This is a genomic window from Streptacidiphilus alkalitolerans (assembly GCF_042511045.1).
Classification (GTDB): Bacteria; Actinomycetota; Actinomycetes; order Streptomycetales; family Streptomycetaceae; genus Streptacidiphilus; species Streptacidiphilus alkalitolerans.
Genome location: NZ_JBHEZX010000018.1, coordinates 57672 through 115342 on the forward strand (window position 1 = coordinate 57672; position 57671 = coordinate 115342).

General features: G+C 74.2%; 45 protein-coding genes and 2 riboswitches (2 of these 47 cut by a window edge). Of the genes, 26 read left to right on the forward strand and 19 right to left on the reverse strand.

Annotated elements, in window-relative coordinates:
• Positions 1-491, forward strand: the 3' portion of a protein-coding gene (gene pssA, locus ACEZDG_RS30895; RefSeq protein ID WP_380515948.1) for a CDP-diacylglycerol--serine O-phosphatidyltransferase. Its footprint begins 379 nt before the window's first position; only the last 491 of its 870 coding nucleotides appear in the window; its start codon lies beyond the left edge, outside the window; it ends in the stop codon at positions 489-491.
• A gap of 90 nt (positions 492-581) precedes the next feature.
• Here pssA and ACEZDG_RS30900 read toward each other — a convergent pair whose 3' ends face one another.
• Positions 582-2165, reverse strand: coding sequence for an MFS transporter (locus ACEZDG_RS30900; RefSeq protein WP_380515951.1), 1584 nt, complete (start codon positions 2163-2165; stop codon positions 582-584).
• Positions 2166-2282: 117 nt separating this feature from the next.
• Here ACEZDG_RS30900 and ACEZDG_RS30905 point away from each other — a divergent pair, with 117 nt between their 5' ends.
• Positions 2283-3323 carry an Lrp/AsnC family transcriptional regulator gene (locus ACEZDG_RS30905; protein ID WP_380515954.1) on the forward strand — a complete coding sequence of 347 codons (1041 nt, stop codon included), beginning with the start codon at positions 2283-2285 and terminating at the stop codon, positions 3321-3323.
• Here the strand turns inward: ACEZDG_RS30905 and ACEZDG_RS30910 are convergent.
• The 3 genes from ACEZDG_RS30910 to ACEZDG_RS30920 all read right to left on the reverse strand — a co-directional run bounded on the left by ACEZDG_RS30910 (position 3283) and on the right by ACEZDG_RS30920 (position 6583).
• Complete coding sequence (locus ACEZDG_RS30910) at positions 3283-3777, reverse strand: MarR family winged helix-turn-helix transcriptional regulator (RefSeq protein WP_380515957.1); 495 nt, start codon at positions 3775-3777, stop codon at positions 3283-3285. The genes ACEZDG_RS30905 and ACEZDG_RS30910 overlap by 41 nt on opposite strands.
• Positions 3778-3826: 49 nt before the next feature.
• The gene (locus ACEZDG_RS30915; protein ID WP_380515959.1) at positions 3827-5362 is read right to left on the reverse strand and encodes a hypothetical protein; all 1536 of its coding nucleotides are present in this window, start codon (positions 5360-5362) and stop codon (positions 3827-3829) included.
• Between the two features lie 87 nt (positions 5363-5449).
• Positions 5450-6583 (reverse strand): alpha/beta hydrolase family protein, encoded by a 1134-nt coding sequence (locus ACEZDG_RS30920; protein WP_380515962.1) that lies wholly within the window; start codon positions 6581-6583, stop codon positions 5450-5452.
• Between the two features lie 211 nt (positions 6584-6794).
• On the opposite strand from ACEZDG_RS30920, the gene ACEZDG_RS30925 reads away from it, so the two are divergent.
• From ACEZDG_RS30925 to ACEZDG_RS30960, 8 genes are all read left to right on the forward strand, one after another.
• Positions 6795-8222, forward strand: a complete 1428-nt coding sequence (locus tag ACEZDG_RS30925; RefSeq protein WP_380515964.1) for an NAD(P)/FAD-dependent oxidoreductase — start codon at positions 6795-6797, stop codon at positions 8220-8222.
• A 166-nt stretch (positions 8223-8388) separates the two neighbouring features.
• Positions 8389-8613, forward strand: coding sequence for a hypothetical protein (locus ACEZDG_RS30930; protein ID WP_380515967.1), 225 nt, complete (start codon positions 8389-8391; stop codon positions 8611-8613).
• A 78-nt stretch (positions 8614-8691) separates the two neighbouring features.
• Positions 8692-8816, forward strand: a riboswitch (cobalamin riboswitch).
• A gap of 125 nt (positions 8817-8941) precedes the next feature.
• Entirely contained in the window at positions 8942-9901 is a 960-nt protein-coding gene (locus ACEZDG_RS30935; RefSeq protein ID WP_380515970.1) for a cobalamin biosynthesis protein, read from the forward strand.
• Positions 9898-11406, forward strand: a complete 1509-nt coding sequence (locus ACEZDG_RS30940; protein ID WP_380515973.1) for a cobyric acid synthase — start codon at positions 9898-9900, stop codon at positions 11404-11406. The genes ACEZDG_RS30935 and ACEZDG_RS30940 overlap by 4 nt, the downstream gene beginning before the upstream one ends.
• A 29-nt stretch (positions 11407-11435) precedes the next feature.
• The gene (gene cobN, locus ACEZDG_RS30945; protein WP_380515975.1) at positions 11436-15110 is read left to right on the forward strand and encodes a cobaltochelatase subunit CobN; all 3675 of its coding nucleotides are present in this window, start codon (positions 11436-11438) and stop codon (positions 15108-15110) included.
• Entirely contained in the window at positions 15107-17110 is a 2004-nt protein-coding gene (locus ACEZDG_RS30950) for a putative cobaltochelatase (RefSeq protein ID WP_380515977.1), read from the forward strand. Before cobN ends, ACEZDG_RS30950 begins: the two co-directional genes overlap by 4 nt.
• 2 nt (positions 17111-17112) lie before the next feature.
• Positions 17113-17709 carry a cob(I)yrinic acid a,c-diamide adenosyltransferase gene (cobO, locus tag ACEZDG_RS30955; protein ID WP_380515980.1) on the forward strand — a complete coding sequence of 199 codons (597 nt, stop codon included), beginning with the start codon at positions 17113-17115 and terminating at the stop codon, positions 17707-17709.
• 10 nt (positions 17710-17719) lie between these two features.
• Positions 17720-19087 carry a cobyrinate a,c-diamide synthase gene (locus ACEZDG_RS30960; protein ID WP_380515982.1) on the forward strand — a complete coding sequence of 456 codons (1368 nt, stop codon included), beginning with the start codon at positions 17720-17722 and terminating at the stop codon, positions 19085-19087.
• Here ACEZDG_RS30960 and ACEZDG_RS30965 read toward each other — a convergent pair.
• Both ACEZDG_RS30965 and ACEZDG_RS30970 read right to left on the reverse strand, forming a co-directional pair.
• On the reverse strand, positions 19077-20123 hold the full coding sequence (locus tag ACEZDG_RS30965; RefSeq protein ID WP_380515985.1) for a hypothetical protein: 1047 nt from the start codon (positions 20121-20123) through the stop codon (positions 19077-19079). The genes ACEZDG_RS30960 and ACEZDG_RS30965 overlap by 11 nt on opposite strands.
• Positions 20124-20380: 257 nt before the next feature.
• Complete coding sequence (locus ACEZDG_RS30970) at positions 20381-22846, reverse strand: ATP-binding protein (protein ID WP_380515987.1); 2466 nt, start codon at positions 22844-22846, stop codon at positions 20381-20383.
• A 57-nt stretch (positions 22847-22903) separates the two neighbouring features.
• Positions 22904-23049, forward strand: a riboswitch (cobalamin riboswitch).
• A gap of 74 nt (positions 23050-23123) precedes the next feature.
• Here ACEZDG_RS30970 and cobI point away from each other — a divergent pair.
• The 8 genes from cobI (at position 23124) to ACEZDG_RS31010 (ending at position 32787) form a co-directional block, all read left to right on the forward strand.
• Positions 23124-23870 (forward strand): precorrin-2 C(20)-methyltransferase, encoded by a 747-nt coding sequence (cobI, locus tag ACEZDG_RS30975; RefSeq protein WP_380515990.1) that lies wholly within the window; start codon positions 23124-23126, stop codon positions 23868-23870.
• Complete coding sequence (gene cobM, locus ACEZDG_RS30980) at positions 23867-24676, forward strand: precorrin-4 C(11)-methyltransferase (RefSeq protein WP_380515993.1); 810 nt, start codon at positions 23867-23869, stop codon at positions 24674-24676. The genes cobI and cobM overlap by 4 nt, the downstream gene beginning before the upstream one ends.
• Positions 24673-25950: a precorrin-6y C5,15-methyltransferase (decarboxylating) subunit CbiE gene (gene cbiE, locus ACEZDG_RS30985; protein ID WP_380515995.1), complete on the forward strand. Its 1278-nt coding sequence runs from the start codon at positions 24673-24675 to the stop codon at positions 25948-25950. Before cobM ends, cbiE begins: the two co-directional genes overlap by 4 nt.
• Entirely contained in the window at positions 25947-27683 is a 1737-nt protein-coding gene (gene cobJ, locus ACEZDG_RS30990) for a precorrin-3B C(17)-methyltransferase (RefSeq protein WP_380515998.1), read from the forward strand. The genes cbiE and cobJ overlap by 4 nt, the downstream gene beginning before the upstream one ends.
• A complete protein-coding gene (locus ACEZDG_RS30995; RefSeq protein WP_380516001.1) occupies positions 27680-28279 on the forward strand; it encodes a precorrin-8X methylmutase in 600 nt (199 codons plus the stop codon). The genes cobJ and ACEZDG_RS30995 overlap by 4 nt, the downstream gene beginning before the upstream one ends.
• Positions 28276-29163 carry a sirohydrochlorin chelatase gene (locus tag ACEZDG_RS31000; RefSeq protein ID WP_380516004.1) on the forward strand — a complete coding sequence of 296 codons (888 nt, stop codon included), beginning with the start codon at positions 28276-28278 and terminating at the stop codon, positions 29161-29163. Before ACEZDG_RS30995 ends, ACEZDG_RS31000 begins: the two co-directional genes overlap by 4 nt.
• Entirely contained in the window at positions 29153-30190 is a 1038-nt protein-coding gene (gene cobC, locus ACEZDG_RS31005; protein ID WP_380516007.1) for an Rv2231c family pyridoxal phosphate-dependent protein CobC, read from the forward strand. Before ACEZDG_RS31000 ends, cobC begins: the two co-directional genes overlap by 11 nt.
• A gap of 107 nt (positions 30191-30297) precedes the next feature.
• Positions 30298-32787 carry a polysaccharide lyase 8 family protein gene (locus ACEZDG_RS31010; RefSeq protein ID WP_380516010.1) on the forward strand — a complete coding sequence of 830 codons (2490 nt, stop codon included), beginning with the start codon at positions 30298-30300 and terminating at the stop codon, positions 32785-32787.
• A gap of 4 nt (positions 32788-32791) precedes the next feature.
• Here the strand turns inward: ACEZDG_RS31010 and ACEZDG_RS31015 are convergent, their stop codons facing one another.
• Positions 32792-33781 carry an SCO1860 family LAETG-anchored protein gene (locus ACEZDG_RS31015; RefSeq protein WP_380516013.1) on the reverse strand — a complete coding sequence of 330 codons (990 nt, stop codon included), beginning with the start codon at positions 33779-33781 and terminating at the stop codon, positions 32792-32794.
• Between the two features lie 190 nt (positions 33782-33971).
• Complete coding sequence (locus ACEZDG_RS31020; protein WP_380516016.1) at positions 33972-34649, reverse strand: uracil-DNA glycosylase; 678 nt, start codon at positions 34647-34649, stop codon at positions 33972-33974.
• An 88-nt stretch (positions 34650-34737) separates the two neighbouring features.
• Between ACEZDG_RS31020 and ACEZDG_RS31025 the strand changes: the two genes are divergently transcribed.
• Complete coding sequence (locus tag ACEZDG_RS31025; RefSeq protein ID WP_380516019.1) at positions 34738-35436, forward strand: rhomboid-like protein; 699 nt, start codon at positions 34738-34740, stop codon at positions 35434-35436.
• Here ACEZDG_RS31025 and ACEZDG_RS31030 read toward each other — a convergent pair.
• The 4 genes from ACEZDG_RS31030 to ACEZDG_RS31045 all read right to left on the reverse strand — a co-directional run bounded on the left by ACEZDG_RS31030 (position 35419) and on the right by ACEZDG_RS31045 (position 41305).
• A complete protein-coding gene (locus ACEZDG_RS31030) occupies positions 35419-36033 on the reverse strand; it encodes a hypothetical protein (protein WP_380516022.1) in 615 nt (204 codons plus the stop codon). The genes ACEZDG_RS31025 and ACEZDG_RS31030 overlap by 18 nt on opposite strands.
• Before the next feature lie 62 nt (positions 36034-36095).
• A complete protein-coding gene (locus ACEZDG_RS31035; protein ID WP_380516025.1) occupies positions 36096-37193 on the reverse strand; it encodes an amidohydrolase family protein in 1098 nt (365 codons plus the stop codon).
• Entirely contained in the window at positions 37190-39688 is a 2499-nt protein-coding gene (pepN, locus tag ACEZDG_RS31040) for an aminopeptidase N (RefSeq protein WP_380516027.1), read from the reverse strand. Before pepN ends, ACEZDG_RS31035 begins: the two co-directional genes overlap by 4 nt.
• A 60-nt stretch (positions 39689-39748) precedes the next feature.
• Complete coding sequence (locus ACEZDG_RS31045) at positions 39749-41305, reverse strand: aldehyde dehydrogenase (NADP(+)) (protein WP_380516030.1); 1557 nt, start codon at positions 41303-41305, stop codon at positions 39749-39751.
• 118 nt (positions 41306-41423) lie between these two features.
• Between ACEZDG_RS31045 and ACEZDG_RS31050 the strand changes: the two genes are divergently transcribed.
• Positions 41424-42218, forward strand: a complete 795-nt coding sequence (locus ACEZDG_RS31050; protein ID WP_380516032.1) for an IclR family transcriptional regulator — start codon at positions 41424-41426, stop codon at positions 42216-42218.
• Positions 42219-42271: 53 nt separating this feature from the next.
• Here ACEZDG_RS31050 and ACEZDG_RS31055 read toward each other — a convergent pair whose 3' ends face one another.
• A complete protein-coding gene (locus tag ACEZDG_RS31055; protein WP_380516035.1) occupies positions 42272-43459 on the reverse strand; it encodes a hypothetical protein in 1188 nt (395 codons plus the stop codon).
• Positions 43460-43473: 14 nt separating this feature from the next.
• Positions 43474-44415 (reverse strand): 5-dehydro-4-deoxyglucarate dehydratase, encoded by a 942-nt coding sequence (locus ACEZDG_RS31060; RefSeq protein WP_380516037.1) that lies wholly within the window; start codon positions 44413-44415, stop codon positions 43474-43476.
• A 136-nt stretch (positions 44416-44551) separates the two neighbouring features.
• Between ACEZDG_RS31060 and ACEZDG_RS31065 the strand changes: the two genes are divergently transcribed.
• From ACEZDG_RS31065 to ACEZDG_RS31075, 3 genes are all read left to right on the forward strand, one after another.
• Positions 44552-45367: an NAD-dependent epimerase/dehydratase family protein gene (locus ACEZDG_RS31065; RefSeq protein WP_380516040.1), complete on the forward strand. Its 816-nt coding sequence runs from the start codon at positions 44552-44554 to the stop codon at positions 45365-45367.
• A gap of 124 nt (positions 45368-45491) precedes the next feature.
• A complete protein-coding gene (locus tag ACEZDG_RS31070; protein ID WP_380516042.1) occupies positions 45492-46784 on the forward strand; it encodes a TerD family protein in 1293 nt (430 codons plus the stop codon).
• Positions 46785-46798: 14 nt separating this feature from the next.
• A complete protein-coding gene (locus tag ACEZDG_RS31075) occupies positions 46799-47467 on the forward strand; it encodes a class I SAM-dependent methyltransferase (protein ID WP_380516044.1) in 669 nt (222 codons plus the stop codon).
• Positions 47468-47487: 20 nt separating this feature from the next.
• Here ACEZDG_RS31075 and ACEZDG_RS31080 read toward each other — a convergent pair whose 3' ends face one another.
• On the reverse strand, positions 47488-48417 hold the full coding sequence (locus ACEZDG_RS31080) for a proline dehydrogenase family protein (RefSeq protein ID WP_380516047.1): 930 nt from the start codon (positions 48415-48417) through the stop codon (positions 47488-47490).
• A 56-nt stretch (positions 48418-48473) separates the two neighbouring features.
• A complete protein-coding gene (gene pruA / locus ACEZDG_RS31085; protein ID WP_380516203.1) occupies positions 48474-50102 on the reverse strand; it encodes an L-glutamate gamma-semialdehyde dehydrogenase in 1629 nt (542 codons plus the stop codon).
• A 129-nt stretch (positions 50103-50231) separates the two neighbouring features.
• Here pruA and ACEZDG_RS31090 point away from each other — a divergent pair, with 129 nt between their 5' ends.
• Positions 50232-51830, forward strand: coding sequence for a PucR family transcriptional regulator (locus ACEZDG_RS31090; protein WP_380516049.1), 1599 nt, complete (start codon positions 50232-50234; stop codon positions 51828-51830).
• Between the two features lie 7 nt (positions 51831-51837).
• Here ACEZDG_RS31090 and ACEZDG_RS31095 read toward each other — a convergent pair whose 3' ends face one another.
• Positions 51838-52968, reverse strand: coding sequence for a hypothetical protein (locus tag ACEZDG_RS31095; RefSeq protein WP_380516051.1), 1131 nt, complete (start codon positions 52966-52968; stop codon positions 51838-51840).
• A gap of 157 nt (positions 52969-53125) precedes the next feature.
• Here ACEZDG_RS31095 and ACEZDG_RS31100 point away from each other — a divergent pair, with 157 nt between their 5' ends.
• Entirely contained in the window at positions 53126-54019 is an 894-nt protein-coding gene (locus ACEZDG_RS31100; protein ID WP_380516053.1) for a hypothetical protein, read from the forward strand.
• Here the strand turns inward: ACEZDG_RS31100 and ACEZDG_RS31105 are convergent.
• Positions 53997-54665, reverse strand: a complete 669-nt coding sequence (locus ACEZDG_RS31105; protein WP_380516055.1) for a TetR/AcrR family transcriptional regulator — start codon at positions 54663-54665, stop codon at positions 53997-53999. The two genes, ACEZDG_RS31100 and ACEZDG_RS31105, sit on opposite strands and share 23 nt — an antisense overlap.
• 142 nt (positions 54666-54807) lie before the next feature.
• Here ACEZDG_RS31105 and ACEZDG_RS31110 point away from each other — a divergent pair, with 142 nt between their 5' ends.
• Positions 54808-56298, forward strand: coding sequence for an APC family permease (locus tag ACEZDG_RS31110; protein WP_380516058.1), 1491 nt, complete (start codon positions 54808-54810; stop codon positions 56296-56298).
• A 25-nt stretch (positions 56299-56323) separates the two neighbouring features.
• On the opposite strand, the gene ACEZDG_RS31115 is transcribed toward ACEZDG_RS31110, so the two are convergent.
• Positions 56324-57671, reverse strand: partial view of a hypothetical protein gene (locus ACEZDG_RS31115; RefSeq protein WP_380516061.1) — the 3' portion only. It continues 290 nt past the right edge of the window; the window shows 1348 of its 1638 coding nt (coding positions 291-1638); the start codon falls outside the window, past its right edge; the stop codon is at positions 56324-56326.

Here is a 57671-nt window from a genome sequence, read left to right on the forward strand (position 1 = left end):
CCCCGGCCTACTTCGTCGTGGTCTGGGGCATGGTCTCGGACGGTGCGCACCAGCAGGTGGCGGCCGGAATCGCGATCATGGTGCTGCTGGCGGTGGTGCTCCGGCTCGCCCGCTTCTCCTGCACCACCATGCGCCCCGGGGTGTTCCAGGGCATGCCGTGCCCGATGGGCGCCCTGACGGTGATCTCCATCGTGCTGCTCAACCCGCCGTTCGTGCCCGCGGTGATCGGCATCGTCGCCGTCGCGGCACTGATGGTGAGCCGGGTCGAGTACCCCAAGCCGCACGGTGCGCTCGCCACGGCCACGCTCTGCTGGATCGTGGTCAGCATGGGCTGCCTCGCCGCCTGGGCGACCGGCGTGCCGGGTGGGGACATGCTGCTCAAGATCGGCGCGACGCTGCAGGTCACCCTGGCGCTGATGGCGCCGCTGATGGTGATCCGCCGCAAGGTCGGCGACGTCCGGGCCCGCCGCGCGGAGTCCCGCGCGGGCTGAACCGGCCCGAGCCGCTGAACGAACATCGAAGCCCCCGCGACCTGAGGTCGCGGGGGCTTCGGCGTGCTCCGGGCCGGAGGGCCTGGCGGCTCAGTGCGCCGTCGAAGCCTCCGGCTCGGCGGCGGCGGCGGGCGCCGCGGCCGGCTTCTGCTCCCAGGGCGCCGGGGCGCCGCGGCGGACCAGGCCGAAGACGATCAGCCCGGCGACCACCCCGGTCACCCCGGCGATCAGGTAGACCCGGTCGAGGCCCGCCGCGAAGGCCCCGTGCACCAGCTGGTGCACGGCCGCCCGCTGGTCGGCGGGGACGGCGGCCAGCACGGCCTGGGCCCGGCCGCCGCTGAGGGCGGAGGCGGCGCCGTGCGGGTCGGCCAGGTGGCTGTTGGCGGAGACGTAGTCCTGCACCCGGTTGGCGAAGACGGTGCCGAGCACCGCGATGCCCAGCGCGTAGCCGAGCTGGCGGCCGGTGTTGACCGCGCCGCTGGCCATGCCGACCCGCTCCCGGGGGACGGTGGACAGGGCCGCGGACATCATCACCGGGGTGGCCATGCCGACGCCCAGGCCGCTGACGACCAGGCCGGGCAGCACGGCGGTCCAGGAGGAGCCGGCCGAGACCAGGGTCATCAGCAGCACACCGGCGCCGATCAGCACCAGGCCGATGCCGATCGGGACCTGCGGGGCGGACTTCCCGAACAGCCGACCGCTGTTTCCGGCCACCACGAAGGCGGCCAGCGCCAGCGGGCAGCAGACCAGTCCGGCCTGGATCGGGCTGAGCGCCAGCACGGACTGCAGCCAGATCGAGGTGTAGGTCAGATGGGCGAAGGCGGCGGCGTTCAGCAGCAGCGCGGCGGCGGTCAGGCCGACGAAGCTGCGGTTGCGCAGCAGGCCCAGGTCCAGCAGCGGGTTCGAGGAGCGGAGCTCCGCCACCACGAAGGCCAGCAGGGCGAGCACGGACAGGCCGAGCGAGACCAGCACGGTGGAGCTGCCCCAGCCCTTGTCGGCGCTCTCGATCAGGCCGTAGACCAGGGCACCGGAGAAGACGGTGAAGGTGACCGCACCGGCGTAGTCGAGGCGGCCGGTGGCCCGGCCCTGCTCCGCCCTGAGGTGACGGACCGTCATGTAGAGGGCGGCCGCCGCGATCGGCAGGTTGACGAAGAAGATCGCGCGCCAGTTGAACTGGTCGGTGAGCAGCCCGCCGAGGACCGGGCCCACCGCCGCCGCGCCGCCGCTGACGGCGCCCCAGATGCCGAAGGCGGTGCCGCGGTCGCGGCCCTGGTAGGCGGCGTTCAGCAGCGAGGTGGTGGAGGTCAGCATCGCCGCGCCGCCGATGCCCTGGGCCGCGCGGGCGGCGATCAGCGTCCCGGCGTTGGGGGCGAGGCCGCAGGCCAGCGAGGCGAGGGCGAAGACGACCAGGCCGAACAGGTACAGCCGGCGGTGCCCGAGCCGGTCGCCGAGCGCGCCGACCACCATCAGCAGGGCGGCCAGCACCAGCGCGTACATGTCCACCACCCACTGCAGGGAGGTGAAGGAGGAGTGCAGGTCGGCAGCCATCTGCGGGAGGGCCACATTCACAATGCTGACGTCCACCAGCAGCATGAAGGTGCCGAGGCAGATGGCTATCAGCGGGATCCACTTGCGCAGGGCGCCTTCGGGTGGAGCTGCGGCAGGAGTAGTCACGGGAGGGTCTTTCTGATGGACGGGTTCTCTCTGGGAGTGATCCTCCCTTCGTCGGGCTGATTCACCGCAGCCAGCGGCAATGATCCGGCGGATTCCGACATCCACTAGCCTGGACTGGTGAAATCCCGCGTGTACGACACCCTCGACCGGCAGCTGGTGCACGCCCTGCAGCTGGACGGGCGGGCCCCGTTCAGCCGGGTCGCGCAGGCCCTCGGCGTCTCCGACCAGACCGTCGCCCGCCGCTACAGCCGGCTCCGCGGCGAGGGCGCGCTGCAGGTGCTGGGGCTGACCAGTCCGGCGGCGCTGGGCGAGGTGCAGTGGCTCATCCGGGTGCAGTGCACCCCGGACGCGGCCTCCTCGGTGGCCGAGGCGCTGGCCCGGCGCGACGACACCTCCTGGGTGAGTCTCAGCTCCGGCGGCACCGAGATCAACTGCATGACCCGGGCGCCGGGCAGCCAGACCGGCAACTCACTGCTGCTGCAACGGCTGCCGCGGACCCCGAGCGTGGTGGGGGTGACCGCGCACTGCATCCTGCACACCTACTTCGGCGGGGCGATGAGCCTGGTCAACAAGTCGGACACGCTCACCCCCGAGCAGGTCCGCCAGCTGCGGCCGGGGCCCGAGCAACTGCCCGCCACCGGGCCGGGCGAGGGGTCCGCCGCGGTGCTGGACGAGGCGGACCACCGGATGCTGGCGCTGCTGCAGCGGGACGGCAGGACCGGCCTCGCGGAGCTGGCCACCGCCAGCGGACGCTCGCAGAGCTCGGTGCGGCGGCGGATGGCCGAGCTGCAGGCCTGCGGGGTGCTCTACTTCGACATCGAGTTCGAACGGCGGATCTTCGACCTGGACAGCGCGGTGATGCTCTGGCTCTCGGTCTCGCCGTCACAGCTGGCGGAGACCGGGCAGGCGCTGGCGGAGCACCCCGAAGTGGCCTTCGTCTGTGCCACCACCGGGCCGACCAATCTGCACGCGGTGGTGATCTGCTCGGACATCCCGTCCCTGTACACCTACCTCACCACCAGGATCGCCGCGCTGGACGCGGTACGGCAGTTGGAGACGGCGCCGCTGCTGCGCCGGGTGAAGGCCGCCGCCTCACTGCCGTCGGCCCCGGTCAGGACTACCCCAGCGGGGGCAGGGCCTCGAGGGCATGCAGGCTGAGCTCGTCCAGGCTCTCGAACATCGCGGTGGCACGTTCCGGCGGCAGCACGGCGTAGACATGGCGGTCCAGCTCCTCGGCGTGCCGGCGGGCGGCCTCGACCAGTTTGGCCGCGCCGGCCTCGGTCAGGGTGACCACCTGCACCCGCTTGTCCTCGGCCGAGCGGGCCCGGCGGACCAGCCCGGCCTCGATCATGCGGTCGATCAGCCGGGTCGCCCCACCGCTGGTCAGCACCAGCCGCCGGGAGAGGTCGCCCATCGGCGCGCCCTCCGGCTTGGCCGCGAGCCGCAGCAGCACCTCGAACATCGGGTGGCTGATCCCGCTCTCCCGCTCCATCACCGCGCCGAGCAGCCGCTCCAGCCGACTGGCGGCGGTCAGCACCACCCCGAAGGCCTGGATCCGCCCGTCGGCGATCGCGTCCGCCGCGGTGTCGATCCGCCTGTGCTCCGCCGCCATCTGGCGCCCCTTCTTCGGCCCGGTCCCCCTCGTCCGCCCCCGGCGCGGGTCAGCGACCGCCGTCGTGGACGCTGAAGGCACTGCGGCGGGCCGCGCGGGCGACGCCGGGGTCGGGGTGCGCCGAGGCGACCGCGGCGAGCACCTGGGCCGCCCTGGGGTGGCCGATCCGGCGGGCCAGCGCGAACAGCCGGTTGGGGTCGCCGTCCGCGGCCCCCTGGACGTGGCGGACCAGCATCGCGGTGTCCCCGTGTTCCAGCACGGCGGCACCGGTGTCCACCCAGAGCCAGGCGGCGTCGTCCCGGCCCAGCACGTCCGAGGGCAGCACGCCCTCGTCGTTCTGCTCGGCGAGCCACAGCAGCGCGTACGGGCGCAGCATCGGCTCCTCGGTGCAGTCGCGGACGGCGGGCTCGGCCGGGTGCCCGGCCACCCGCAGCGCCTCGAAGGCCAGGCCGCGCAGCAGGGCGTCCTCGCCGCGGGCCACCTCCAGCAGGTCGGCCACCGCGCTCTCGGCCTGACGGGCCGCCAGCCAGGCCCGGTACTCGGCCCGGGCCGGGCCCGGGGAGTACTGGGCGCAGGCGGTCAGCAGCTCAAGCGCGGACTGCTCGATGTGTCCTGCCGCGGTCTGCGCGACGGTGCAGATCTCCTCCAGCTTGGCGCGGACCGCCCAGTGGCCCAGCGGGGTGAGCTCGGCGCAGACTTCCTGCTCCAGGCCCACGTCCCGGCGGACCAGGGCGCCGACCGCGGCGAAGCCCTCCAGCATCCAGTCCAGCACCCCGGCGACCTCGACCGTGCCGGGGGTGAGGGTGAGCGACAGGGCGCTGTCGCCGCGGACCGCGGAGACCGCCCAGGCGGCGTGCGGGACCGGGGCGCCCAGCGCGGGGTGCACACCGCCGTGCCACTGCTCCTCCAGGCCGCGGCGGAGCAGTTCCAGCAGCTCGGTGAGCGGCACCGGGCCGTCCACCAGGTGCAGGAAGGACAGCAGTTGCGGGGCGTGGTCGACGGCGAGGCCGGCCAGTGAGGTCAGCGCCCGGTCCGGGACCGGGACCAGCAGGGTCCAGGCGTCGAACAGCGCCGCCCAGCCGCGCAGCACCGCCTCGTCCTCGTGCTCCCAGGCGTGCAGCCGCCAGCCGGGCCCAGCGCCGCTGCCCCGCAGTTCCACCAGGCCGGTCAGCCGGGCCCGTTCCCAGGAGGCGACGGTGGCGTCGCGGGTCATCGCCAGGGCGTGCCCGGCGTCCACCGCGTCGCCCTCGAGCAGGTCGCCCCTGCGGTCGACGTTGGGGAGCTCCCCGGCCCAGCGGGCGATCCGCACCGCGTCGGCGAGCAACCGCCGGGCGAGCGGGGCGAGCTGGGCGGGTCCGGGCAGCCCTGCGGGGGGATTCCGGCGGGCCGGGGCGCCGGGGCGCTGCTGGTTGCCCGGCGCGGCGGCACGCGGCTGCGGCGGGCGTGCGGCCGTGGGCAGCCGGGTGACCCTCGCGGGCGCACCCTGCAGTCGGCCATCGGGGCCAGGTTGGCCGGCGCCGACAGTGTCGGGTCGGCCAGAAATCTCGGATCGGCCAGTACGGTCACGCGAATTCCGGGACGTCACGCCGTGCAGTCTTCCCCGTCCGCGGGGCACTTGTCACATCCTCTGGCGCGGCGGCCTCGCCGAGGTCCCGGAATGGTGACGGGAGGGTCACAGGAGGGGGGTGAGGAACCTGCGCAGGCTCTCCTCGTAGCGGGCGGGATCGGCGTTCCAGAGCGCCTCGTGCTCGGCGTCGGGAAACTCCTCGTAGATCACGAGGTCATCACGGCGCCCCGCGAGCCGGCGGGCCGGGCCGACCGGGGCGACGGTGTCGTCCGAGCCGTGCAGCAGCAGCACCGGGGCGTCCAGGCCCTCTCCGAGCGCCGCCCGGTCCAGCCGCTCCGGGTCGACGCCGGAGCGGCCGAGCGCCGCCCGCACGCCCAGCTCGGCCAGGAAGGGCGGCACCCCGCGCCGGGTGGCCCGGCGGCGCACCGTCCCGCGCCAGTCCAGCACCGGCGAGTCCAGCACCAGGCCGCGGACCGCCGCCCGGTGCTCGGAGCGGACCGCGGCCTGCAGCGCCATGGTCGCGCCGGCCGACCAGCCGAGCAGCACGATCCGCCGCGCGCCGCCGTCCAGGGCGAACCGGATCGCGGCGTCGACGTCGTGCCACTCGCTGTCGCCGAGGTGGCTCAGGCCGTCCGGCGAGCGCGGGGCGCCCTCGTCATTGCGGTAGGTCACGGCCAGCACCGGGACCTTGAGCTGGTCCAACAGCGGCAGCAGCGGCAGCACCTGACGCCGGTCCAGGCCGCCGTGCACCGCGATCAGGCACAGCGCGCGGGCGCCGGGCAGGAACCAGGCCGGCAGCGGGCCCAGCTCGCCGGGCACCTCGATCTCCGAGAACTCCAGGCCGAGCGAGCCGAGCGGATCCCCGGTGAACAGCTGCGGGGTGATCCGGACGGTGCTGCCGACGGCCAGCGGGCTGCCGCCGAGGGTCTGCACCGACTCCAGCCGGCGGGTGACGGTCTGCGCGCCGGTCGCGACCACCGCGCCGACCACCGCGCGCCCGCCGGACCACTCCAGGCCGTAGCGGCCGGGGCGCTGGGTCTCCCAGGAGCGGGTCAGCTCTACCTGGCCCGCGGCCACCGAGTGCACCCGCAGGCCGCCCGCGGCGGCGGGGCTGCCGCCGCCGGGGCGTACCGAGTAGTCGGAGACCACCCGTCCGGCGACCAGGGCCGCCGCGCCGGCGCCGACGACGGCCGCGCCGGTCCCGACGGCGGCCACGGTCGCGGTTCTTCCCCAGCGCATGTCGCTCCCAACCGTCGGTCCCCTGCCCGTACCAGGGCCACTGCCCGTTCTGGTCCATCCCAATGCCGCGCGGGCCGGTGCGCCAGTGGTGCGCCGCCATCCGACGGAGTGTCCGACTCGACCGGCCGCACCTGACACTGTGTGCATTGCCGCTGGTCCGGGGCGTGAGTAGCGTGCCGGGCACCATTCCCGGCTCGGAAGCAGGTCCCCCGTGGGCACGACCGCCACTGCCAACGGCAGTGTCTCGTTCTGGTACTCGGCCATCGGACTCCCCACCCCGCGTCCCGCCCTGGACGGCTCGGCCGAGGCCGACGTCTGCATCGTCGGCGGCGGCTACACCGGTCTGTGGACCGCCTACTACCTGAAGAAGGCCGTCCCCGGGCTCCGGATCACCGTCCTTGAGCAGCGCTTCTGCGGCTACGGCGCCTCCGGTCGCAACGGCGGCTGGCTCTACAACGGCTTCGCCGGGCGCGGCGCCTTCGCCCGGCAGTACGGCAAGCCCGGCGCGATCGCGATGCAGCAGGCGATGGACGCCACGGTGGACGAGGTGATCGCGGTCTGCGCGGCCGAGGGCATCGAGGCGGACATCGTCAAGGGCGGGGTGCTGGAGGTCGCCAGGACCCCCGCCCAGCTGGAGCGGCTGAGGGCCTACGTCGAGAACGAGCACTCCTTCGGCGAGACCGACCAACTGCTGCTCGGCCCGGCCGAGACGGCGCAGCGGATCGCCGTGGCCGGGGCGCTCGGCGGCAGCTGGACCCCGCACGGCGCCCGGATCCAGCCGGCCAAGCTGGTCCAGGGGCTGGCCCGGGTGGTCGAGGCGCTGGGGGTGACCGTGCACGAGGACACCACGGTGACCGAGATCGTCCCGGGCGGGTCGGGCGCGCCGGCCCGGGCGGTGACCGCGCGGGGCACCGTGTCGGCCCGGTTCGTGCTGCGGGCCACCGAGGGCTTCACCGCGGCGCTGCGCGGCGAGAAGCGGTCCTGGCTGCCGATGAACTCCTCGATGGTGGTCACCGAGCCGCTGCCGGCCTCGTTCTGGGAGGCGGTGGGCTGGTCCGGGCGGGAGACCCTGGGCGACATGGCGCATGCCTACATGTACGCGCAGCGCACCGCCGACGACCGGATCGCACTGGGCGGACGCGGCGTCCCGTACCGCTTCGGCTCGCGCACCGACAACGACGGGACCACCCCGCAGCGGACCGTGGACCAGCTGCGGCAGATCGTCACGGACTTCTTCCCGGCCGCCGGCTCCGCCGCCGGCGAGGTGCGGATCGACCACGCCTGGTCCGGGGTGCTCGGTGTGCCCCGGGACTGGTGTTCGACCGTGGACCTGGACCGGGCCACCGGGCTCGGCCTGGCCGGAGGCTATGTCGGCAGCGGGGTCAGCACCACCAATCTGGCCGCGCGCACCCTGCGCGACCTGGTGCTGCGCGAGCTCGGCAGCGGCTCCGACACCGCCCTGACCGGGCTGCCCTGGGTCGGGCACCGGGTCAGGGCCTGGGAGCCCGAGCCGCTGCGCTGGATCGGCGTCCACGGCATGTACGCCGCCTACTACGCGGCGGACCGGCAGGAGCGCGGCGGGCGGGCGGGCACCTCGCCCATCGCCAAGGCGGCGGACGTGGTCTCCGGGCGGCACTGAGCCGGGCCCTGACCTGGGCGCTGACCTGGGCGGCAACCCCGGGAACTGACTCTGCGGAGTCGGCTCGGGACACTCCGAGATGCGGATCGGGCGAGTCTGGCAGACCCTGGAAACCGGGGGAAGCCGGTATTCGGAAGACCGCAGCACTCGACACCTTGGGGTGCCCATGCCTGTCCTTCTGTGCCTGATCACCGCTCCACTCGGCCTCGCCGTCCTGCTCGGCATGTCCTGGTTCGAGGACCATGTCCTGCGCCCGCCCACCAGCCCGGTCGACCTGGTGGTCCAGAACGAGTCGACCGTGGAGCTGCTGCGCGCCGTCCGCGCGCCGCTGCAGCTCCCGGCCTCGACCGCGCCCCCCGCGCTGCCGCAGAGCGGGGACACCGCGGCCTGACCCCGGCCGTCCGACCTGTGTTGACGGTCGGTCGGGCGGCGTGGTGGGATCGAGCGCCAAGCTGTTCGGAGGCATGGAGAGGAAGTCCGGTGAAGGGGGAGACCCCCAGTCCGGCGCGGTCCCGCCACTGTCACCGGGGAGCGTCCCCGAGGTTCTGATCACCGGAACCCCGGGGACGCGTCGATCCGGGAGCCAGGAGACTCTCGCCCCCGGTTCGTCGATCCAGGGCGCGGACCCTGAGTGAGGACATCCACGCCATGCGCGCTGCCCTGCCGCCACCACCCCCCGGTGCCGTCCCCTTCCCCGCTCAGCCTCCCCGCTGACCGCCGTGCGCGCGAGCGCGGCCACCACGACAGCACTCGGCCTCCTCCTCGGCCACGCCGCCGATACCGTTTTCGGCGATCCCCGGCGCGGGCACCCGGTGGCCGGATTCGGACGGGCCGCCGGAGCGGCCGAGCGCCGGCTCTGGCGGGACCGCAGGGACACCGGAGCGCTGTTCACCGCGCTCTGCACGGGCTCGGTGGCCGGGGCCGCGCTGCTGGCCGACCGCGCCGCCGCCCGCACCCGCACCGGCTCGGTGCTGCTCACCGCCGCCGCCACCTGGACCGTGCTCGGCGGCGCCTCCCTGGTACGGGAGGCCAGGACCATCGGCGCCGCGCTGGAGGCCGACGACCTCGCCGCCGCCCGGGCCCGGCTGCCGTACCTGTGCGGACGCGACCCGGAGGGGCTGACCGAGCAGCAGATCGCCCGCGCGGTGGTCGAGTCGGTGGCCGAGAACACCGCGGACGCGGTGGTGAACGCGCTGGTCTGGGGCGCGGTCGCGGGGGTGCCCGGGCTGCTGGTCTTCCGCGCCGTGAACACCCTGGACGCCATGGTCGGCCACCGCTCGCCGCGCCATCTGCGCTTCGGCTGGGCCTCGGCCCGGCTGGACGACCTGGCCGGCTGGCCCGGGGCCCGGCTGACCGCGCTGCTCACCGTCGCCGCAGCCGCCGCCGGGGGGCGGCGGGGCGGCGAGACCTGGCGGGTCTGGCGCCGGGACGCCTCGGCGCACCCCAGCCCCAACGCCGGGCAGGCCGAGGCGGCCTTCGCGGGCGCGCTGGGGGTGCGGCTGGGCGGCACGCTCAGCTACGGCGCCCGGGTGGAGCACCGGGCGGTGCTGGGCGCCGAGCTGCCAGCGGTGCGGGTCGAGGACATCGAGCGGGCCTGCGTACTGTCCCGGCGGGTCGGGCTGCTGGCGGTCCTCGCCACGGCCGGGCTGAGCCTGCTGCTGCGAAGGGGACCGCGATGAAGGGCCCACTGCGCGGATCGCTGCTGGTCGCGGGCACCACCTCGGACGCCGGGAAGAGCGTGGTCACCGCCGGGATCTGCCGCTGGCTGGCCCGGCAGGGGGTCGCGGTCGCGCCGTTCAAGGCGCAGAACATGTCGCTGAACTCCTTCGTCACCAACGACGGCGCCGAGATCGGCCGGGCCCAGGCCATGCAGGCCGCGGCGGCCGGGGTGGAGCCTGAGGCGGCGATGAACCCGGTGCTGCTCAAGCCCGGGGCGGACGGGCGCAGCCAGGTGGTGGTGCTGGGGCAGGCGGTCGCCGAGGTCGGCGCGCTGGACTACCGCGAGCGCAAGCCGGCGCTGCTGCGGATCGCCCTGGACTGCCTGGCCGACCTGCGCGCCCGCTACGACGTGGTGGTCTGCGAGGGGGCCGGCTCCCCCGCCGAGATCAACCTGCGGGACCGGGACATCGCCAACATGGGCCTGGCGGTGGCGGCCGGCCTGCCGGTGGTGGTGGTCGGCGACATCGACCGCGGCGGCGTCTTCGCCGCCATGTACGGGACGCTGGCGCTGCTGTCCGCCGAGGACCAGCGGCACCTGGCCGGGTGGTTCGTCAACAAGTTCCGCGGCGACGTGCGGCTGCTGAAGCCCGGTCTCGACATGCTGGAGCAGCTGACGCACCGTCCGTCGCTGGGGGTGCTGCCGATGCTGCCGGGGCTGTGGCTGGACGCCGAGGACTCGCTCGGCCTGGCCGGGCTGCTCGACCGCGCGCCCGGCGCGGCGGCGGTGGGCGGCGAGGTGCTGCGGGTGTCGGTGCTGCGGCTGCCGCGGCTGTCCAACTTCACCGACATCGACGCACTGGCCCAGGAGCCGGGGGTGCTGGTGCGCTGGGCCACCCGCCCGGAGGAACTGGCGGACGCCGACCTGGTGGTGCTGCCGGGGACCAGGGCCACCGTGGCCGACCTGGCCTGGCTCCGGGAGCGGGGCCTGGACGCGGCGCTGGCCCGGCGGGCCGCCGAGGGACGCCCGGTGCTGGGGGTCTGCGGCGGCTACCAGATGCTGTCCCGGACCATCACCGACCAGGTGGAGTCCCGGGCGGGGGTGGTCGCCGGACTGGGGCTGCTGCCGGTGCGGGTGGAGTTCGCGGCGGCCAAGACGCTGGCCCGGCCGGTGGGTTCGGCCTACGGGGAGACCGTGGCCGGGTATGAGATCCACCACGGCGTGGCGACGGTGGAGGGTGGGCAAAGCTTCTTGGACGGCTGCCGGGAGGGGGCGGTCTGGGGGACGACCTGGCACGGGGCGCTGGAGAACGACGGCTTCCGGCGGGCGTTCCTGCGCGAGGTGGCCGCCCTCGCCGGTCGGGACTTCACCCCCGCTCCCGACACCAGCTTCTCGGCCGCCCGTGAACGGCAGTTGGACCTGCTCGGGGACCTGATCGAAACGCATGCGGACACCGATGCGCTGCGACGGCTGATCGAGGGCGGCGTGCCGTCCGGGCTGCCGTTCGTACCGCCGGGCGCGCCGTGAAACCACTGACTACTGGAGGAGCCGTCCCCATGGACGACGCAACACAGTCCGAGGCGGCGACCGTGCTGCTGCTGTCCACCGCCGACACCGACCTGCTCGCGGCCCGCGCCTCGGGCGCGGACTACCGGATCGGCAATCCGACCCGGGTCGAGGTCGGCGAAGAGCTTCGTGGACTTGTCGACGGCGCGGACGTGGTCGTCGTGCGCCTGCTCGGCGGACGGCGCGCCTGGGAGGACGGCCTTGCGCAGATCGCCGCCTCCGGGGTGCCGACCGTGCTGCTCGGCGGTGAGTCGGTGCCGGACGCGGAGCTGATGGGGATGTCCTCGGTCCCGGCCGGGGTGGTCGCCGAGGCGCTGACCTACCTGGTCGAGGGCGGCTCGGCGAACCTGGCCGAACTGGCGGCCTTCCTCTCCGACACGGTGCTGATGAACGGCGCCGGCTTCGCCCCGGCGCAGCCCATGCCCCAGTACGGCATCAGCGGCGCACGGGAGTTCGAGGCCGGACGGCCGACCGTGGGGGTGCTCTTCTACCGGGCCCACGAGCTGTCCGGGAACACCGCCTTCGTGGACACCCTGTGCGCGGCGGTCGAGGCCCGCGGCGGCAATGCGCTGCCGGTCTTCTGCGGCTCGCTGCGCGGGGCCGACGCCGAGCTGTTCGCGCTGCTGGGCCGCTGCGACGCGGTGGTGGCCACGGTGCTGGCCTCCGGCGGCACGGTCGCCGCCGAGGCGTCAGCGGGAGGGGCCGAGGAGGCCTGGGACATCGGCGCGCTGGCCGAGTTGGACGTCCCGGTGCTGCAGGGGCTGTGCCTGACCTCGACCAGGGCCGCCTGGGAGGCGTCCGACGCGGCGCTGTCGCCGATGGACGCGGCGATGCAGGTGGCCATCCCGGAGTTCGACGGGCGGCTGATCACCGTGCCCTTCTCCTTCAAGGAACTGGGCGCGGACGGCATCCCGGTCTACGCCGCCGACCCGGAGCGGGCCGGACGGGTGGCCGGGATCGCGCTGCGGCACGCGGCGCTGAAGCACAAGCCCAACGCCGAGAAGAAGATCGCCGTCGTCTTCACCGCCTACCCGACCAAGCACTCCCGGGTCGGCAACGCGGTCGGCCTGGACACCCCCGCCTCGGCGGTCCGGCTGCTGGACTCGCTGCGCGAGGCCGGCTACGCCGTCTCCGACTATCCGTCAGGTGGGGACGAACTGATTCATCGACTCATCGCCGCCGGCGGCCATGACGTCGAGTGGCTCACCGAGGAGCAGCTGCGGGCCGCCCCCGCGCGGGTGCCGCTGGCCGACTACCAGCAGTGGTTCGCCACCCTGGAACCGGAGTTGAGGGACGGCATCCGGCAGCACTGGGGCGAGCCGCCCGGCAGTCTGTATGTCGACAACGGCGACATCGTGCTGGCGGCGCTGCAGTTCGGGCACGTCATGCTGATGATCCAGCCGCCGCGCGGCTTCGGCGAGAACCCGATCGCCATCTACCACGACCCCGACCTGCCGCCCTCGCACCACTACCTGGCCGCCTACCGCTGGCTGGAGCAGTCCTGGGGCGCCGACGCGATCGTCCACCTGGGCAAGCACGGGACGATGGAGTGGCTGCCGGGCAAGGGCCTCGGCCTGTCGGCGGGCTGCGCCCCGGACGCGGTGCTGGGCGAACTGCCGCTGGTCTACCCGTTCATCGTGAACGACCCGGGCGAGGGCACCCAGGCCAAGCGGCGCGGGCACGCGACCATCGTGGACCACCTGGTGCCGCCGATGGCCCGCGCCGACACCTACGGCGACCTGGCCAAGCTGGAACAGCTGCTGGACGAGTACGCGCTGGTCAAGGACCTGGACCCGGCCAAGGCCCCGGCTGTCCGCGCCCAGATCTGGACCCTGGTCAAGGCCGCCGAGCTGCACCACGACCTGCATGTGGACGACCAGCCGGACGAGACCGCCTTCGACGAGTTCGTGATGCACATCGACGGCTACCTCTGCGAGATCAAGGACGTGCAGATCCGGGACGGTCTGCACATCCTCGGCAGCGGACCGGTGGACCAGGCCCGGGTCAACCTGGTGCTTGCGGTACTGCGGGCGGCCCAGATCTGGGGCGGGAAGGCCGATGCGCTGCCCGGCCTGCGAGCGGCGCTGGCGGCCGAATTCGGGCTGAATGAGAAGGAGTTGCTGGCCGAGCCGGGTGCCCCGCTGAAGCTGCCGGTGGAGCTGACCGCGCTGGTGGACGGCCCGGCCCGGAGCGCCGCCGACGCGGTGGACCTGCTGGAGCAGCTGTGCCGCCGGCTCGCCGAGGGCATGGAGGCGGCGGGCTGGGCCGCGGCGGCGGCGAAGCCGCTGGTGGGCGAGGTGCTGGGGCGTCAGAACCCGGACGCGGTGGCCGTGTTGAGGTTCGCCGCCGAGGAGGTGGTGCCCCGGCTGGCCAGGACCACGGACGAGCTGACCCACATCCTGCGGGCGCTGCGCGGCGGCTACGTCCCGGCCGGGCCTTCCGGGTCGCCGACCCGCGGGCTGGTCAACGTGCTGCCGACCGGGCGGAACTTCTACTCGGTCGACCCCAAGGCCATTCCCTCCCGGCTGAGTTGGGAGGTCGGGCAGGCGCTGGCCGACTCGCTGGTGGCCCGCTACCTGGCCGACACCGGCGCCTACCCGCGCTCGGTCGGCCTGACCGTGTGGGGCACCTCCTGCATGCGCACCCAGGGCGACGACATCGCCGAGATCCTGGCGCTGCTGGGCTGCCGCCCGGTCTGGGACGACGCCTCGCGCCGGGTGACCGGCTTCGAGGTGGTCCCGGCGGCCGAACTCGGCCGCCCCCGGGTCGATGTGACGGTGCGGATCTCCGGCTTCTTCCGGGACGCCTTCCCGCATGTGGTGGCGCTGCTGGACGACGCGGTGCAGGCGGTGGCGGCGCTGGACGAGCCCGAGGACGTCAACTACGTCCGGGCCCATGTGGAGGCGGACGCCGCCGAGCACGGCGACCGGCGCCGGGCCACCGCTCGAATCTTCGGCTCCAAGCCGGGCGCCTACGGCGCGGGGCTGCTGCCGCTGATCGACGCCCGCAACTGGCGCAGCGACGCGGACCTCGCCGAGGTCTACGCGGTCTGGGGCGGCTACGCCTACGGCCGCGGCCTGGACGGGCGCGCGGCGCGGGGCGACATGGAGCAGGCGTTCCGGCGGATCTCAGTGGCGGCGAAGAACGTCGACACCCGCGAGCATGACATCGTCGACGCGGACGACTACTTCCAGTACCACGGCGGAATGGTGGCGATGGTCCGTCATCTGACCGGCGCCTCGCCCGAGGCGTACGTCGGCGACAGCGCCACGCCCGACCAGGTCAAGACCCGCACCCTGGGCGAGGAGACCCACCGGGTCTTCCGGGCCCGCGTGGTCAACCCCCGCTGGATGGCCGCGATGCGCCGGCACGGCTACAAGGGCGCCTTCGAGATGGCCGCGACCGTCGACTACCTCTTCGGCTACGACGCCACGGCCGGGGTCGTGGACGACTGGATGTACGAGAAGCTGGCCAGCGAGTACGTCTTCAACCCGGAGAACCGGGAGTTCATGAAGCAGTCCAACCCGTGGGCGCTGCGCGGGGTGACCGAACGGCTGCTGGAGGCGGCGGACCGACAGCTGTGGGCCGAGCCGAACCAGGACACCCTGGACCAGCTCCGCGCCACCTACCTGGAGCTCGAAGGCGACCTGGAGGGGAACTCATGAGCGCCCGCTATCCCTTTACCGCGATCGTCGGCATGGACGACCTGCGGCTGGCGCTGCTGCTGAACGCGGTGTCGCCGCAAGTCGGCGGGGTGCTGGTGCGGGGCGAGAAAGGCACCGCCAAGTCCACCATGGTGCGGGCGCTGGCCGGGCTGCTGCCGTCGATCGCCACCGTCGCGGGGTGCAGGTTCGCCTGCGACCCGGCGGGTCCCGACCCGCAGTGCCCGGACGGCCCGCACGACCTGTCGGTGGTGCGGGAGCGGCCGACCCGGCTGGTGGAGCTGCCGGTCGGGGTGTCCGAGGACCGGATCGTCGGCTCGCTGGACCTGGAGCGGGCCCTCGCCGAGGGCATCAAGGCCTACGAGCCGGGGCTGCTCGCCGCGGCGCACCGGGGCGTGCTCTACATCGACGAGGTCAACCTGCTCAACGACCACCTGGTCGACCTGCTGCTGGACGCCGCCGCGATGGGGCAGTCCTACGTGGAGCGCGAGGGCGTCTCGGTGCGGCACGCGGCGCGGTTCCTGCTGGTCGGGACGATGAACCCGGAGGAGGGCGAGCTGCGTCCGCAGCTGCTGGACCGGTTCGGGCTGACCGTGGAGGTCGCCGCGACCCGTGAGCCGGTCGAGCGGGCCGAGGTGGTCCGCCGCCGGCTCGCCTACGACGCCGACCCGGACGGCTTCGCCGAGCGCTGGACCCAGCCGGAGAAGGAGCTCGCGCTGCGGATCACCACCGCGCGCGAGCTGCTGCCCTCGGTGGTGCTGGGCGACGGCGCGCTGCGTCAGATCACCGCCGTCTGCGCGGCGTTCGAGGTGGACGGGCTGCGCGCGGACATCGTGATGGCCCGCACCGCGGTCGCCCTGGCCGCCTGGGCCGGACGCACCGAGGTCCTGGCCGAGGACGTCAGGACGGCGGCGCGGCTGGCGCTGCCGCACCGGCGTCGGCGCAATCCCTTCGACGCGCCGGGGCTGGACGACGAGAAGCTGGAAGAGACCCTGGAGCAGTCAGCCGGGGAGGATCCCGAGCCGGAGCCCGATCCCGACGGCCCTGACGACCCCGGCCCCGACCACGACGGCGGCGGTCCTGACGGTCCGTCCGGCGGCGGGCAGGACGCGCCCTCGGACGGCGACGGCGGGCCCTCGGCCGAACAGCCCCGCAGCGCGCCCGTCCCGCCGCAGCCGGCCGCCCCCGCCGCCTCCCCGTACCGGACCAGGCTGCTGACCGTGCCCGGCACCGGTGAGGGCGCCAGTGGGCGCCGCTCCCGGGCGCGTACCGACACCGGTGGCCACACCGTGCGTGCCGCCCGTCCCACCGGGGCGCTGCAGCGGCTGCACCTGGCGGCGACCATCCAGGCCGCCGCCCCGCACCAGCTCGCGCGCGGACGCGACAGCCGGGCGCTGCGGCTGCGCCGGGACGACTTCCGGGAGCAGGTGCGGGAGGGGCGCGAGTCCAACCTGGTGCTGTTCGTGGTGGACGCCTCGGGCTCGATGGCGGCGCGGCAGCGGATGTCGGCGGTCAAGGGCGCGGTGCTGTCGCTGCTGATGGACGCCTACCAGCGGCGGGACAAGGTCGGCATGATCACCTTCCGGGGTGCCGAGGCCGTGCTGGCGCTGCCGCCGACCTCCTCGGTGGAGGTCGGCGCGGCCCGGCTGGAACAGCTGCCGACGGGCGGCCGTACGCCGCTCGCGGCGGGGCTGCTGCGGGCGCACGAGACGCTGCGGCTGGAGCGGCTGCGCGACCCGCGCCGCCGTCCGCTGCTGGTGCTGGTCACCGACGGGCGGGCCACCGGCGGGCCCAACGCGCTGCCGGACGCCCGCCGGGCGGCCCAGCTGCTGGCCGCGCAGGGCACCGCGGCCGTGGTGGTGGACTGCGAGAGCGGCCCGGTCCGGCTGGGCCTTGCCGCCGAGCTGGCGCTCCACCTGGGCGGGGAGGCGGTCCGGCTGGACGAGTTGGCCGCCGACAGCATGACCGGAATGATCCGCACGATTCAGAGGGAGGCGGCGTAACCATGCCGCAGGGACAGCCGACCACCGTTCCCGACGACGGGCTGACTACCCGTCAGCGCCGCACCCAGCCGGTGCTGGCCGTGCATACAGGACCCGGCAAGGGCAAGTCCACGGCGGCCTTCGGTCTTGCGCTGCGGGCCTGGAACCAGGGCTGGCCGATCGGGGTGTTCCAGTTCGTCAAGTCGGCCAAGTGGAAGGTCGGCGAGGAGCACGCGCTGCGGGTCCTCGGCGGCACCGGCGAGGGCGGGACGGTGGCCTGGCACAAGATGGGCGAGGGCTGGTCCTGGGTGCAGCGGGACATCACCGACAGCGAGGAGGCGGCCCGGGAGGGCTGGGAGCAGGTCAAGCGCGACCTGGCCGCCGAGACCTACCGCTTCTACGTGCTGGACGAGTTCACCTATCCGCTGCACTGGGGCTGGATCGACACCGACGAGGTGCTGGCGGTGCTGAAGGACCGGCCCGGCAACCAGCATGTGGTGATCACCGGACGCAACGCCCCGCAGCCGCTGCTGGACGCGGCCGACCTGGTCACCGAGATGACCAAGGTCAAGCACCCGATGGACGCGGGTCGCAAGGGCCAGCGCGGGATCGAGTGGTAGTGGTAGCGGTATGACGGCTCTCCCCCGGGTGGTGCTGGCCGCGCCCGCGTCCGGCAGTGGCAAGACCACGGTGGCCACCGGGCTGATGGCCGCCCTCAGCGCCCGCGGGCTCGCGGTGTCCCCGCACAAGGTCGGCCCCGACTACATCGACCCCGGCTACCACGCGCTGGCCACCGGGCGTCCGGGCCGCAATCTGGACCCGTTCCTGTGCGGGGCGGAGCGGCTGGCACCGCTGCTGCTGCACGGGGCGGCCGGGGCCGACATCGCCGTGGTCGAGGGGGTGATGGGCCTGTTCGACGGGGCCGCCGGGCGCGGGGAGTTCGCCTCCACCGCGCATGTCGCCAAACTGCTGCGGGCGCCGGTGGTGCTGGTGGTGGACGCGTCCTCGCAGAGCCGCTCGGTGGCCGCGCTGGTGCACGGCTTCGCCTCCTGGGATCCGGAGCTGCGGCTCGGCGGGGTGATCCTCAACCGGGTGGGCTCGGACCGGCACGAGGAGATGCTGCGGGAGGCGCTGGAGCAGGGCGGCGGCGTACCCGTGCTCGGCGCGATCCGGCGGCAGCCGGGGGTGGCGACGCCGAGCCGGCACCTGGGTCTGGTGCCCGCCGTCGAGCGGGACGCCGAAGCGGTGGGCGCGGTACGGGAGATGGGCGAGCTGGTCCGGGCCGGGGTGGATCTGGACGCGCTGCTGGCGCTGGCCCGGAGCGCTCCGCCGCTGGCCGACCTGCCCTGGGATCCGGCCGCCGAGGTCGCCGCGCAGGGCGGCCCGGTGCCGGGCCGGCCGGTGGTCGCGCTGGCCGCCGGGGCCGCGTTCTCGTTCTCCTACGCGGAGAACAGCGAGCTGCTGGCCGCGGCCGGGGCCGAGGTCGCGCCGTTCGACCCGCTGCGCGACGAGAAGCTGCCCGAGGGCAGCTCCGCGCTGGTCATCGGGGGCGGCTTCCCCGAGGTGTACGCGGCTCAGCTGTCCGCCAACACCGCGCTGCGGGAGTCGGTACGGGCGCTCGCCGCCGCCGGGGCGCCGCTGCTGGCCGAGTGCGCGGGGCTGCTGTATCTGGCGCGCTCCCTGGACGGGGCGCCGATGTGCGGGGTGCTGGACGCGGAGGCGCGGATGACCGAGCGGCTCACCCTGGGCTACCGCGAGGCGGTGGCGCTGTCCGACAGCCCGCTCGCGGTGGCCGGGACCCGGCTGAACGGGCACGAGTTCCACCGGACCGTGGTCGATCCCGGCGCGGGTCCCGCCGCCGCCTGGGGCTGGCGCGGACCGTCCGGGCCCAGGACCGAGGGCTTCACCACCCCCCGGCTGCATGCCTCGTACCTGCATCTGCACTGGGCCGGCGGCCCGCAGATCGCCACCCGGCTGCTGCGGCAGCTCAGCGGTTGATCCGGCGCAGCCGCTCCCGGCCGTAGGCGCGCAGCAGGAACGGCAGCCGGTAGCGCTGCGCCCCCGCGCCGTAGGAGACCAGCACCGAGCTGCGGATCAGGCCGAACCAGGCCTGCTCGAGCGCGTACCCGGTGAGGTCGCGGCCGGTGCAGGCCTGCTCCGCCTCGGCCAGGTCGAAGCCGACCGGGACCGCGGAGAGCCGGGCCCAGAGCAGCCGTTCGGCGCGGGTGCAGAGGTCGTGGCTGCCCTCGACCGCCGCGCGCAGGGTGCGGTCGGGCAGCCGGTCGCCGCAGTCGGCGGCCCGGTCCGGGGGCAGCGCCACCGGCGCCAGCCCCAGCAGTCCGGCCGGGCGGGACACCTCGGACATCAGCTGACGCGGGCTCAGCTGGGTCAGCCGTCCGGCCGCGAGCTCGATGGCCAGCGGGTTGCGGTCCAGCAGATGGCAGAGCGGCAGCGCGTCCAGGTGTTCGAGACCGCTGCGGGCGAAGGCCGGGGCGCCGAACTGGCGGGCCCGGGTGCAGAGCAGGGCGGTGGCCGGGCCCTCGGCCAGCGGTTCCAGCCGCTGGACCCGCTCGTAGCGGGATCCTGGGGTGGCCCGTCCGACCGCGAGCACCACCAGGTCGGGGCAGGCGTCGATGAGGTACTCGATCCCGGCCGCGGCCCGGCCGAGCAGCCGCTCGCAGCCGTCCAGCACCAGCAGGGTGGGCTCGGCGCCCAGTCCCTGGGCCAGCGCGCCGAGTTCGGAGCCGTCGTCGCGGGCCCGGATGCCGAGGGCGTAGCCGAGGGTGCCGGCGAAGAGCTCGGGGGCGTGCAGCGCGCCGAGGTCCACGGTACGCACCCGGCACGGACGCAGCCGCCGGGCCTCGGCGGCTGCCGCGGCGGCCAGCCGGGACTTGCCGACGCCGGCCGGCCCGGTCAGCGCGACCAGCCGATGGACGGCCAGCGCACGGGTCAGCGCGGCGAGTTCGCGCCCGCGGCCGAGCAGGGTGTCGTCGGTGGGGCAGGGATCGGAGGGGACGGCTGCTTCGGTGGTCATGGCGGCGTCCTGGCGCTCGGGGTCGGTGTGACCGGCCGCGGCACCCTCTTTCCAGCGGACCGGGGGAGCCCTTTCTGAAACGGCGGATGCCGCGGCGGACGCCGGCCGCCCCCCGTTACCGTGACCAGAGACCCTTGCGGACCCCCTGCTGTACGGCGTCGGTGCGACCTGACGTGATCTCAGGGTCGCCCGGCCGCGGCGGCCCGGCATCGGTAACCGGCCGATCCGGGTATACCTAGATCTGCGAAGGTACGTACCTACGCGGTGGGTTGGGAGCGGGCGACGACCGCGGCGATCTCGGTGCGCGAGGAGGCGCCGAGCTTGGCCAGGATGTGCTCGACATGGGCGTCCGCGGTGCGCTTGGAGATCACCAGCAGCTCCGCCACCTGACGGTTCGACAGCCCCCTGGCGACCAGCTCGGCCACCTCCCGCTCCCGGCGGGTGAGGGTGTCCGCGCCGGTCTGCGGCGGCTCCTCGCGGGGGGCGGGGAGCAGCAGGTCGGTGTCGGACAGCGCGGAGCCGACCACCAGGTCCAGGTCCGCCTCGGCGCCCAGCCGGTGCCGGCGCTCGAAGCGGTCCTCGCCCAGCGCGTCCCTGGCGGCCTGCTCGGCCGCCTCGTGCACCCCGCGCATCTCCCGGACGCCGCTGAGCGGCTGTCCCGACCGCTTCCAGCAGACCCCGGCCGCGCCCAGCAGCCAGGCGGCCCGGTCCGGCCGCTCGGCGCGGACCGCGAGCCAGGCGAGCACCTCGAGGGCGTAGGCGATGCCGGTGGGCTCCCCCAGCTCGGCCTTGGCGGACAGGGCCTCCCTGGCGGTGGCGGCGCAGTCGGCGGGGTCGCCCCCGCCGTCGGGGTGGTCGGGGCTGTCGAGGTTGTAGAGGCTGAGGGCCCGCCCCACCAGCAGGTAGCCGCGCAGCCAGCGCTCGCCGGGGACGTCGGCGAGGGCGGCCAACTGGTGGTCGAAGGCGGTGATGGCGGACGCGAACTTCCCGGCGAGCAGTCGGCTGAGGCCCAGGTGCAGCACCATCAGGGCCTCGGCGGTGGGGTCGCCGCCGAGTGCGATGTGGCTGAAGACCTGACGCATGTGCAGGTCGACCGCGTCGTGGTCGCCGCGCCAGCCGGCCGACTGGGCCAGGAAGTGGTGCGCGTGGGTGCGCAGCCGGTCGTCGTCCAGCGCCTCGGCGATGGCCAGCGCCTCGTTGAGGCCGTGCAGGGCGGTGTCGTGGTCGCCCCGGAAGAGGGAGAGGTTGGCGGCCCAGCTGAGCGCGAGCGAGCGCGCCGCGGTGGCTTCCGGCTGCCTGGCGAGGGCCCGGTCGAGCCAGTAGCGGCCCTCGGCGAGCAGGCCCGAGCAGACCCAGAACTCCCACAGCTCGGTGGTGAGGGCCAGCGCCTCGTCGGGATCCCGGCTGTGGTGCTCGACGCAGAAGTCGATGGCGGCGCGCAGGTTCTCGATCTCCAGCAGCAGCCCGCGGAACAGCGGGACCTGGTCGTTCGTCAGGAAGCGGGCGCGGAAGCGGCCGACCGCGGCCCGGTAGTGGTCCAGGTGCCTGGCCCGGACCCCGGGCTCCTCGCCGGTCTGCGCCAGCCATTCGCCGCCGTACTCGCGGATGGTGTCCAGCAGCCGGTAGCGGGTGCCCTCGGACGGTTCGTCGACTCGTAGCACCACCGACTTGTCGACAAGTCCGATCAGGTGCTCGACCACCTCGTCCGGGTCCAGTTCGCCGCCCGCGCAGACCTGTTCCACGGCCGCCAGGTCGAAGCTCCCGGCGAAGACCGAGAGCCGGGCCCAGAGCAGCCGCTCCTCGGGGGTGCACAGCTCATGGCTCCAGCCGATGGTGGTCCGCAGCGTCTGGTGCCGGGGCAGCGCGGTGCGCCGGCCGCCGGTCAGCAGCCGGAACCGGTCCTCCAGCCGGGCCGCCAGCTGCTCCAGCGGGATCGCCCGCAGCCGTACCGTGGCCAGTTCGATCGCCAGCGGGATCCCGTCCAGCCGGCGGCAGAGCGCCAGCACGTCGCCCCGGTTGGCCTCGGTGAGCCGGAAGCCCGGCAGCACGGCCGCCGCCCGCTGGGCGAACAGGGCCACCGCTCCCCCGCCGTCCGCCTGTTCCGGCTCGACCGGCAGCGGCGGGATCACCAAGGTGTGCTCGCCGGGGACGTCCAGCGGCTGGCGGCTGGTCGCCAGTATGCTCACCCCTGGCGCGTCCCGCAGCAGCAGGTCGGCGAGCATGGCGCAGGCGTCCACCAGGTGCTCGCAGGTGTCCAGCAGCAGCAGGATCGAGCGGTCGGCCAGGTAGTCGGTGAGGAAGTCCAGCGGCGGACGGACCGTCTGGTCGGTGATGCCGAGGGCCACGCAGACCGCCCGGGGCAGCAGTTCGGCGTCCTTGAGGCCGGAGAGTTCGACCAGGAACACGCCGTCCTGGTAGCGCCGCTGCGGCGGCTCGCGCAGCGCGGCGGCCGTGCGCAGGGCGATCCGGGTCTTGCCGACGCCGCCGGGTCCGGTCAGGGTGACCATCCGGGCCTGGTTCAGCAGCCTTTCCACGGACGCCAGTTCGACCCCGCGTCCGACAAAGCTGGTGACTTCGGCCGGAAGGTCCCCGGCCCGCTTGCCCTGGACGCCGAAGGTCATGCCCACCTCACATGCATCGCCGGTACCCGCCGGTCCGATCGTATCGGGACGGTCCGCTTCCGCGCCGGTGATCAGCGACAACTGCCGGTCGACGTGGGTCATCCCACAGGCTGCCGGGCCCGGTGCCGGTTGACTGGCCACCGGCGGGCGTGGTGGGATTTCGAGGCCTGATACGGCGGCAATGATGAGGAAGTCCGGTGCGAATCCGGCGCGGTCCCGCCACTGTCACCGGGCGGCGCGCCCCCTCCGCACCGGGGTGCGGTCGTCCGCGAGCCAGGAACTCTGGCCGCCGTCACCACGACACGGGGCGCGGACCCCGAGTGAGGACTACACCCATGCGCTGCCGCGCCCTCGTGCCCTTCTGCCTGCGCGCCGTCCGGTGACGCCGCGTCCGTCGGCGCCGCTGCTGACCGGTGTCGGGATGGGGCCGGGAGATCCCGAGCTGGTCACCGTCAAGGCCGTTCGCGTGCTGCGCGAGGCCGCCGTGATCGTGGTGCCGGTACTGGACAGCGGTGAGACCGGACGCGCCGAGGCCACCGTGCTGCAGCACACCGAGCCAGGGGCGAAGGTCGAGCGGATCGTCTTCGCGCTCAACGAGCGCGAGGACCGGGCCAGGCGCGAGGCCGCCTGGGACGCCGCCGGGGCCCGGGTCGCCGAACTGCTGCGCGAGCACGGAAGCGTCGCCTTCGCCACCATCGGCGACCCCAATGTCTACTCCACCTTCACCTATCTCGCGCAGACCCTGCGACCGCTGCTGCCGGAGCTGGTGGTGGAGACCGTGCCCGGCATCACCGCGATGCAGGACCTGGCCGCGCGCAGCGGCACCGTGCTCGCCGAGGGCACCGAGCCGCTCACCCTGGTCCCGGTCACCGCCGGGTCCCAGGTGCTGCGGGACGCCCTGGCCGGCCCGGGCACTGTGGTCGCCTACAAGTTCGGACGGCTGGCGGCGCAGGTCACCGCCGCGCTGCGGGAGACCGGCCGGGACGGGACCGCCGTCTGGGGCTCCTCGCTGGGCCTGCCGGACGAGCGGATCCGCCCGGCCGGGCACCCGCTGGACGGCCCGCTGCCCTACCTGTCGACCCTGATCGCACCCGCGACCCGTACCCGCCGTGGAGGCAAGCTGTGAGCGATCGACCTGTCGGCAGAGTGACTTTTGTCGGCGCCGGGCCGGGCGCCGCCGACCTGCTGACGTTCCGTGCGGCGCGGGCGATAGCCGAGGCCGACACGGTGATCTGGGCGGCCAGCCTGGTCCAGGCCGAGGTGCTTGAGCACGCCCGGGCGGATGCCGAGATCCTGGACTCCTCGCTGATCGCGATGGAGGACGTGCTCGCGGTCTACCGGCGGGCCGCGGCCGAGGGCCGGAAGGTGGCCAGGATCCACTCCGGCGACCCCTCGCTCTGGGGCGCGGTGCAGGAGCAGCTGGACCGCTGCCGCGAGCTGGGCCTGCGGACCGAGATCGTGCCCGGGGTGTCCTCGTTCGCGGCGGTCGCCGCCATCGCGCAGCGGGAGCTGACCATTCCCGAGGTCGCCCAGAGCGTCATCCTGACCCGGCTCGGCGGCGGCAAGACGCCGATGCCGCCCGGCGAGGAGGTGCGCGACTTCGCCCGGCACGGCACCACCATGGCGATCTTCCTCTCCGCGGCCCGGTCCAAGCAGCTGGTCGAGGAGCTGACCGCGGGCGGCTACCCGCCGGAGACCCCGGTGATCATCGCCTACCAGGCCACCTGGCCGGACGAACTGGTGCTGGAGGGGACGCTGGAGACGCTGGAGGCCACGGTCAAGGAGCACCGGCTGTGGAAGCACACCCTGTTCCTGGTCGGCCCGGCCCTCGCCGCGACCGGCACCCGCTCGCACCTCTACCACCCCGGCCACTTCCACGGCTTCCGCCGGGCCGACCCGGCCGCGCGGCGGGCCCTGCGCGGTACGCAGTGACCTCCGCCGCAGCGCCCTCCGCCCCGAGGATCACCGTGCTCGGCGCGGCGCTCGCGCCGGAGCACCGGGCGCTGGTCGACGGCGCCGCGCTGGTGCTGGGCGCCCGGCGGCACCTGGACGCGGCGGGAGTGCCGGCCACGGCCGCGCGCGCGGTGGTGCTGGGACCGCTGGCGCCCGCGCTGGACCGGGTGGCCGCGGCGGCGGGACCGGTACTGGTGCTGGCCTCGGGCGACCCCGGCTTCTTCGGCATCGTCCGCGCCCTGGCCGAGCGCTTCGGCCCGGAGGCGCTGGCCGTGCGGCCCGGGGCCGGCAGCGTCGCCGAGGCCTTCGCCAGGGTCGGACTGCCCTGGGACGACGCCGTGGTGGTCAGCGCCCACGGCCGGGACCCCCGTACCGCGTTCAATGTCTGCCGGGCCCAGCGCAAGGTCGCGGTGCTGACCGCGCCGGGCGCGGGCCCGGCCGAGATCGGCGCGGCGCTGCTGGCCGTGCCCGGGGTGGAACGGCGGCTGGTGGTCGCCACCGACCTGGGCGGTCCCGGGGAGTCGGTGCGGGAGCTGACGCCCGCTCAGGCGGTCGGCCAGGACTGGCCGGGGGTGCATGTGGTGCTCTGCCTCGGACCCGGCGCGGGAGTCGGCGCGATGCGGGCGCTGGCCGGGCCGGAACGGCCCGCCGAGGGCGGCTGGGGCCTGCCCGAGGACGCCTTCGAGCACCGCGACTCGCTGGTCACCAAGGCCGAGGTCCGCGCGCTGGCGCTGGCCCGGCTGGGGCCCCGCCCCGGCGAACTGGTCTGGGACGTCGGCGCCGGCAGCGGCTCGGTCGCGGTGGAGTGCGCCCGGCTCGGCGCCGCGGTGGTCGCCGTGGAGCGGGCCGAGGACGGCGTCGAACGGGTCCGCGCCAACGCCGCCGCGCACGGGGTGGACGTCGCGGTGGTCCACGGCAGCGCCCCGCAGGCGCTGGACTCCCTGCCGGAGCCGGACGCGGTGTTCGTCGGCGGCGGCGGGGCCGATCTGCCCGCCATCGTCACCGCCTGCGCCGCGCGGGCCCGGCGGACCGTGGTGGTGACCCTGGTCGCCCTGGACCGGGTGGCCGGGGTGCGGGCCGCGCTGCGGGCCGCCGGCTTCACCGCGGAGGGTGTGCAGCTCCAGGCGTCGCGGCTGGCGCCGCTGCCCGGCGAGGTGGTCCGCCTTGCCGCCGTCAATCCCGTTTTTGTGCTCTGGGGCACCAGAATCAGTCTGGCCACCGGAGTTGACCCAACGTCAGGAGCACACACGTGATCGGCCTGATCGCCGCCACCGCCGCAGGCCGCCGGGCCGCCGTCGACCTGGCCGAGTCCCTCGGGGACTGCGTCCTCTACGAGGAGGGCTCGGTCTCCGCCTCGCTGGAGCGGGCCTGGGAGGAGTGCGCGCAGCTGGTCTGCTTCCTGGCCGCCGGCGCCGTGGTGCGGCTGGTCGCGCCGCTGCTGGAGGACAAGCGCGACGACCCGGGCGTGGTCTGCGTGGACGAGGGACGGCGCTTCGCGGTCGCCCTGCTCGGCGGCCACGGCGGCGGCGCCAACGCGCTGGCCGCGACGGTCGGCGCGGCGCTTGGCGCTGTCCCAGTGGTGACCACGGCGACGGACGCGACGGGCGTGCCGGGCCTGGACACCCTGGGCTGGCACACCGAGGGCGAGGTCGCCGCGGTCAGCCGGGCGCTGCTGGACGGCGAGCCGGTGCGGCTGGCGGCGGACGCGGTGCATCCACTGCCCGCGCTGCCCGCCAACGTCCGGGCCGACGCGCCCGCCGGGGCGCCCGCGATCGTGATCAGCGACCGCCTCGACGCACCGGCCGCGGCGCCCGGCTCCGGCGCCGCGGTGGTCCTGCGTCCGCGCAGCCTGGTGGTCGGGGTCGGGGCGAGCCGCGGGGCCCCGGCCGAGGAGGTGCTCGGCCTGGTCGAGGCGGCCCTGGCCGGGGCCGGACTGAGCCGGCACTCCGTCAACTGCCTGGCCACCGTGGACGCCAAGGCCGAGGAGCCGGGCCTGCTGGAGGCCGCCAGGGCGCTGGGCGTCGAGCTGGTGGCCTACCCGGCCGAGCGCCTGGCGGCGGTCGCCGTGCCCAACCCCTCCGAGGCCCCGCTGGCCGCCGTCGGCACGCCCAGTGTGGCCGAGGCGGCGGCGCTGGCCGGCGGCGGTGAACTGCTGGTGCCCAAGCGCAAGTCGGCGCCCGAGGGCCGGGCCGCGATGGCCACGGTGGCGATCGTCCGCAGACCGCCGCGCGGGCGGCTGGCCCTGGTCGGCCTCGGCCCGGGGGCGCGCGACCTGCTCACCCCGCGGGCGCGGGAGGAACTGCGCCGGGCCTCGGTGGTCGTCGGCCTGGACCAGTACGTCGACCAGATCCGCGACCTGCTCCGCCCCGGCACCCGGATCGAGCAGACCGGCCTCGGCGCGGAGGAGGCCCGCGCCCTGAGCGCCGTGCACCTCGCCGAGCAGGGGCACGCCGTGGCGCTCATCGGCAGCGGCGACGCCGGCGTCTACGCCATGGCCTCGCCGGCGCTGGCCGGGGCGGGCCCGGAGATCGACGTGGTCGGCGTCCCCGGCGTCACCGCCGCGCTCGCGGCCTCCTCGCTGCTGGGCGCGCCGCTGGGCCACGACCACGTCTCGATCAGCCTGTCCGACCTGCACACCCCCTGGGAGGTGATCGAACGCCGGGTGCGGGCCGCCGCCGAGGCCGACCTCGTGGTCACCTTCTACAACCCGCGCAGCCGCGGCCGGGGCTGGCAGCTGCCCAAGGCGCTGGGCCTGCTGGCGGAGCACCGGGAGCCGTCCACCCCGGTCGGCGTGGCCCATGCGGTCTCCCGCCCGGACGAGTGGCACACCCTCACCACCCTGGCCGGGCTCGACGTCACCACGGTCGACATGACGACCGTGGTGGTGGTCGGCAACACCGCCACCCGGGAGATCGCCGGACGCATGGTCACCCCGCGCGGCTACCGCTGGCAGGCCGTGGGCGAGCGCAGCGAGGAGAAGGCATGAGCCGCCGTCAGGTGCACCCGATCGAGCGGGAGTCCTACCGGCGGCTGCGGGCCAGGCTGGACACCGGCCATCTCCCGCCGCTCACCCGGGCCGTGGCCGAGCGGGTGATCCACTCCAGCGCCGACCTCTCCTACCTCGACGACCTGGTGATCGCCGAGGAGGCGGTGCTGCGGGCCGCCGCCGAGGCGCTGGCGGCCGGGGCCCCGCTGGTCGCCGACGTGGAGATGGTCGCCGCCGGGATCACCGCGCGGCGGGCGCTGTGCCGGGTCCGCGAGGCCAAGGGCGACCCGGCGACCGGGCTGACCCGCTCCGCCGCCGCCGTCCGGATGGCGCTGGACGAGGTCGGCCCCGGCGCGGTCTGGGTGATCGGCTGCGCCCCCACCGCGCTGGAGGAACTGCTGCTGCTGGACGCCCGTCCGGTGCTGGTGATCGGCCTGCCGGTGGGGTTCGTCGGCGCGGCCGAGTCCAAGGCCGCGCTGCGTGCCTCGGGGCTGCCCGCGGTCAGCAACATCTCCGAGAAGGGCGGTTCGGCGGTCGCCGCCGCAGCCGCCAACGCCCTGCTCTACCCCGACCTCTACGAGGAGTCCTCGCTGTGAAGCCCCCTGCCCTGCTCATCGTCGGCCACGGCACCCGCGACGAGGCCGGCGCGGAGGCGTTCCGCTCCTTCGTCGCGGGCCTGCGCGACCGGCTGCCGGACACCCCGGTCGGCGGCGGCTTCATCGAGCTCTCGCCGCCGCCGCTCGCCGACGCCGTGGCCGAGCTGGTCGCGGCGGGGGCGCGCCGCTTCGCCGCCGTCCCGCTGGTGCTGGTCTCGGCCGGACACGCCAAGGGCGACATCCCGGCCGCGCTGGTCCGCGAGCGCGAGCGGCACCCCGGCACCTCGTTCTCCTACGGGCGTCCGCTCGGCCCGCACCCCGCGCTGCTGACCATCCTGGAACGCCGCCTGGACGAGGTACTGCCGCGCGAACTGCGGGCGGAGACCACGGTGCTGCTGGTCGGCCGGGGCTCCACCGACCCGGACGCCAACGCCGAGGTGGTCAAGGTCGCCCGGCTGCTCTGGGAGGGACGCGGGCTGGCCGGAGTGGAGACCGCGTTCGTCTCGCTGGCCGCGCCCGACGTCCCGGCCGGCCTGGAGCGCTGCCGGCTGCTGGGCGCGCGGCGGATCGTGGTGCTGCCCTACTTCCTGTTCACCGGGATCCTGCCGGAGCGGGTGGAGCGGCAGGCCGCCGACTGGTCCGCCGGACACCCGGATGTGGACCTGCGCCAGGCCGCCGTGATGGGCGCCACCGACGAGCTCGCGGAGCTGGTGCTGACCCGCTACCGGGAAGCTCTCGCGGGTGATCTGCGGATGAACTGTGACACCTGCGTCTATCGTGTCGCCATGCCTGGCTTCGAGGACCGCGTCGGCGCGGAACAGCGCCCCCATCACCACCCTGACGATCCAGCACACAGTCACGGCCCGCACTCGCATGTCCACTGACGGCCGGCACGACCTGCGCCACCACGGGGACACCGAGGTCGGCGGCGGGCTGACCGACCTGGCCGTCAACGTACGGGCGGGCACGCCCCCACCGTGGCTGCGCTCGCTGCTGGCGACCGCCCTCACCGGCCTGGCCGCCTACCCGGACGGACGCGCCGCCCACGCGGCCGTCGCCCGGCGGCACCGCCGCCCGGTCGAGGAGGTGCTGCTCACCGCGGGCGCGGCCGAGGCGTTCGTGCTGCTCGCACGGATCCTCAGGCCGCGCCGCGCGGTGGTGGTGCACCCGCAGTTCACCGAGCCGGAGGCGGCGCTGCGGGACGCCGGGCACACGGTGGAGCGGCTGATCCTGCGCCCCGAGGACGGCTTCCGGCTGGACCCGGCCGCCGTCCCGGCGGACGCGGACCTGGTGGTGATCGGCAACCCGACCAACCCGACCTCGGTGCTGCACCCGGCCGCCGACCTGGCCGCGCTGGCCCGTCCGGGCCGGGTGCTGGTGGTGGACGAGGCCTTCGCGGACACCGTCCCCGGCGAGGCGGAGAGCCTGGCCGGACGCGGCGACCTGCCGGGCCTGGTGGTGCTGCGCAGCCTGACCAAGACCTGGGGCCTGGCCGGGCTGCGGATCGGCTATGTGCTGGCGCCGCCGCGGCTGATCGCCGCGCTCTCGACCGCGCAGCCGCTGTGGCCGGTGTCCACCCCGGCCCTGGTCGCGGCCGAGGCCTGCAGTTCCCCGGCCGCGCTGGCCGAGGCGGAGGCGGCGGCCCGGGCCACCGCCGAGGACCGCGCGTACCTGCTGTCCCGACTGGGCGAGCTGCCCAGCATCCTGACCTACGGTCAGCCCGCGGCATCGTTCGTACTCATCCGCATGCCGGACGCGACCGGGGTCAGGGAGCGGCTCCGGCACACCGGCTTCGCGGTCCGCCGGGGCGACACCTTCCCAGGCCTGGGCCCCGACTGGCTGCGGATAGCGGTCCGCGGCCGAGCCACCCTCGACGCCTTCTGCGAGGCCCTGACCGCCTTACTGCTCTGACGCACCATCGTTCACATCCTTGAACTTTGTCCATCCTCTTGACTCGGGTCAGGGTCTAGACGTGTCATGTCTAGACCCCAATCCGACGTCAACGAGGACGCAACGCCATGGACGACAGCACGCCCCTCGCCGCTCCCCTGCGCCGACGCCACTTCCTCGGCGCGGGCGCGGCGGTGACCGGAGCCGCACTGATCGGGATCGGCGGAGCCGGCTCCGCCGAAGCCGCCACCGCACCCACCGCCACAACCCCGGCCACCCCCGCGGCCACCGCTCCGGACGCCTTCGACCAGCTGCGCGGAGTCTGGTCGGACATCCTCACCGGCGGCAGCGCCGTGGATCCCACGGATCCTGACTACCAGTCGGCGATCGCCACCATCGACGCCATCGCCGCCGCGGCCATCGCGCTCTACGACACCTCGGCCAACCCGCCGGCCGTCTACACCGACCTGCCGTTCACCCACGTCGAGAACGGCAGCGGCACCTACTACCGGCTCAGGGACAGCTCCATCGCCTGGGCCACCCCCGGCTCGGCCTACTACCGGAGTGCGACCCTGCTGGCGCAGATCCTGGCCGGACTGCAGCTGATCGGCGCGACCTACTACCACCCCGCCTCGCCCGAGGTCGGCAACTGGTACCACTGGGAGATCGGGGCCCCGCAGGCCCTGGTCAACGCGCTGGCCATCCTCGGCGACCAGGTCGCCCCGGCCGACCTCGCCTCCTACCTGGCCACCGTGGCGCACTTCGTGCCCGACCCCACCCACCAGCAGCAGGGCACCGTGCTCACCACCGGGGCCAACCGCTCCGACATGTGCCAGATCACCATCCTGCGCGGCATCCTGGCCAAGGACGGCGACCTGATCGCACTGGGCCGCGACAAGCTGTCCGACATCTTCCCCTACGTCACCACCTCGGACGGCTACTACCGGGACGGCGGCTACATCCAGCACGGCAACATCCCCTACAACGGCCACTACTCCTACGTCCTGCTGAACGACCTCAGCCAGCTCTCGCTGCTGCTGAACGGCTCCAGCTGGCCGGTCAGCGACCCCAACTTCGCGGTCATCCTGGACTCGGTGGACCTCACCTACGCGCCGTTCATGTACGACGGACTGGTGATGGACGTGGTCAGAGGCCGCTTCCTGGGCCGGCAGCTGGAGACCGACCACGACGCCGGACACGCCATCACCGAGGCGATCCTGCGGCTGATCCCGGTCGGCTCCCGGGTCCAGCAGAAGCGGTGGAAGGCCCTGGTCAAGGGCTGGATCGAGCGCGAGACCTCGGCCGGGATCAAGGCCAGCGCGACACCGGCCCGGATGGTCCTGGTGAAGTCGGTCCTGGACGACCCCAAGGTGCATGCCGCCACCCAGGGCCCGGACCACGTCCAGCAGCCCTCGATCGAGCGCGCGGTGCACCGCCGCAAGGGCTGGGGCTGGGCGGTGTCCCTGTCCAGCAGCCGGATCGCCCGCTTCGAGTCGCTCAACGGCGAGAACCTGCGCGGCTGGCACACCGGCGACGGCGCCACCTACCTCTACAACCGCGACAACAGCCACTACACCGACGTCTACTGGCCCACCGTCGACAGCACCCGGCTGCCCGGGGTCACCGCCGACACCGTCCCCTCGGCGATCACCGCGGGCAATGCCACGCTGCCGCCGACCACCTGGTCCGGCGGCGCGGTACTGGACGGGACCTGGGGCGCGGTCGGCCTCGACCTGGTCCCCTACGGATCGCCGCTGCGGGCCAGGAAGTCCTGGTTCTGCCTGGACGACTGCGTGGTGGCGCTGGGCGCCGGGATCACCGGCAGCAGCGGCCACACCGTCGAGACCACCGTCGAGAACCGCAACCTGCATGCCGACGGCAGCAACCGGCTGACCGTCAACGGCAGGACCCAGCCGTCCGCCCCCGGCTGGAGCGGCAGCTTCCCGGCCAAGGGCTGGGCGCACCTGGAGGGGGTCGGCGGCTACATCCTCCCCGCGGGCGCCGCCGGGACGGCCACCCTGCGGGCGCTGCGCGAACAGCGCACCGGCGCCTGGGCGGACGTCGACAACGGCCCGAGCACCGGCGGCACCACCGTCCCCTACACCAGGACCTTCGCCACGCTGTGGCTGGACCACGGGGTCGACCCCAGCGACGGCAGCTACGTCTACCTGCTGCTGCCGGGGGCCAACGCCCGTGACACCGCCCACCGGGCCGCGCACCCGGACGTCACCGTCCTGGCCAACACCACGGCCCTGCAGGCGGTGCACGCCGCCGACGCCCGGCTCACCGCCGCCAACTTCTTCGCCGCCGGTGCCCTCCCCTCCGGAGGCACCGAGGAACGCTCGGTCAGCGGGCTGCAGATCTCGGGCCTGGCCGTCAGCGGGCCTGCCTCGGTGCTGGTCACCGAACAGGGCGAACGGCTGACCCTGGCGGTCAGCGACCCCACCTGCACCCAGACCTCACTGACCGTCACGGTGAGCAGCCGGACCCACTACCGGCGCGGGTTCAGCGACGACCCCGGCGTCAAGGTCGTCCCCGGCGGAGGCGCCACGGTGATCACCGTGGACCTCACCCAGGGCCTCCCCGGCACCACCCGCACCGTCCGGCTCTCGCGCTGAGCCGCTAGGAGCGGCGCCGGCGACGGGTCAGCACCACCGCCCCGGTGCCCGCGCCGAGCAGCACCAGCGCCGCCCCGGTGAGCACCGGGGTGCCGCTGCCGCCCCCGGTCTCGGCCAGGTCCACCTTGGCCGGGGCCGGGGTGGACATCGCCGGCTGACCGGGCTGAGTGGTCGTCACCGCGACCGGAACGGCCGGGGCGCTGGAGTGCGACGTGCTCGCTCCGGTCGGCGCGGCGGCCGTGGTCGTGGTCGTGGCGACCCCGGTGGGCCTGGACGTCGGCGGGGTGCCGCCGCGGTGCCCGCTGCCCAGCGCGCAGCTCACCGAGGCCAGTTCCACCTTGCCGGTGACCTTGACCACGTTCAGCTTGCCGGGGTTCACCGTGACGGCGACCTCCAGCGCGGTGGCCGCCGCCGTGCGGGAGGTGACCGACTTCTTGGAGAACTCCACATCGACCGTGCCGATCCCGGGCACCGCCACATGGGTCGGGCCGAACGCGGTCAGCGACACCTTGGTGCCCAGGACGCTGACGTCCCCCAGCACATTCACCTCGGCGCTGGGCTTGCCGTGCACCGGGCAGTCGGCCTCGGCCTTCACCGCGTCCACGCTGAGCACATTGCGCAGCAGCAGCCCGGGCACCCTGACGTCCGCGGTGACCAGGTCGACCGAGGCACGCGCGCCCTTCTTGTCGACCACGGCGGAACTGTGCCCGGCCTTGGCGTCGACCAGGGTCTGCGGGCCGCCCGCGGCCCCCTGCACGGTGGCCGTGAGCACACTGCCGTCGGCGCTCTGCGGCGCGTGCACGGAGTTGAGGCTGAGGTCGACCGGGACGTCCAGGCTGTTGAGCAGCGTGACGTCCAGGCCGACCCGCGCCGTGACCGCCGAGGCGGTGCCGGCCGGCGGGGCGTCGGCCACAGCGGATTGGCCGGCCGCGGCGACCAGGGACACGGCGGCGAGGGCGCCCAGGGCAGCGGCTGAACGACGGAAAACGAGCATGGTGGAACCCCCACGAAAGGCTGGACGCGTAGACAGAAACGGCCAGGCGCTCACCCCCTGTTACGGAGAGCCCGGACGCGATCTCGGATGCAGCCCATCTTTACGAACCATGCGTCACTTTGGATGCACAGAGAGTCAGTTCACCCGAACGAGTGACAGAACCTCAGGGTTCACTTCAGTACCGCCCAGCTCAGGAGAGGCGCCAGTCAATCGGCTGCGCGCCCTGCCGTTGCAGCAGCTCATTGGCCCGGCTGAACGGCCGGGATCCGAAGAAGCCGCGGTCCGCCGACATCGGGCTGGGGTGGGCCGCCTCCAGGCAGGGCGCCGGGCCCAGCAGCGGGCGCAGATTGCGGGCGTCCCGGCCCCAGAGGATCGCCACCAGCGCCGGCCCCCGCGCCACCAGGGCCCGGATCGCCTGCTCGGTGACCGCCTCCCAACCCTTGCCCCGGTGCGCCGCGGGCCGCCCCGGCGCGGTGGTCAGCGCCCGGTTCAGCAGCAGCACCCCCTGCCGGGTCCACGGCGTCAGATCGCCGTTGGTCGGCGCGGGCAGGCCCAGGTCCTGCTGGTACTCCTGGAAGATGTTGACCAGGCTCCCCGGCAGCGGGCGGACCTCGGGCGCGACCGAGAAGCTCAGCCCGACCGCGTGGCCCGGCGTCGGATAGGGGTCCTGACCCATGATCAGCACCCGCACCTCGTCGAACGGCTGCTGGAAGGCCCGCAGCACCTGCGGCCCCGGCGGGAGGTAGGTCCGCCCCGCCCCGATCTCGGCCCGGAGGAAGTCCCCCATCGCGGCGACCTGCCCGGCCACCGGCTCCAGGGCCTTCGCCCAGCCGGGTTCAACGATCTCGCTCAAGGGACGCGCAGCCATGGTCCGTCACTCTAACGGCTCACGCCGCCTCCGATCCACGCGCACCCGCATCCGCGACATTCCCCTCGAAGCGGGACAGAATCACCCCATGGACGCTCCCTCGGCAGCAAAGCCCCCGCGTCGGCGACGGCGCCTCCTCGGCGGGGCGCTGTCCAAGGAGTGGGCCTACGTCCGGCGGGCGCCGGGCACCTTCCTCTGGCTGGTCGCACTGGCGGTCACCACCCAGGTGATCGGCCACATCAGCCCGGAGTTCCGGGACGAGTTCCTGCGCCAGCGCTCCACCAATCTGCACGAGCTGTCCACCCGGCCGATCCGGGTGCTCATCGGCAGCGCGTTCTGGCTGGACGGCGGCGGCTGGTTCGGCTACTTCGTGCTCTACAACATCTTCCACGTCCCGGCCGAGCGCTGGCTCGGCACCCGGCGCTGGCTCGGCGTCGTCGTGGTCTCCCACGTCGGCGCCACCTACCTCAGCGAGGGCGTGCTCTACTGGGCGATCAGGAACGGCAACGCCCCGGCCTCCGCCGTCAACACCCTTGACGTGGGCGTGAGTTACGCACTGGCAGGGGTCCAGGCGGTGCTGTTCCACCGGCTGGCCGGCCCCTGGCGCTGGTGCTACCTGGCCGCCGTCCTGCTCTGGTACGGCTCCGCCCTGGTCCACGGCCGCACCTTCACCGACGTCGGCCACCTCACCGCCGCCCTGCTCGGCCTCGCCTGCTACCCGCTCACCAGGGGCCGGGGCCCGGCCTGGAACCCGACCAGCTGGCTGCGCTCACTGCGCCGCCGCTGAGGCCGGGGCCGACGCGGCCGGAAACACCAGGCCGAGCAGCTCGGCGTCGGAGGAACGGACCCAGTAGGAGCTTCCGCCCAGCTCGACCGAGACGGTGAACCCCATCCTGGCCTGCATCGAGTTCTGCTGCTCCCGGCCCGGACGGACGGCCGGCACCAGCGGGCCCTTGATCGGCCGGTCCGAGAACTGCTTGCCCCGCCTGCGCCAGGCGGCCCCGGTCTGCCCGTCCTGCTGCCGCCGCAGGACCAGGTACCCCAAGGTCTGGCTGCCGTCGTGGTTCCCGAAGGTCAGCACGCCGAGCCGGACTCCGGCGGCCAGCCTGGCCGCGTCGCCCGCGGCGTTCCGGGAGCGGTACAGGCCGAGCGAGGCGAACAGCCGGGGGGCCCAGCCCCGGTACATGGCGGAGGTTGCCTGCGCGCCCGGCGCCGACGACAGGTAGGACACCGGCAGCAGCGCCTTGACCAGGTTCTCCACGAAGAACCAGAGCACCAGGCCGAGCAGCGCACCGAACGGCCCCGCCAGGAACAGCCCGTAGAGGGCCAGGGCCAGCCCCAGCACCATGGAGATGGCCAGATGGACCGCCAACCGTATGTTCATTCCATGCTCCCGCCCCTGTCCGACGGCCTCTACCGCCGGAACGCTGCGCGAACTGTAGCGGACTACCCGAGCGCGACTCCGCGCAGCACCACGCAGTGCGGGTCGGCCAGCACCCGGACGTCCGCGCGCGGGTCCTCCGGGTAGACCACCAGGTCGGCGGGGGCGCCCTCGGCCAGACCCGGCCGCCCCAGCCACTCCCGCGCGGACCAGCTCGCCGCCGACAGCGCGGCCAGCGGCGTCAGCCCGGCCCGGACCAGTTCGGCCACCTCCGCGGCGACCAGGCCGTGCGGCAGCGAACCGCCCGCGTCGGTGCCCACGAAGACCGGGATCCCGGCCTCGTGGGCCGCCGCGACGGTGGCGTAGCGGGTACGGTGAAGCTCCCTCATGTGCCGTGCGTACAAAGGGAACTTGGCCTCGCCGCCGGCCGCGATCGAGGGGAAGGTGGCGATGTTGACCAGGGTCGGGACGATCGCCACCCCGCGCTCGGCGAACAGCGGCACGGTCTCCGCGGTCAGCCCGGTGGCGTGCTCCACGCAGTCGATCCCGGCCGCCACCAGGTCCGCCAGCGACTCCTCGCCGAAGACGTGCGCGGTGACCCGCGCCCCCTCGGCGTGCGCGGCGGCCATCGCCTCGTCCAGCGCCCAGCGCGGCCAGCAGGGGGCGAGGTCGCCGGTCGCCCGGTCGATCCAGTCGCCGACCAGTTTCACCCAGCCGTCGCCGCGCCGCGCCTCCTGCCGGACGTAGGCGGCCAGGTCGCCGGGCTCGATCTCATGGGCGAAGTTGCGGATGTAGCGGCGGGTGCGGGCGATGTGGCGTCCGGCCCGGATGATCCGCGGCAGGTCCTCCCGGTCGTCCACCCAGCGGGTGTCGGACGGGGAGCCGGCGTCGCGCAGCAGCAGGGTGCCGGTGTCGCGGTCGGTCAGCGCCTGCTTCTCGCTGACGTCGGCGTCCACCGCGCCGTGGGCGTCCAGGCCGACGTGGCAGTGGGCGTCGACCAGGCCCGGCAGCGCCCAGCCGCGCACCGTGCGAACGTCATTCCCGGCCCCGGCCCCGGTGGGCCGGTCGTAGGTCACCCGGCCGCCGACCACCCACAGCTCGTCCCGCACCTCCTCCGGCCCGACCAGGATCCGGCCCCGCACATGCAGCACCCCGGCGCTCACGCCGCCGTCCCCGCCGCCGCGCGCGCCGCGACGGCCCGGCGCAGGTCGTCCAGCCGGTCCGCCAGCGCCCGGCGCAGCGCCGCCGTCAGATCCGTCCTGGCCAGGCACTCCTCGGCGGCGGCGACCGTGGCCTCGGTGGCGGCGTAGGCCGGGAAGCCGTGGTGGCCGAGCACCCGGCCGAGGGCGGGCCCGCGGCGTTCCGCCGCCGCGACCACCGCGGCGAAGTAGCGCTGCGGGCGGTCGCCCAGCAGTTCGGCCTGATCGGCCTGCCAGAAGCCCTGCGCGGTCGCGGCGACCAGGTAGTTGGAGAGGTCGCTCTCGAACAGCGCGGTCCAGGCCGCCTCCTTGGCCGCCGGGTCGGGCAGCGCGGCCCGGCACCGGGCGGCTCCCTCCTGCCCGGTCGCGCTGGGGTCGCGGGTCAGTTCGGCGGCGATCTCGTCCTCGCCGGCCGCGCCGAGCACGCACAGCCGCAGCAGCAGTGCCCAGCTCAGCTCCGGGTCCAGCTGCGGGCCGCCGGGGACGCCGCCCTCCTCGCGCCAGGACTGCAGCACCGCCAGTTCGGCCGGGGTGGACGAGGCGCTGGTCAGGGCCCGTACGGCGACCAGGCGCAGCCCGCTCTCGTCCGGGCCGCCCTCGGTCCTGCGGATCAGGTCGCGGCCGACCTCGGCCAGCAGCGCCAGCCCGGCCGGGCGCTGATCGGGCGTCAGGTACTCGTCCACCACGGTGTGCCGGGCGAAGCCGAGCACCGACTGCACCAGGTGCACCGACTCCTCGCCGGGCAGCTGGGCGGCGACCAGCTCCAGGTACTCGACCGGGCTCAGCTCGCCGTCCCTGACGAGATCCCTGGCCGCGTTCCAGAGCACTGCTCTCGCCAGCTCCTCCGGGATCGCGCCCAGCGATTCGCGGACGGTCTGCCAGGAGCGCTCGTCGAAGCGGATCTTGACGAAGCCCAGGTCGGTGTCATTGAGCAGCAGCAGGTCGGGCTCACCCGGAGCCGGTTGCTCGAACGGGTGCTCGGGCTCGGCCGCGAGGTCGTAGGACCGCCGTCCGCGCAGCACCAACTGGCCCACCGGGGAACGCTCGTAGGCGGCGGCGGTGATCAGGTGCGGACGCAGCTCGCCGTCTGCGGAGGTCTGCAGCAGCCGTCCCTCGTCCACCCGCAGGGTGTCCATGCCGCTGGTGCGCAGCCAGCGCTCGGCCCAGCTGTCCACGTCCCGGCCGCTCGCCGCGCCCAGCGCCTCCAGCAGGTCGGCCAGGGCCGCGTTGCCGTAGGCGTGCTTGGCGAAGTGCGCGTTGACGCCCTTGTAGAACGCCTCCTCGCCGAGCCAGGCCACCAGTTGGCGCAGCGCGGAGGCGCCCTTGGAGTAGCTGATGCCGTCGAAGTTCTGCAGTGCCTGGGCGGTGTCCTCGACCGCCTCCGGCGCGACCGGGTGGGTGGAAGGACGCTGGTCCGCCTCGCAGCCCCAGGACTTGCGCCCGGCGGCGTAGCCGGTCCAGGCGCCGGTGAACCGGGTGGAGGCGGAGACCACCTCGTAGGCCAGGTACTCGGCGAAGGACTCGTTCAGCCACAGGTCGTCCCACCAGCGCATGGTGACCAGGTCGCCGAACCACATGTGCGCCATCTCGTGGGCGACCACCATCGCCCGCTCCTCGCGCTGGGTGCTGGTGACCGCCGAGCGGAAGACGAACTCGTCGCGGAAGGTCACGCAGCCGGGGTTCTCCATCGCCCCGGCGTTGAACTCCGGGACGAAGCACTGGTCGTAGGAGTCGAAGGGGAACCGCTGGTCGAACACCCGGTGGTAGTGGTCGAAGCTGCGCCGGGTGATCTCCAGGATCTCCTCGGCGTCCGTCTCCAGGTGGTCCGCGAGCGAGCGGCGGCAGTGCAGGCCGAGCGGGATGCCGTCGTGCTCGGAGACGACGCTGTGCAGCGGGCCCGCGACCACGGCGACCAGGTAGCTGCTGATCGCCGGGGTCGGCGCGAACACCCAGCGCCCGCCCTCCTGCCGTACCGCCAGGCTGTTGCCGACGACGGTCCACTCCTCCGGAGCGGTGACGCTCACCTGGTACGCGGCCTTCAGGTCGGGCTGGTCGAAGCCGGCGAAGAAGCGCGGGCCGTCGTCCAGGAAGGCCTGCGAGTAGACATAGGCCTCGCCGTCGGCGGGGTCGACGAAGCGGTGCATCCCCTCGCCGGTGCGCGAGTAGGCCATCTCGGCCTCGACCAGCAGCTCGTTCTCGGCGGCCAGCCCGTCCAGCGGCAGCCGCCCGTCGTCGAGCGCGGACGGGTCCAGCTGCTGCCCGTTCAGCACGGCGCGGAGCAGGGTGCGCGGCTTCACGTCGACGAAGCTGCTCGCCCCGGGTGCGGTGCAGGCGAACCTGATCACCGTCACGGACCCGAAGACCTCGTCCCCCTGGGTGAGGTCCAGTTCAACGGTGCTGCTGCGGACATTCAGCAGGCGGCGGCGTTCGACGGCTTCGGCGCGAGTCAGTGCGGGCATGCAGATCATGCTGCCACTGACTCGCGCCGCTCGTCACCCGACTCCCGGCACCGGCCGGAGCTACCGCTCCAGTACGCCGTCCACGCGCCGCGGTACGCCGCCGTCCGCGCCGTCGCCGTCCCGCAGCTCCACCGGGAGCAGCGCCTGCGGCACGCTCTGGTAGGCCACCGGGCGCAGCCAGCGCTCGATCGCCGTGCCGCCCACCGAGGTGCTGGTGCTGGTGGTGGCCGGGTACGGGCCGCCGTGCTGCATCGCCGGGGCGACCGCGACGCCGGTCGGCCAGCCGCCGAAGAGGATCCGTCCGGCCAGCGGGGTGAGCCGGGCCAGCAGCTCGGCCGAGCCGGGCTCCCCCGGCTCGGCGTGCAGGGTGGCGGTCAGATTGCCGGGGAGCCGCCCGAGCACCGCCTCCACCTCCGCCGCGCCGGTGTAGCGCACCACCACGGTGACCGGCCCGAAGCACTCCTCCAGCAGCAGCCCGTACGCGTCGTCACCGCCGTCACCGCTGTCAGCGCCCGCCGCGCCGTCCGCCAGCAGCGCGGCCGGGACGGTCAGATAGCCGGGCCGTACCGCGTAGCCGTCCTCGCCCGCCCCCACCGGCGCGCTGACACCGGGCAGCCCGGCCCGCGCGGCGAAGCCGGCCAGGAAGCCGTCCCGCATCCGCGCGTCCAGCAGCGCCCCGGAGGCGGCGTCGCCGGCCCCGGCCGTGAGCGCCTTCTCCAGCCGATCCCCGGCCTCGCCCGCCGGGACCAGGACCAGACCCGGCTTGGTGCAGAACTGCCCCATGCCCAGGGTGAAGGAGCCGGCCAGCCCGGCGCCGATCTCCTCGGCCCGCTCGGCCGCGGCGGCCTCGGTCACCACGACCGGGTTGAGGCTGCCCAGCTCGCCGTGGAACGGGATCGGGTTGGGCCGGGCGGCTGCCAGGTCGTACAGGGCCCGACCGCCGGCGATCGAGCCGGTGAACCCGGCCGCGCTGACCAGCGGGTGCTGAACCAGGTCCACCCCGGCCTGCCGTCCGTGCACCAGCCGGACCACGTCGGCGGGCAGTCCGACCGCCTCCGCGCCCTCGCGCAGCGCCTTGGCCGCGAGCTCGCTGGTGGCGGGGTGGTCCGGGTGCGCCTTCACCACCACCGCGCAGCCGGCCGCCAGCGCGCTCGCGGTGTCACCGCCGGGGACGCTGAAGGCGAAGGGGAAGTTGCTCGCCGCGAACACCGCGACCACCCCGACCGGCACCTTCCAGCGCCGCAGGTCGGGACGCGGAGCGGGCGCGGCCTGCGGGTCCGCGTGGTCGATCACCACGTCCAGGAACGCGCCCTCGTCCACGACCGCGGCGAAGGCCCGCAGCTGGAAGCTGGTCCGGGCCAGTTCACCGGTCAGCCGCCCGGTGCCGAGCGCGGTCTCCGCGTCGGCGGTCGCGATCAGCTCCGCCCCGTGCGCCTCGATCCGGTCCGCGGCGGCGCGGAGGAAGGCCGCCCGCCTGGTCCGGTCGGCCAGCGCGGGGTGGGCGGCGTGGGCCGCCCGTACGGCATCATCGACACCTTCCGTGCTCGCTTCGACCGTGACCTGCGCCGTCCGGGCACCGGTACGGGCGTCGACGCTCCACACTGGAGTGGTGTTCATCTGGGGTGGCCTCCATGACCGGCGGGCTCCATACAGAAAGCATTCCATATGCTGAACGCTGTCCAGTATGCTGAACAATCTCGACAATACGTCCCGCCTAGAAAAGGGGTCAACCCCGATGCCCCAGACCTCCCCTCTGCGTACGTCCGCGGCCGACGCGGGCGGCGCCCAGGTCAAGTCGGCCGTCCGCACCGTCGAACTGCTGGAGTACTTCGCGGGCCGCCCCGGCATGCACAGCCTGGCCGAGGTGCAGGAGGCCGTGGGCTACCCCAAGAGCAGCCTCTACATGCTGCTGCGCACCCTGGTGGAACTGGGCTGGGTCGAGACCGAGTCCACCGGCACCCGGTACGGCATCGGCGTCCGCGCGCTGCTGGTCGGCACCTCCTACATCGACGGCGACGAGGTCGTCGCCGCGGCCAAGGCCACCCTGGACCGGCTCGCCGACGACACCACCGAGACCATCCACCTGGCCCGGCTGGACGGCTCCGACGTGATCTACCTGGCCACCCGGCAGTCCCAGCACTACCTGCGGCCCTTCACCCGGGTCGGCCGCCGGCTGCCGGCCCACTCCACCTCGCTGGGCAAGGCGCTGCTCGCCACCTACACCGACGAGGAGGTGCGCAAGCTGCTCCCGGCCAAGCTGGAGCCGCTCACCGAGCACAGCCACACCGACGTGGACGCGCTGATCGAGGACCTGCACGCGATCCGCGAACGCGGCTACTCCATCGACGCCGAGGAGAACACGGTCGGGCTGCGCTGCTTCGGCATCGCCATCCCGTACCGCACCCCGGCCCGCGACGCCGTCAGCTGCTCGGTCCCGGTCGCCCGGCTCACCCCGGGCCGCGAGCAGATGATCCGCGACGCCCTCTTCGACGCCCGCGACCGACTCACCCTCGCCACCCGCCACCTCTAGCCCCAGTAGCGGGGGCGCGGCCGACTGCCGACACCCCCGCTGCGGTGCGCTCCCTACGCCGTCTGCACCTCCGCGCCCCGCAACCGCCCGCGGAGTGCGGCCAGGTCCGCGTCCGACGCCAGGCCCGCGTGGTAGAGCCGGAGTTCGTCGGCCCCGGCCGGAACCGCGGCGTGCGGGTCGCCGCCCATCCCGGTGACCACGGTCAGATTCGCCGCCAGGGTCCGCCCGGCCAGCCTCGGGGCGGCGTCCAGGGTCGCGGTCGAGCCGGTGCACGGCAGCACCAGGCCGTCCGCGCCCCCACCGCCCGTGGAGACGTCACCCAGCAGCCACTCCGCCTCGACGCCGACATTGGCGCCGACCCGGTGCGAGGCCGGATCCGCGTGCAGCAGGATCCGGAAGTCCGCGCCGGCAACCCCGCCGGCGGCGGCCCGCACCGCCGCGACACACGCCCCCTGCACCGCCCGCGCCCGCTCCTGCCGGTAACGGAGCGTCAGCGCAGCAAGCTCCGGGCCGAGCAGCTGCTCCACCCCGCCCCACTCCCCCCCGACCCGCTCGGCCTTCCCCGCCCACACCGGCGCCAGCGCCGCCCGCACCGCCGCGGCCAGGTCCGGTACGCCCGCCGCCGCATACGCCGCCGCGCAGACGTCGCAGAAGCAGAGCGACATCAGGTACTGCGCCGCGCCGTCCAGCGGCACCCCGCCGATCTTGTCGTGGGCGTGCAGATGCGCCAGGCCGTACCAGCCGCAGGACTCCAGCTCGGTGCCCACCGCGCCCGGTCGCGGCCCCGCCTCGGCCGCGAGCGCGGCGCAGTAGGCGACCACCTCGGGACGGGCGACGCAGAGCGCCCAGGGGTAGCGGTCGCCGTAGGCGTTCCGCACCGTGCTGTCCGGATTCTCGCCGCCCAGCCGGGAGTTGTGCGCCAGCACCACCCAGCTGGCCACCTCCAACCCGGCCGCGCGCAGCGCCTCCGCGGCCTCGCCCCAGGCGTCGGGGCTGTCCAACCACCCCTGCGGGTAGGGCCGCAGCGCCGCCCCGGCCCAGTGCGCCTCGGACGGCGGGTAGTAGACGGCGGCGTACGGTGCGGTGACGATCCTGGTACGCGGGTGACGCGGCGTCAGCGCCCGAGTGCTGTGGTACGCGGAGGCCAGGGTGACGCCGTCAAGACCCAGGTCGGCGAGCCGTGCGGGGGCGTCCGGGTCGCCGAGGACGTCCCAGGGGTAGAGGAAAGCACTGCTACGCATCGAGATCACTGCTCTCACTTCCCCGCGAGCAGTGCTCGCCCGCGCTCGATCAGCTCGGCCAGGTCCTTGATGTGCTGCGGGGCCGGCTCGGACAGCGGCGGGCGCACCCCGCCGACCTCCAGGCCCTGCAGCCGGACCCCCGCCTTGACCAGCGACACGGCGTAGCCCCGGCCCTGGTTGCGCAGTTCCACCAGCGGCCGGTAGAAGCCGTCCAGCAGCGCGTTCACCACCGCGTCGTCGCCGCCGAGCAGCGCGCCGTGGAAGGCCAGCGCGATGTCCGGCGCGAAGCAGTAGACGGCGGAGGAGTACAGCGTCACGCCGATCCCCCGGTAGGCGAGCCCGGTGAGTTCCGCCGTCGGCAGGCCGTTGAAGTAGAGGAAGCGCCGCTCGGGCACCTCGGTGCGCATCGCGCTGATGATCCGCTGCATCAGGTCGAGGTCGCCGCAGCCGTCCTTGATGCCGATGACCTGCTTCAGCGTCGACAGCCTGACCACCGACTCCGGGGTGAGCACGGCGTTGTCCCGCTGATAGACGATCAGGTCCAGGTCGGTGGAGGCGGCGATCTCGGCGAAGTGCCGCAGCAGCCCGTCCTGGTCGGCGGTGACCAGGTAGGGCGGCAGCACCAGCAGTCCGTCCGCGCCGGCCCGGCCGGCCCGGGCGGTGAAGTGCTTGGCCAGCGCGGTGCCGTGGCCGACACCGGCGACCACGGGCACCCGTCCGCCGGCGGCCTCGACCGCGGTGGTGATCACGGCCTCGTACTCGTCCAGGTCGAGCGCGTGGTACTCGCCGGTGCCGCAGGCGGCGAAGACCGCGCCCGCGCCGCCGTCGACCCCGGTGCGGACGTGGGTGCGGAGGGCGTCCAGGTCGAGCGAGCCGTCCGGCGCGAACGGGGTGACCGGGAAGAAGAGGAGGCCGTTCAGCCGGTCGGCGAGGGGCGGGGCGGCGCGGTCCGGCATGTGTCGTTCTCCCTGGTGGGCTGCTGAGGTTGTTGACTGCATGATGCAGCGACTCCTAGGCTAGCCATATATGTGAATACGATCCACATTCTTGTTCAATCTTCTTCTCTGCACGCCGGAAGCCCGGAGGCCACCGATGACCACCCCGAAGCACGTGCTCCTGACCGGCGCCGCCGGAGGGGTCGGCACCTTCCTCAGGGAGAGCCTCCCCGGCTACGGCTACACCTTGCGCCTCAGCGACCTGGTCCCGGTGGACGGCGCGCCCGACGCGCTCGCGGTGGACCTCGCCGACCGGGCCGCCGTCCGGGAGGCCGTCCGCGGCGTGGACGCCGTGATCCACCTGGGCGGACTCTCGCTGGAGAACACCTTCGACAACATCCTCGCCGCCAATGTCGAGGGCGCCTACAACCTCTACGAGGCGGTCCGCGCCGAGGGCGTCCGCCGGGTGGTCTTCGCCAGCAGCAACCACGCCGTCGGCTTCACCCCCCGCCCGGAGCACCCGCAGGACAAGAAGCACCTGCTGCCGGTGGAGACGCCCTACCGCCCGGACACCTTCTACGGCGTGTCCAAGTGCTTCGGGGAGGCCCTGGCCTCGCTCTACGCCGACAAGTACGGCGTAGAGACGGTCTCGATCCGGATCGGCTCCTGCTTCGCCGTGCCCAGGAACACCCGGATGCTGGAGACCTGGCTCAGCCCGGCCGACTGCGCCCGGCTGATGCACGCCGCGCTGACCGCCCCCGACGTGCGCCACACCGTGGTCTACGGCACCTCCGCCAACACCCGCGGCTGGTGGGACCCGGCCCCGGCCCGGGCCCTCGGCTTCGAGCCGCAGGACGACTCCGAGGTGTACGCCGCCGAGGTCATCGCCGAGCACGGCGAACTGCTCCCCGGCACGCCCGAGTACGACTGGCTGGGCGGCGCCTTCACCACGGTCCAACCGGAGTCGTTCTAGCCGGAATCTTTCCGGCCGGAGTCTTTCGTCCGATGACGCCTGTGCGGCGTCCACTGCGGTTACGGTTGGTCCCGTAGGCGTCCGGGTGCAGATCCGGCCATCGTGCGTCCCTGGGAGATCGACCGTGACCGCAGTCCTCACGCCCGGCGGCAATACCCCGTTGACCAGCACCCGCGTCAGTGTCGCGGTCGCCGCGGCCAAGCAGCTCGACGTGTCGGCGCTGCTGCTCGCGGCCGGCGGAAAGGTCCGCTCGGACAACGACCTGATCTTCTTCAACGCGCCCAACGGCCCCGGCGTCAGCTACAGCCAGGCCGGCATCACCGTGGACACCGGCGGGGTGCCCGCCGACATCGAGAAGATCGTGATCACGGCCAGCCTGGACGACCGCCGGGCCACCTTCGCCGGGACCGAGCCGACCGCCACCGTCACCGACCTCAACGGCGGCGCGGTGCTGGCGACCTTCACCCCGCCCCGGTTGACCAGCGAGACCGCGCTGATCGTGGTCGAGCTGTACCGGCGGGCGGGCGAGTGGAAGCTGCGCGCGGTCGGCCAGGGCTACGCCAACGGCCTGGCCGGTATCGCCATCGACTTCGGCATCGACGTCGAGGACGAGCCCGCGCAGGCCGCCCCCGCGGCCGTCCAGCCGCCGGCGCCGCCGAACCCGTTCACCCAGCCGGAGCCGGAGGACTGGCGGATCACCCCGCCGGCCCCGCCCGCCTACACGCCCCAGGCCCCGCCCGCCTACGCGCCGCCGTCGGCCCCGCCCGCGTACCCGCCGCCGACGCCGCCCGTCTACGCGCCGCCCGCCGCCGCACCGGCCCCGGCCGCCGCGGGCTCGGGCAAGGTCACCCTCGACAAGGGCCGGGTCTCGCTCACCAAGGGCGGCTCGGTCTCCCTGGTCAAGGACGGCCGTCCGTTCCTCTCCTCGGTGAAGATGGGCCTCGGCTGGGAGCCCGCCTACGGCGGTCGCGCCGTCGACCTGGACGCCAGCGTCATCGCCTTCGACAGCAACCGCAAGGAGCTGGAGAAGGCCTGGTTCATGCACCTGCAGGCGTTCAACGGCGCCATCCAGCACCACGGCGACAACCTCACCGGCGCCGGCTCCGGCGACGACGAGGTGATCAGCGTCCACCTGCAGAACCTGCCGCCGCAGGCCACCGGGCTGGTGTTCATGGTGAACTCCTTCTCCGGACAGAAGTTCACCGATGTCGCCAAGGCCTACTGCCGCCTGCTCGACGGCAGTACCAACGCCGAGCTGGTCCGCTTCGACCTGACCCACGCCGAGGCCCGCACCGGTGTGCTGATGTGCAAGCTGGTCAAGATGCAGACCGGCGAGTGGGTGATGACCGCCCTCGAGGAGTACCACGACGCCAAGAGCGCCCGCGGCATGGTCAAACCCGCCGCCAAGGCCCTCTGACCCCGGCGGGAGCCATGACGACGGCGGCGTACGACGGGATCGCGGACTGGTACGAGCAGGAGTTCCTCGGCGGCCCGGTCACCGACGGCAGCCCGCTCAGCCTCGGCCCGGTGCTGCGCGAGCTGCTGGGCACCGGCAGCGGCGGCACCTGCCTGGAGATCGGCTGCGGGACCGGCGTGCACGCCGCCCAGGTCCGTGAGCTGGGCTGGACCCCGGTCGGGGTCGACCTCTCGGCCGGGATGCTGCGGTACGCGGACGGCCGGCTCCCGGTCGCCCGCGCCGACGCCGCCCGGCTGCCGTTCCGGGACGGGTCCGTCTCCGCCGCCATCGCGATGATGGTGCACACCGACATGCCCGCCTACCCGGCGGTGCTGCGCGAGGCGGCCCGGGTGCTGCGCCCCGGCGGGGTGTTCGTCCACGTCGGCGTCCACCCCTGCTTCTGCGGGGGCTTCGCCGACCGGGCCGACCCGGAGGCCGTGGTGATCGGCCCCGGCTACCTCGACGGCGCCTGGACGAAGAAGTCCTGGACCGCCCACGGCGTCCGCGACAAGGTCGGCGCCACCCACCTGCCGCTCCCTGCGCTGCTGAACGCCTTCCTGGCAGCCGGTCTGACGTTCGAACAGTTTGCCGAGACCGGTACGCCCACCCCGATCGTGCTGGCCGCCAGGGCCCGCCGGGGCTGACCCCCGGCCCGGCCGGCCCGTCAGTTACGCGTCGCCAGGGCGCGGAGGAAGAAGGCGAGGTTGGCCGGGCGTTCCGCCAGCCGGCGCATGAAGTAGCCGTACCACTCGCCGCCGTAGGGGAGGTAGATGCGCATGGTGGCGCCGGTGTCGACCAGCCGCTGCTGCTCCTCCGGGCGGATCCCGTAGAGCATCTGGTACTCGAAGGTGTCGGCCTTGCGCTCCTGCCACTGCGCCAGTTGCCCGGCGATCCGGATCAGCCGGGGGTCGTGCGAGGCGACCATGGGGTAGCCCTCGCCCTGCATCAGCGTCTTCAGGCAGCGCACGTAGGCGCGGTCCACCTCGGCCTTGGCCTGGTGGGCCACCGAGGCGGGCTCCTGGTAGGCGCCCTTGCAGAGCCGGACCCGCGAGCCCGCCCCGGCCAGGTCCGCGCAGTCGGCCTCGGTGCGGTGCAGGTACGCCTGCAGCACCACGCCCAGCCAGGGGAAGTCGGCGCGCAGCTCGCGGGCGATGCCCAGGGTGGAGTCGGTGGTGGTGTGGTCCTCCATGTCCAGGGTCACCGTGGTGCCCGCCACAGCCGCGGCCTCGCAGATGCGGCGGGCGTTGTCGAGCGCGATCCGCTCGCCGTCCCTGGCCAGCGACTGGCCGACCGCGGAGAGCTTGACCGACACCTCCGCCCGCTCGGCCAGACCGGTCTCCCGCAGCGCGGCGAGCAGCCGCTCGTACGCGGTCGCGGTGGCCGCGGCCTGGTCGGCGTCGCTGGTGTCCTCGCCGAGGTGGTCCAGCGAGATCCGGCGGCCGGCGCCGACGAGTTCGTCGGTGACGGCGACGGCCTGGTCCAGGGTGTCGCCCGCGACGAAGCGCTGGACCAGGGCCCGGGTGGGCGGCAGCTGCTCGACCAGGGCGCGGGTGCGCGGCGAGCGGGCGGCGGCGAGCAGGGGGGTGCGGAGCATGCCGACTCCAAGGCGGAGGAGGGGTGCGGACGAGAGGTGCGAGGGCTGAGGGAGGGTCAGCCCATGTGCGGGTAGCGGAAGTCCGTCGGCGGCGCGAAGGTCTCCTTGATGGACCGGGTCGAGGTCCAGCGCAGCAGGTTCTGCGCGGCCCCGGCCTTGTCGTTGGTGCCGGAGGCCCGCCCGCCGCCGAAGGGCTGCTGGCCGACGACCGCCCCGGTCGGCTTGTCGTTGATGTAGAAGTTCCCGGCGGCGAAGCGCAGCTTCTCCATGGTCAGCGCGATGGCGGCGCGGTCGCGGGCGACCACGGCGCCGGTCAGGGCGTAGGAGGAGACCGAGTCGAGCTGCTCCAGCACCGCCTCGTAGTCGGCGTCCTGGTAGACGTGCACGGACAGCACCGGGCCGAAGTACTCCTCGCGGAAGTACTCCGCCGAGGGGTCCTCGCAGACCAGCACGGTCGGCCGGACGAAGTAGCCGACCGAGTCGTCGTAGCTGCCGCCGGCCAGGACCTCGACCTGCGGGTCGGCCGTGGCGCGGTCGATCGCGGCCCGGTTCTTGGCGAAGGAGCGGGCGTCGATGACCGCGCTCATGAAGTTGCCGAGGTCGGTGACGTCGCCCATGCTCAGCCGCTCCACCTCGTCCCTGAAGCCGTCCTTGATCTCGGCCCAGAGCGAGGCCGGGACGTAGGCGCGGGACAGCGCCGAGCACTTCTGGCCCTGGTACTCGAAGGCCCCGCGGGTCATCGCGGTCCGCAGCACCGCCGGGTCGGCGGAGGGGTGGGCGACCAGGAAGTCCTTGCCGCCGGTCTCGCCGACCAGCCGCGGGTAGCTGCGGTAGTTGCCGATGTTGGCGCCGACCGTCCCCCAGAGGTGCTGGAAGGTGGCGGTGGAGCCGGTGAAGTGGATCCCGGCCAGGTCACGGTGCGTCAGCGCGACCTCGGAGACGGCGAGTCCGTCGCCGGTGACCATGTTGATCACCCCGGCCGGCAGCCCGGCCTCCTCCAGCAGGTCCATCAGCAGGTGCGCCGAGAACTGCTGGGTCGGCGAGGGCTTCCAGACCACGGTGTTGCCCATCAGCGCGGGCGCGGTGGGCAGGTTCCCGGCGATGGCGGTGAAGTTGAAGGGGGTGATCGCGTAGACGAAGCCCTCCAGCGGCCGGTGGTCGCTGCGGTTCCAGACGCCGGGCGAGGACTGCGGCTGCTCGGCCAGGATCTCCCGGGCGAAGTGGACGTTGAAGCGCCAGAAGTCGACCAGCTCGCAGGGGCAGTCGATCTCGGCCTGCTGCGCGGTCTTGGACTGGCCCAGCATGGTCGCCGCGGCCAGGGTCTCCCGCCAGGGCCCGGCCAGCAGGTCGGCCGCCTTGAGGAAGATCGCGGCCCGGTCGTCGAAGGACAGCGCCCGCCAGGCGGGAGCAGCCGCGAGGGCCGCGTCCACCGCCTCCTGGGCGTCCTCGCGGGTGGCGTTGCGCAGGGTGCCGAGGACGGCGGCGTGCCGGTGCGGCTGGACCACGTCGACCGGCGCGCCCCGGCCGAGCCGGCGGACCCCGCCGACGGCCATGGTCAGCTCGACCGGCCCCTGCTCGCCGAGCCGCTTGAGCTCGGCCTCCAGCCGGGCGCGCTCCGCGCTGCCGGGGGCGTAGCTGTGCACCGGCTCGTTGACCGGCGCGGGAATCCGGGTCACAGCGTCCAACACGCGCGTTCTCCTCTGAGCGGGTAGTTCTGTCACGCAGCACGCTAGGCCCGTGCGACGGTCCACCGATGTGGACGAACGGATAGGATCCATGGTCCAGGCTTGGCCGACCGGACAAGGGGCGACACAGTGGAACCCGCCGACGGAATCTCGCTGCGCCAGCTGCTGATGTCCCTCGGCGAGCCGCTGGCCGAGCTGCAGTACGCGCCCGACCTGGACGCCGTGGTCCGCGGCATCACCCTGCTGGACCCGGAGGACCCGCCCGCCGCCCGTCCCGGCGACCTGGTGCTGGCCCTCGGCGTGCGCGGCCGGGCCGCGCTCCCGGTGCTGCGGGCGGCCGGACGCGACCGGGCCGCGGCGGTGGCGCTGAAGCCGGTCCCGGCCGGCAGTCAGGAGGCGCTGCGGACCGCCGCCGAGGAGGCCGGGGTGGCGCTGCTCACGGTCCGCCCCGAGGCGCACTGGGGCCATCTGGACGCGCTGGTCCGGGCCGCCCTCGCCGCGGGCAGCCCGGCCCGCCCCGACCCGGAGTCGGAGGGCGGCGACCTGTTCGGCCTGGCCCAGACCACCGCCGTGCTGACCGGCGGCATCGTCAGCATCGAGGACAGCGCCAACCGGATCCTGGCCTACTCCCGCTCGGCCGACTCGGACGAGGCGGACGACCTGCGCCGGCTCACCATCCTCGGCTGGCAGGGGCCCGAGCCGTACCTGTCCAAGCTGCGCGAGTGGGGGGTGTTCCAGCGGCTGCGCACCCTGGACGCGGTGGTCGCCATCGACGCCCATCCCGAGCTCGGGCTGCGCCGCCGGCTGGTGGTGGCGATCCGTTCCGGCGAAAGGCAGTTGGGCACCATCTGGGTGCAGGAGGGCTCGCACCCGCTGGCCGAGCGGGCGGACCGGGCGCTGCTGGGCGCGGCCCGGGTCGCCGCGCTGCACCTGGTCCGCCGCCGCAGCGAGCTCAGCGCCGACCTGCGGCTCACCCGCACCCTGCTGGCCGGGCTGCTGGACGGGGCGGCCGGGCCGCAGTCGCTGGCCGGCCACCTGTCCCTGGACGTCCGCCGCCCGGCCGCGGTGCTGGGCTTCGCGCTGCCGCTGGGCACCGGTCCGACCAGGTCGGAGGCCCTGGATGTGATCTCGGTGCATGCCGCCGCCCGGCACCGCAGCGCCCTGGTCGCCCCGGTCGGCGACCGGGTCTACGTGCTGCTGCCGGAACTGCCGCGCGGCATCTCCCCCGAGGTCCTGCGCGGCTGGGCCCAGGAGGTCTCCGACGCGGCCGGGGGCCACCTCACCGCCCCGCTCCGGGGCGCGGTCGGACGGGTGGTGCCGACCCTGGCCGCCGCCCCGGCCTCACGCGCCGAGGCGGACCGGGTGCTGGACGCGATGGCCTCCGGCCGGATCACCGCCGCCGTGGCCGCGCTCCCGGACGTACGGGCCGAGGTGCTGCTCGGCGAGCTGCTGGCGCTGCTGGCCGCGAACCCCGAGGTGCGCGACCCCCGGCTGACCGCACTGGTGGCCCAGGACACCAAGCAGGGCGGCCAGTTGGCCGCCTCGGTGCTGGCCTGGCTGGACCACCTGGGCGATGTCAGGGAGGCCGCCGACGAGCTGCATGTGCACCCCAACACCGTGCGCTACCGGATCCGCCGCGCCGAACAGCTGACCGGGATCGACCTGCGCAGCCCGGAGCAGCGGCTGCTGGCGATGCTGCAGCTGAGGCTTCCCAGGACCGAGGAGTGACGTTCCATCAGCTGTTGGCGGCAGCGCGTTCGAGCAGCCAGCTCTGCCACTGCTCCAGCCAGGAGGCCACCATCCGCTCCCGGGCCTGGGCCCGCTCATGGGCGTCCTCGCGCGAGCGCAGCTCCCGTACCCAGTCGGCGCGCCAGGCGCGCTGCGCGGCCACGCTGGGCACCTCGCTGTCGAAGACCGTGTAGCGGATGCTCTCCTCGACGGCGGCCCGCCCGTCCTCGGTGCCGGGGAACCAGGCGGCGTTCTCGGCCAGCCGGACCATCTGGTTGACCAGGGCGGTCACCGCCTCGTTGGCGGCGTCCCGGTCCTCACCGGCCAGCCGCATCTGCTGCCGTACCGCGCTCTCCCAGAGGTCGCCCCGGTCGGTGCGGTTGCCGCGCGGCTCGCGCGGCAGGTGCCCGGCCCTGACCGCGGCCTCCACCCGCAACGCGTGCTGCACCGAGAACTCGATCAGCCGCCGGTGTGCGTCCAGGCCGGCCGGGGCGGGGGCGGCGGCCGGCAGCGCCTCGGCCCGGACCTGCTCCCGCCGCTCGGCCAGCTGGTTCAGCCGCTCCTGGCGTCCGAAGGCGTAGGGCTGGAGGTCCTCGACGGTGCGCAGGGCCACCCGTTCGGGGGCCAGGCCGCGGCCGGTCACCGTGATGGTGACCGGTTCGCCGCCGCGGTTGCGCAGCGGGCTGTCGGCACCGCCGACCTGGAACCTGGCCGCCCAGAGCGGGCCCTCGCCGCGCAGCGCGGCCCGGATCGGGATGCCGTCCACGGTGAACCAGGGCTCGGACTCCACCGCCAGGTCGGGGCCGTCGCCCTCGTCGATGCCCGCGTGTTCGAACAGCCGGTCGCGCTCGTCCTCGATGATGTCCTGCAGCGGGCGGGTGCGGAACCCGGAGTCGGTCAGCGCGCTCTGCACCGCGACATAGGGTCCCTCGGCGGCGAACAGGCTGCCGTGCGAGAGGACCACCTTGACCAGCTTGCTGTCGCGGCGCTCCCAGGAGGCGAGGGTCGGGGCGTCGAGCAGTGGCGCGGACGGGCCGTAGATGCGGAAGGTCCGCCTGCCGAGGGTCCGCAGGTCCGCCTCGGCGGTCTGCCGCCAGATGTCGCGGGGCCCCTCGAAGCCTCCACCCCTGAACTGCACGCCGAGTCCCCCTTCAGGTCCGCCAGGCCGTCGACTCAAGCCTACGGAGCTTCATGCCCGCCGGGCAGTGGGTCGGACCCGCCGCAAGCGGAGCGCCGCTACTCCGTCCGGACCACCCGACTGGCAGGAACGGGCCCATGATACCGACAGTGACGGCGTGACCACACTCCTCCGGCGGACCGCCGCCGTCCTGCTCGCCAGTACCGCCCTGCTGCTTCCGGCCCGGGCGCAGGCGGCCTCCCCCGCTCCGGACCCGGACCAGTGCGTCCCGCCCGCCGGGGCGAGCGCGACCGGCCCGGTCCGGATCGCCCTGGACTGGTCGGCGGCGCCGATGGCCCCGGGCAGCACCCCGTCCCTGGGCATCAGGGTCACCAACACGGGTGACGTCCCGACCGCCGCCTCCACCCTGGTGGTGGTGCACCTGCCCGCGCCCAACTCGATCAGCGCGCCGGCGGGCACCGACCTCACCCTGTTCGGCACCGGCGGCTCGTACACCGTCCCGGCCGGGCTGGCCCCGGGGGCGACCGCCGGCACCGTGCTGACCCTGGACGTGCACGCCGAGGACCCGCCGAACACCACCCAGCACTGCGACGTCACCTCCTTCACCGGGGACGACCACGCGACGGTGCCCTACGACGTGGTGACCGGCGACCCGGTGGTGGCCCTCGGCATCAGCACCTACGGGCCGGTCTCCGCCGCGCCCGGAGCCACCGTCAACTTCGGTGTGGTGGAGCACAACGCGGGCCCGTCCAACGCCTACCAGGGCACCACCGCGATCACCATGACCGCGCCGGAGCACACCCGCTGGACCGCGCCGCTGCCCTACGGCTGCACCGCGGACCCGACCGGGGCCCGGCTCAGCTGCGACTACCAGGGCTCGCCGCTGGTCTGGCGGGACGAGGCCCAGTGGCCCAACCTGACCCTGGACCCCGGGGTCGAGCCGGGCACGGTGCTCGGCGGCGGCGAGCTCACCATCGCCAACCCCTGGGACTGCGGCGGGGTGCACCGCACCCCGTTCGGCGTCACCGTCACGCCCCCGGCACAGCCGTAGCCCCGGCGGCCGAGGCCCTGGCGCCGAGTCCGTCCAGCAGCAGTCGCAGGGCCAGCTCGAATCCGCGTTCGTCCAGCCCGGTCGGGCCGCCGCCCCGCCCGGCCGCCGCCTCCAGCGAGTCGGCCAGGGCCGGGTAGTGCGGACGGTAGCCGTCCGGGGCGCGGGTGAAGCCGGCCGTGAAGGTCTCCAGCGCCGAGCCCAGCACCAGGTAGTCCAGCGCGGCGGCGGCCTCGGCCGCGTCGGCGGCGGAGAGTCCGGCCCTGGCCAGCGCGGCCAGCAGGGTGTCGTAGCCGCGCAGCTGGCCCTCCGCCTCGACCCGGCGGCGGGCCAGCAGGGCGATGGTGTTGGGGTGGCGCAGGAACACGGCGCGGTAGCCGCGGGCGTAGGCGGCGAGGCCCCGGCGCCAGTCGCCGTCCTCAGGCTCGGCCAGCGGTGCGAGGTCGATCTCCTGGTTGACCAGTTCGGCCAGCGCGTCCAGCAGCTCGTCCTTGCCGGTGACATGGTTGTAGAGCGAGGCGGCCTTGACCCCCAGCCGGTCGGCCAGGGCGCGCATGGTGAGCCCGTCCGCCCCCGCGTGGTCCACCACCTCCAGCGCGGCCCGCGCTATCACCTGCCTGCTGAGCAGCGCCCGACTCGGTCGCCCCATGGTCCGGTCCACCCCTTCGCCGATCCTGCCCGCGCCACGTTACCTCTTGGTTTCGGCTCTTCCATGGAGAGCTCCTGGCGGCTATGGTCCCTGTCTACCACAGCTAACTAACTAAGTTAGTTTTTGACCGGCAAGGTGGACCATGAGCGAACACAGCGACGCCGCCCGGCTCGAGGCCCTCGGCTACCGCCAGGAACTGCGGCGCAGCCTCAGCATCCTCGGCAACATCTCCATGGGCTTCGCCGTCGTCTCCCCCGTCGTCGGCCTCTACGCCGTCGCCGTGGTCGGGCTGGGCATCGCGGGCCCGGCCTGGGTCTGGGCCCTGCCGGTCTGCCTGCTCGGCCAGGCCCTGGTCGTCTGCGTCTACTCCGAGCTCGCCTCGCAGTGGCCGCTGGCCGGCGGCGCGTACCAGTGGAGCCGACGGCTCACCGGCCCGGCCTTCGCCTGGCTCAGCGGCTGGATGTGGCAGTTCGCGGTGATGTTCGCCAACACCACCGTCGCCTACCTGGCCGCGCCCTGGGTGTTCACCCTGTTCGGAGCGACCCCGTCACCGCGCGACCTGGTGCTGGTCGCGCTCGGCTTCATGCTGTTCTGCACCCTGGTCAACGCCTACGGCATCAACTTCCTGCGCTGGTTCGTCTCGCTCGGCATCGCCGCCGAGGCGGTCGCCTCGATCCTGGTCGGGCTCTCGCTGCTGCTGGTGTTCCGGCAGCACGGCTTCTCGCTGCTCACCGAGACCCTGGGTGCGCCCGCCGCGCTCGGCAGCACCGATGCCAGGGCGTTCCTCGCGGTGGTCGCGGTCGGCGGCTGGGCCTTCATCGGCTTCGACGCCTGCGTCTCCACCGCCGAGGAGACCAAGGACGCCGCCCGGCAGGTGCCCAGGGCCATGTGGTGGGCGCTGCTCAGCGTCGGCACCGTGGTGATCCTCAACGCCGTCGCCGTCGAACTGGCCCACCCCGACCCCGCCGCGGTCATCGCCGGACGCGACCTCGACCCGGTCACCACCGCCGTGGTCAGCAACTTCGGCGGCTGGGCCCCGAAGCCCTTCGTGGTGGTGGTACTGGTCAGCTTCACCGCCTGCCTGATGGCCTCCCAGGGCGGCGCCGCCCGCGGCCTCTACTCGCTGGCCAGGGACGAAGTCTTCCCGTTCTCCCGCCAGGTGCGCCGGGTGAACCGGCACAAGGCCCCGATCGGCGGCCTGGTCGCGGCGACCCTGGTCAGCTGCGCGGCGCTGCCGCTCGGGCTGAACAGCTCGGCCATGGGCACCCTGATCACCTTCGGCAGCGCGGCCACCTTCGTCCCGTTCTTCCTGCTCACCGCGGTCGCGCTGATCGCCAGGCTGCGCGGTCGCTGGACCCCCTCCGGTGCGGTCTCGTACGGACGCCTGGGCACCCCGCTGAACGCCCTCGCGGTGCTGTGGACCGGCTTCGAGGTGGTCAACATCTGCTGGCCGCGGACGATCCTGGCCCCGGTCGGCGCCCCCTGGTACCAGGTGTGGGGCGCCCTGCTCGGGGTCGGCCTGGTCACCGGGGCCGGCGGGCTCTACCTGCTGGCCCGCCGCCCGGACCGGCGGATGCGCGACCACGACAGCGGCCACGGGCAGCTGGACGAACTCGCCCCCGCGGTGCGCTGATCCCGCCGGGTGGCCGCGCAGTCGGCTACTTGGCCTGGGTCCCGGCCCTGGACCTGGCCTTGTAGGCGGCCTTGCGGGCCTCCTTCGCGGTGGCCCGGTCCGGGTGCTGCTCGCCGATCGCCTCAAGCACCGCGGTGGTGTAGGGGTGCTCGACCCGCCACAGCTCGGCGAAGTACTGCTCCGCCGCCGAGGTCCCGACCAGTTGCAGCACCGACTCGAGGAAGGTCTCGTCCTCGGGGCCCAGGTCGATCAGCAGCGCGGCCAGCTGGTCGACCGTGCTCCACAGCAGCACCGGACGCCCGGGGTCGACGACGTCGGTGGCACCCTGCTCCACCAGCCAGGCCGTGGCCAGGACGGTGAGGTGCGGGTCGCCGAGCGCCTCCCTGACCGAGGGCTCGACCTCCTCGCCGAGCCGGCCCAGGGCCAGCGCGCAGAACTGACGGCGGATCGGGCCGACCAGGTCGTTGCCCCGGGAGGCCGCCAGCAGCTCGGCCGCCGCGGCCAGCGGCTCACGGCCGACCAGCCACTCGGCGATCTCCTCCTCCGGCATCACATTGGCCGAACCGGCGATGCCGGCCAGCAGCTCGGCGGCGGTGCCCCTGGCGTGGTCGCCGATCAGCGGGGCGTCGTAGCCGTCCTCGATCAGCCACTGCCGCACCTGGTGCACCCCCAGCGCGGTGAGCCGGGCCAGGCCGAAGCGGGCCGCCTCGGTCTCCTCCACCGGGGCGTCCGGGTCGAAGGGCTCGGTGGGCAGTTCCGGCGCGCCGGACCCGTCCTCCGACTCGTCGAAGAGGCTCGGGTCGATCGGGCGGTAGTCGAGGATGCCGATGTCGGCGAGATCCTGCAGCATCGGGTCCAGCGCGACCATCACCGAGGTGATGTCGCCGAGCATCTCCTCGGTCGGGTCCTCGCCGTCGGGGACCACCAGCAGCGCCGAGAGCACGCCCAGCGGGACCGTCTCCTCGCTCTCGGTGGTGGCGAACGCCCGGGCCTCGTAGAGCACCTGCAGTGCCTCGTCGAGCAGCCCCTCGGCCTGCTCGCGGGCCTCCTCCAGCTGCGCGTACTCCTCCTCGGTCTCCTCCTCGCCGCTGCCGGCCACCGCCTCGGTGTCGGCGCCCTCGGCCAGATCGCCGAGGTCCAGCTCGGCCTCGACGGTGATCCCGGCGACGATGGAGGCGGCCGACTCCCAGGCGGTGAGCACCGTCTCCGGGTCGCCCTGCTCCAGCGCCTCGACACCGTCGGTGACGGCGGCCACCTCGCCGCCGCCGTCCTCGGCGCTGTCGCCGACCGCGATCAGCTCCAGGTCGACGGCCAGCACCCAGGCCCGGACCACCGCGTCCACGCCCTCCTCGCCCTCGCCGAAGCCCAGGTCG

Coding starts and splice junctions, on each gene's coding strand:
- ACEZDG_RS31045 (WP_380516030.1), bottom strand. CDS start 41,305: ATGAACACCACTCCAGTGTGGAGCGTCGACGCCCGTACCGGTGCCCGG.
- ACEZDG_RS31065 (WP_380516040.1), top strand. CDS start 44,552: ATGACCACCCCGAAGCACGTGCTCCTGACCGGCGCCGCCGGAGGGGTC.
- ACEZDG_RS30910 (WP_380515957.1), bottom strand. CDS start 3,777: ATGGCGGCGGAGCACAGGCGGATCGACACCGCGGCGGACGCGATCGCC.
- ACEZDG_RS31080 (WP_380516047.1), bottom strand. CDS start 48,417: ATGCTCCGCACCCCCCTGCTCGCCGCCGCCCGCTCGCCGCGCACCCGC.
- cobC (WP_380516007.1), top strand. CDS start 29,153: ATGTCCACTGACGGCCGGCACGACCTGCGCCACCACGGGGACACCGAG.
- cobN (WP_380515975.1), top strand. CDS start 11,436: ATGGACGACGCAACACAGTCCGAGGCGGCGACCGTGCTGCTGCTGTCC.
- ACEZDG_RS31055 (WP_380516035.1), bottom strand. CDS start 43,459: ATGCGTAGCAGTGCTTTCCTCTACCCCTGGGACGTCCTCGGCGACCCG.
- ACEZDG_RS30995 (WP_380516001.1), top strand. CDS start 27,680: ATGAGCCGCCGTCAGGTGCACCCGATCGAGCGGGAGTCCTACCGGCGG.
- ACEZDG_RS31075 (WP_380516044.1), top strand. CDS start 46,799: ATGACGACGGCGGCGTACGACGGGATCGCGGACTGGTACGAGCAGGAG.
- cobO (WP_380515980.1), top strand. CDS start 17,113: ATGCCGCAGGGACAGCCGACCACCGTTCCCGACGACGGGCTGACTACC.
- ACEZDG_RS31030 (WP_380516022.1), bottom strand. CDS start 36,033: ATGAACATACGGTTGGCGGTCCATCTGGCCATCTCCATGGTGCTGGGG.
- ACEZDG_RS31020 (WP_380516016.1), bottom strand. CDS start 34,649: ATGGCTGCGCGTCCCTTGAGCGAGATCGTTGAACCCGGCTGGGCGAAG.
- ACEZDG_RS31025 (WP_380516019.1), top strand. CDS start 34,738: ATGGACGCTCCCTCGGCAGCAAAGCCCCCGCGTCGGCGACGGCGCCTC.
- ACEZDG_RS31105 (WP_380516055.1), bottom strand. CDS start 54,665: ATGGGGCGACCGAGTCGGGCGCTGCTCAGCAGGCAGGTGATAGCGCGG.
- ACEZDG_RS30960 (WP_380515982.1), top strand. CDS start 17,720: ATGACGGCTCTCCCCCGGGTGGTGCTGGCCGCGCCCGCGTCCGGCAGT.
- ACEZDG_RS31015 (WP_380516013.1), bottom strand. CDS start 33,781: ATGCTCGTTTTCCGTCGTTCAGCCGCTGCCCTGGGCGCCCTCGCCGCC.
- ACEZDG_RS31110 (WP_380516058.1), top strand. CDS start 54,808: ATGAGCGAACACAGCGACGCCGCCCGGCTCGAGGCCCTCGGCTACCGC.
- ACEZDG_RS30950 (WP_380515977.1), top strand. CDS start 15,107: ATGAGCGCCCGCTATCCCTTTACCGCGATCGTCGGCATGGACGACCTG.
- ACEZDG_RS31010 (WP_380516010.1), top strand. CDS start 30,298: ATGGACGACAGCACGCCCCTCGCCGCTCCCCTGCGCCGACGCCACTTC.
- ACEZDG_RS30930 (WP_380515967.1), top strand. CDS start 8,389: ATGCCTGTCCTTCTGTGCCTGATCACCGCTCCACTCGGCCTCGCCGTC.
- ACEZDG_RS30970 (WP_380515987.1), bottom strand. CDS start 22,846: ATGACCCACGTCGACCGGCAGTTGTCGCTGATCACCGGCGCGGAAGCG.
- ACEZDG_RS31050 (WP_380516032.1), top strand. CDS start 41,424: ATGCCCCAGACCTCCCCTCTGCGTACGTCCGCGGCCGACGCGGGCGGC.
- ACEZDG_RS30920 (WP_380515962.1), bottom strand. CDS start 6,583: ATGCGCTGGGGAAGAACCGCGACCGTGGCCGCCGTCGGGACCGGCGCG.
- ACEZDG_RS31060 (WP_380516037.1), bottom strand. CDS start 44,415: ATGCCGGACCGCGCCGCCCCGCCCCTCGCCGACCGGCTGAACGGCCTC.
- pepN (WP_380516027.1), bottom strand. CDS start 39,688: ATGCCCGCACTGACTCGCGCCGAAGCCGTCGAACGCCGCCGCCTGCTG.
- ACEZDG_RS30940 (WP_380515973.1), top strand. CDS start 9,898: ATGAAGGGCCCACTGCGCGGATCGCTGCTGGTCGCGGGCACCACCTCG.
- ACEZDG_RS30965 (WP_380515985.1), bottom strand. CDS start 20,123: ATGACCACCGAAGCAGCCGTCCCCTCCGATCCCTGCCCCACCGACGAC.